Annotated in this window: 44 protein-coding genes, 3 tRNA genes and 1 pseudogene (1 of these 48 running past the window's edge); 32 read left to right on the forward strand and 16 right to left on the reverse strand. The window is 59.8% G+C overall.

Annotated elements, in window-relative coordinates; translation table 11 throughout:
• The 6 genes and pseudogenes from F6V25_RS17015 to rlmN form a co-directional block, all read left to right on the forward strand.
• Positions 1-653, forward strand: a pseudogene (locus F6V25_RS17015) (hypothetical protein); the annotation flags it as partial.
• Positions 654-668: 15 nt separating this feature from the next.
• Positions 669-1,373, forward strand: coding sequence for a cytochrome c3 family protein (locus F6V25_RS12545; RefSeq protein WP_246167040.1), 705 nt, complete (start codon positions 669-671; stop codon positions 1,371-1,373).
• A 27-nt stretch (positions 1,374-1,400) separates the two neighbouring features.
• Positions 1,401-3,782 carry a cytochrome C gene (locus F6V25_RS12550; RefSeq protein WP_151128903.1) on the forward strand — a complete coding sequence of 794 codons (2,382 nt, stop codon included), beginning with the start codon at positions 1,401-1,403 and terminating at the stop codon, positions 3,780-3,782.
• A 97-nt stretch (positions 3,783-3,879) separates the two neighbouring features.
• Positions 3,880-5,034: a DUF3108 domain-containing protein gene (locus F6V25_RS12555; RefSeq protein WP_151128904.1), complete on the forward strand. Its 1,155-nt coding sequence runs from the start codon at positions 3,880-3,882 to the stop codon at positions 5,032-5,034.
• Between the two features lie 38 nt (positions 5,035-5,072).
• A complete protein-coding gene (locus F6V25_RS12560; protein WP_151128905.1) occupies positions 5,073-6,014 on the forward strand; it encodes a transglycosylase domain-containing protein in 942 nt (313 codons plus the stop codon).
• On the forward strand, positions 6,011-7,048 hold the full coding sequence (gene rlmN, locus F6V25_RS12565) for a dual-specificity RNA methyltransferase RlmN (RefSeq protein ID WP_246167041.1): 1,038 nt from the start codon (positions 6,011-6,013) through the stop codon (positions 7,046-7,048). The genes F6V25_RS12560 and rlmN overlap by 4 nt, the downstream gene beginning before the upstream one ends.
• 211 nt (positions 7,049-7,259) lie before the next feature.
• Here rlmN and F6V25_RS12570 read toward each other — a convergent pair whose 3' ends face one another.
• Entirely contained in the window at positions 7,260-8,609 is a 1,350-nt protein-coding gene (locus F6V25_RS12570) for a DEAD/DEAH box helicase (protein WP_151128906.1), read from the reverse strand.
• 407 nt (positions 8,610-9,016) lie between these two features.
• On the opposite strand from F6V25_RS12570, the gene mtnP reads away from it, so the two are divergent.
• The 11 genes from mtnP to F6V25_RS12625 all read left to right on the forward strand — a co-directional run bounded on the left by mtnP (position 9,017) and on the right by F6V25_RS12625 (position 19,135).
• A complete protein-coding gene (gene mtnP / locus F6V25_RS12575) occupies positions 9,017-9,883 on the forward strand; it encodes an S-methyl-5'-thioadenosine phosphorylase (protein ID WP_151128907.1) in 867 nt (288 codons plus the stop codon).
• A 30-nt stretch (positions 9,884-9,913) separates the two neighbouring features.
• Positions 9,914-10,837 (forward strand): PfkB family carbohydrate kinase, encoded by a 924-nt coding sequence (locus tag F6V25_RS12580; RefSeq protein WP_149307799.1) that lies wholly within the window; start codon positions 9,914-9,916, stop codon positions 10,835-10,837.
• Between the two features lie 76 nt (positions 10,838-10,913).
• Complete coding sequence (locus F6V25_RS12585) at positions 10,914-11,669, forward strand: tetratricopeptide repeat protein (RefSeq protein ID WP_151128908.1); 756 nt, start codon at positions 10,914-10,916, stop codon at positions 11,667-11,669.
• Positions 11,670-11,680: 11 nt separating this feature from the next.
• The gene (locus tag F6V25_RS12590; protein WP_151128909.1) at positions 11,681-12,568 is read left to right on the forward strand and encodes a helix-turn-helix domain-containing protein; all 888 of its coding nucleotides are present in this window, start codon (positions 11,681-11,683) and stop codon (positions 12,566-12,568) included.
• Between the two features lie 165 nt (positions 12,569-12,733).
• The gene (locus tag F6V25_RS12595) at positions 12,734-13,480 is read left to right on the forward strand and encodes a GAF domain-containing protein (protein ID WP_151128910.1); all 747 of its coding nucleotides are present in this window, start codon (positions 12,734-12,736) and stop codon (positions 13,478-13,480) included.
• 54 nt (positions 13,481-13,534) lie between these two features.
• On the forward strand, positions 13,535-13,903 hold the full coding sequence (locus tag F6V25_RS12600; protein ID WP_149307794.1) for a response regulator: 369 nt from the start codon (positions 13,535-13,537) through the stop codon (positions 13,901-13,903).
• A 73-nt stretch (positions 13,904-13,976) separates the two neighbouring features.
• Positions 13,977-14,429 (forward strand): universal stress protein, encoded by a 453-nt coding sequence (locus tag F6V25_RS12605; RefSeq protein WP_151128911.1) that lies wholly within the window; start codon positions 13,977-13,979, stop codon positions 14,427-14,429.
• Positions 14,430-14,469: 40 nt separating this feature from the next.
• Entirely contained in the window at positions 14,470-15,660 is a 1,191-nt protein-coding gene (locus tag F6V25_RS12610; protein ID WP_151128912.1) for a hybrid sensor histidine kinase/response regulator, read from the forward strand.
• 93 nt (positions 15,661-15,753) lie between these two features.
• Positions 15,754-16,152: a response regulator gene (locus F6V25_RS12615; RefSeq protein WP_149307791.1), complete on the forward strand. Its 399-nt coding sequence runs from the start codon at positions 15,754-15,756 to the stop codon at positions 16,150-16,152.
• Positions 16,153-16,155: 3 nt separating this feature from the next.
• Positions 16,156-17,739, forward strand: a complete 1,584-nt coding sequence (locus F6V25_RS12620; protein ID WP_151128913.1) for an NAD(P)/FAD-dependent oxidoreductase — start codon at positions 16,156-16,158, stop codon at positions 17,737-17,739.
• Between the two features lie 280 nt (positions 17,740-18,019).
• On the forward strand, positions 18,020-19,135 hold the full coding sequence (locus F6V25_RS12625; RefSeq protein WP_151128914.1) for a 3'-5' exoribonuclease YhaM family protein: 1,116 nt from the start codon (positions 18,020-18,022) through the stop codon (positions 19,133-19,135).
• Positions 19,136-19,273: 138 nt separating this feature from the next.
• Here the strand turns inward: F6V25_RS12625 and F6V25_RS12630 are convergent, their stop codons facing one another.
• Positions 19,274-20,128 (reverse strand): deoxyribonuclease IV, encoded by an 855-nt coding sequence (locus tag F6V25_RS12630; RefSeq protein ID WP_151128915.1) that lies wholly within the window; start codon positions 20,126-20,128, stop codon positions 19,274-19,276.
• A 115-nt stretch (positions 20,129-20,243) separates the two neighbouring features.
• Complete coding sequence (locus F6V25_RS12635) at positions 20,244-21,458, reverse strand: molybdopterin molybdotransferase MoeA (RefSeq protein WP_151128916.1); 1,215 nt, start codon at positions 21,456-21,458, stop codon at positions 20,244-20,246.
• Positions 21,459-21,641: 183 nt separating this feature from the next.
• On the opposite strand from F6V25_RS12635, the gene F6V25_RS12640 reads away from it, so the two are divergent.
• Positions 21,642-22,691 carry an MlaD family protein gene (locus tag F6V25_RS12640; RefSeq protein ID WP_151128917.1) on the forward strand — a complete coding sequence of 350 codons (1,050 nt, stop codon included), beginning with the start codon at positions 21,642-21,644 and terminating at the stop codon, positions 22,689-22,691.
• 8 nt (positions 22,692-22,699) lie between these two features.
• Complete coding sequence (locus F6V25_RS12645; RefSeq protein WP_151128918.1) at positions 22,700-23,581, forward strand: carotenoid biosynthesis protein; 882 nt, start codon at positions 22,700-22,702, stop codon at positions 23,579-23,581.
• Positions 23,582-23,740: 159 nt separating this feature from the next.
• On the opposite strand, the gene F6V25_RS12650 is transcribed toward F6V25_RS12645, so the two are convergent.
• Positions 23,741-24,487, reverse strand: coding sequence for a phosphorylase family protein (locus F6V25_RS12650; RefSeq protein WP_151128919.1), 747 nt, complete (start codon positions 24,485-24,487; stop codon positions 23,741-23,743).
• A gap of 110 nt (positions 24,488-24,597) precedes the next feature.
• Between F6V25_RS12650 and F6V25_RS12655 the strand changes: the two genes are divergently transcribed.
• Positions 24,598-24,688: transfer RNA gene (locus tag F6V25_RS12655), tRNA-Ser, on the forward strand.
• A gap of 228 nt (positions 24,689-24,916) precedes the next feature.
• On the opposite strand, the gene F6V25_RS12660 is transcribed toward F6V25_RS12655, so the two are convergent.
• Positions 24,917-25,237, reverse strand: coding sequence for a helix-turn-helix domain-containing protein (locus tag F6V25_RS12660; RefSeq protein ID WP_151128920.1), 321 nt, complete (start codon positions 25,235-25,237; stop codon positions 24,917-24,919).
• A 361-nt stretch (positions 25,238-25,598) separates the two neighbouring features.
• Between F6V25_RS12660 and F6V25_RS12665 the strand changes: the two genes are divergently transcribed.
• Complete coding sequence (locus F6V25_RS12665) at positions 25,599-27,230, forward strand: methyl-accepting chemotaxis protein (protein WP_151128921.1); 1,632 nt, start codon at positions 25,599-25,601, stop codon at positions 27,228-27,230.
• A 13-nt stretch (positions 27,231-27,243) separates the two neighbouring features.
• Complete coding sequence (locus F6V25_RS12670) at positions 27,244-27,999, forward strand: sensor histidine kinase (RefSeq protein ID WP_191966182.1); 756 nt, start codon at positions 27,244-27,246, stop codon at positions 27,997-27,999.
• A 46-nt stretch (positions 28,000-28,045) separates the two neighbouring features.
• Here F6V25_RS12670 and F6V25_RS12675 read toward each other — a convergent pair whose 3' ends face one another.
• Entirely contained in the window at positions 28,046-29,833 is a 1,788-nt protein-coding gene (locus F6V25_RS12675) for a diguanylate cyclase domain-containing protein (protein ID WP_191966183.1), read from the reverse strand.
• Positions 29,834-30,067: 234 nt separating this feature from the next.
• Positions 30,068-31,678 carry a hydroxylamine reductase gene (hcp, locus tag F6V25_RS12680; protein ID WP_151128924.1) on the reverse strand — a complete coding sequence of 537 codons (1,611 nt, stop codon included), beginning with the start codon at positions 31,676-31,678 and terminating at the stop codon, positions 30,068-30,070.
• A gap of 281 nt (positions 31,679-31,959) precedes the next feature.
• Between hcp and F6V25_RS12685 the strand changes: the two genes are divergently transcribed.
• Both F6V25_RS12685 and dtd read left to right on the forward strand, forming a co-directional pair.
• A complete protein-coding gene (locus tag F6V25_RS12685) occupies positions 31,960-33,063 on the forward strand; it encodes a DUF362 domain-containing protein (RefSeq protein WP_151128925.1) in 1,104 nt (367 codons plus the stop codon).
• Positions 33,064-33,291: 228 nt separating this feature from the next.
• Positions 33,292-33,729 carry a D-aminoacyl-tRNA deacylase gene (gene dtd / locus F6V25_RS12690; protein ID WP_151128926.1) on the forward strand — a complete coding sequence of 146 codons (438 nt, stop codon included), beginning with the start codon at positions 33,292-33,294 and terminating at the stop codon, positions 33,727-33,729.
• Between the two features lie 189 nt (positions 33,730-33,918).
• Here dtd and F6V25_RS12695 read toward each other — a convergent pair whose 3' ends face one another.
• Together F6V25_RS12695 and F6V25_RS12700 are read right to left on the reverse strand one after the other, a co-directional pair.
• Positions 33,919-34,512: a hypothetical protein gene (locus F6V25_RS12695; protein ID WP_151128927.1), complete on the reverse strand. Its 594-nt coding sequence runs from the start codon at positions 34,510-34,512 to the stop codon at positions 33,919-33,921.
• A 274-nt stretch (positions 34,513-34,786) separates the two neighbouring features.
• Positions 34,787-34,863: transfer RNA gene (locus tag F6V25_RS12700), tRNA-Pro, on the reverse strand.
• A gap of 376 nt (positions 34,864-35,239) precedes the next feature.
• Between F6V25_RS12700 and F6V25_RS12705 the strand changes: the two genes are divergently transcribed.
• A complete protein-coding gene (locus F6V25_RS12705; protein WP_151128928.1) occupies positions 35,240-36,874 on the forward strand; it encodes a class I adenylate-forming enzyme family protein in 1,635 nt (544 codons plus the stop codon).
• A gap of 179 nt (positions 36,875-37,053) precedes the next feature.
• Complete coding sequence (nadA, locus tag F6V25_RS12710) at positions 37,054-37,968, forward strand: quinolinate synthase NadA (protein WP_151128929.1); 915 nt, start codon at positions 37,054-37,056, stop codon at positions 37,966-37,968.
• Positions 37,969-38,109: 141 nt separating this feature from the next.
• Here the strand turns inward: nadA and F6V25_RS12715 are convergent, their stop codons facing one another.
• On the reverse strand, positions 38,110-38,886 hold the full coding sequence (locus F6V25_RS12715) for an MlaE family ABC transporter permease (RefSeq protein WP_151128930.1): 777 nt from the start codon (positions 38,884-38,886) through the stop codon (positions 38,110-38,112).
• A 62-nt stretch (positions 38,887-38,948) separates the two neighbouring features.
• Positions 38,949-40,400, reverse strand: a complete 1,452-nt coding sequence (locus F6V25_RS12720) for a hypothetical protein (protein ID WP_151128931.1) — start codon at positions 40,398-40,400, stop codon at positions 38,949-38,951.
• Between the two features lie 169 nt (positions 40,401-40,569).
• Between F6V25_RS12720 and F6V25_RS12725 the strand changes: the two genes are divergently transcribed.
• The 3 genes from F6V25_RS12725 to ahcY all read left to right on the forward strand — a co-directional run bounded on the left by F6V25_RS12725 (position 40,570) and on the right by ahcY (position 44,232).
• Positions 40,570-41,658 carry an NAD(P)H-dependent flavin oxidoreductase gene (locus F6V25_RS12725; protein WP_151128932.1) on the forward strand — a complete coding sequence of 363 codons (1,089 nt, stop codon included), beginning with the start codon at positions 40,570-40,572 and terminating at the stop codon, positions 41,656-41,658.
• Between the two features lie 177 nt (positions 41,659-41,835).
• Positions 41,836-42,753 (forward strand): ArsR/SmtB family transcription factor, encoded by a 918-nt coding sequence (locus F6V25_RS12730; RefSeq protein ID WP_151128933.1) that lies wholly within the window; start codon positions 41,836-41,838, stop codon positions 42,751-42,753.
• An 84-nt stretch (positions 42,754-42,837) separates the two neighbouring features.
• Positions 42,838-44,232: an adenosylhomocysteinase gene (gene ahcY, locus F6V25_RS12735; protein WP_151128934.1), complete on the forward strand. Its 1,395-nt coding sequence runs from the start codon at positions 42,838-42,840 to the stop codon at positions 44,230-44,232.
• Between the two features lie 90 nt (positions 44,233-44,322).
• Here the strand turns inward: ahcY and F6V25_RS12740 are convergent, their stop codons facing one another.
• The 3 genes from F6V25_RS12740 to F6V25_RS12750 all read right to left on the reverse strand — a co-directional run bounded on the left by F6V25_RS12740 (position 44,323) and on the right by F6V25_RS12750 (position 46,570).
• Positions 44,323-44,964 carry an OmpH/Skp family outer membrane protein gene (locus F6V25_RS12740; RefSeq protein WP_151128935.1) on the reverse strand — a complete coding sequence of 214 codons (642 nt, stop codon included), beginning with the start codon at positions 44,962-44,964 and terminating at the stop codon, positions 44,323-44,325.
• Positions 44,965-45,080: 116 nt separating this feature from the next.
• Positions 45,081-46,325 carry an HD domain-containing phosphohydrolase gene (locus tag F6V25_RS12745; RefSeq protein ID WP_151128936.1) on the reverse strand — a complete coding sequence of 415 codons (1,245 nt, stop codon included), beginning with the start codon at positions 46,323-46,325 and terminating at the stop codon, positions 45,081-45,083.
• Positions 46,326-46,483: 158 nt separating this feature from the next.
• Positions 46,484-46,570, reverse strand: a tRNA-Leu gene (locus F6V25_RS12750).
• Positions 46,571-46,704: 134 nt separating this feature from the next.
• Between F6V25_RS12750 and F6V25_RS12755 the strand changes: the two genes are divergently transcribed.
• Positions 46,705-49,191, forward strand: coding sequence for a TIGR03960 family B12-binding radical SAM protein (locus F6V25_RS12755; RefSeq protein WP_151128937.1), 2,487 nt, complete (start codon positions 46,705-46,707; stop codon positions 49,189-49,191).
• Between the two features lie 36 nt (positions 49,192-49,227).
• On the forward strand, positions 49,228-50,751 hold the full coding sequence (locus F6V25_RS12760; RefSeq protein ID WP_151128938.1) for an Rne/Rng family ribonuclease: 1,524 nt from the start codon (positions 49,228-49,230) through the stop codon (positions 50,749-50,751).
• A 96-nt stretch (positions 50,752-50,847) separates the two neighbouring features.
• Here the strand turns inward: F6V25_RS12760 and F6V25_RS12765 are convergent, their stop codons facing one another.
• Positions 50,848-51,036, reverse strand: a complete 189-nt coding sequence (locus tag F6V25_RS12765) for a ribbon-helix-helix domain-containing protein (RefSeq protein ID WP_151128939.1) — start codon at positions 51,034-51,036, stop codon at positions 50,848-50,850.
• A gap of 203 nt (positions 51,037-51,239) precedes the next feature.
• On the reverse strand, positions 51,240-53,540 hold the full coding sequence (locus tag F6V25_RS12770; protein WP_151128940.1) for a sigma 54-interacting transcriptional regulator: 2,301 nt from the start codon (positions 53,538-53,540) through the stop codon (positions 51,240-51,242).
• A 497-nt stretch (positions 53,541-54,037) separates the two neighbouring features.
• Here F6V25_RS12770 and F6V25_RS12775 point away from each other — a divergent pair, with 497 nt between their 5' ends.
• Positions 54,038-57,671: the 5' portion of a right-handed parallel beta-helix repeat-containing protein gene (locus F6V25_RS12775; protein WP_151128941.1), read on the forward strand. 1,844 nt of this gene lie beyond the right edge of the window; 3,634 of the gene's 5,478 nt are visible here — the first part of the coding sequence; it begins with the start codon at positions 54,038-54,040; its stop codon lies off the right edge, out of view.

The raw sequence follows: 57,671 nt of genomic DNA on the forward strand, positions 1-57,671 counted from the left end.
CCCGCGACCAGATCGGCGGCACCTTCAAGCAGTACTGGAACTCGTTCAAACTGTACGCCAACACCCGGTTTGACCTGCCGAGTGAAACCTTCACCGAACTTCTCACCGGCATCAAATACTTCCCCACGGCAAACCTGATCCTGACCGCGGAATGGTACCAGAGCTACCCGACCTTCGACTCAACGTCCATCTACTCGATATTTGCCGTTGATCGTTACCAGGAAGCCCTCATCCGTGCCGACTACACCATCAACGACAAACTGTCGGTCAACGCCGGCTACACCAGGCAATTCTATGGTGAGAGCAGCGATGCCTCTGACGTCGTCGAGGTGGGCTGCCGGATTCGTCCGATCGACCAAATACTCATCAGCCTGAACTACGACCACAACAACGGTTACGGCGGCGACCTGAACGGAGGCAGCGCCGAGGTGAACTACACCCCGATCAAGCCTCTGGAACTGGCGGCCGGCCTCCAGTACGACGTCTACCAGTTCGACCGGACGACCGGAGACGAAACTGCCCGCAAATACTGGGTTGGTGGCAAATACAAACTTGCCAAGAACATGTCCGCGTCCGTCCGGGTTGAAGACAACGTCAATGCCCAGTACAAAAACGACTGGCAAGGTCGTGCGGTCTTCAACTACGACTTTTAGAAAGGAGGGACCTACGTGAAGCGAATTGTATTAATCCTGGCACTTCTCGGCTTCGGCCTGATCTGTTTACAGCAACAGTCGTACGCCGACAAGAAGATGTCTCACGCGGAATACGCCAAGATGGCGATCAAGGAATGCAACGACTGCCATAAAGGCGAAGGCATTGCGCCCAACCACGACGCCGACTTTGTGCGTGGCCACCGCGTCCTGGCCAGCAGGGCCGGCAACAACTGCAGTCAATGCCACCAACAGGCCTGGTGTCTCGACTGTCACCAGGGAGGCGGCACGGGGGACGACCTGTCCCAGAGCAATGCGGGCCGCGACTACAAACCGAAAAGCCACCGGAGCGGTTGGCTGCAGATTCACCCGATCAAGGCTCAGGACAACCAGCAGCAATGCTATCGCTGCCATGATCAGAAATACTGCACGGCATGCCACAGCAAACTTCCCCAGGCCGGCCTGAAATCACTGGGTTTCAAATCCCACAACAGCCAGGTGGGAGCCAGATGGGGCATGGACCATGCGACCGAAGCGCGGCGGAACCTACAGGCGTGCCAGACGTGCCATGCCGACGGCGACACCTGCAAGAAATGCCACAGCACAAAATCAGCAAGCGGTGGCGGTGTGAACCCCCATCCGCGCGGCTTCAAGGGCGGCAACTACAAAGACAGAAGCGGCGGCAAGGTTTGCTTGCAGTGCCATATGTCGGGAACCTTTTAAGTAATATCAACCAGAAGGAGGAAAACTATGCAGATCAAGAAGTTAAGCATGATGTTGCTGGGCGCGCTGTCCTGTGCCGTATTGTTGAACGGCTGCGGCGCCAGCAGCAAAGAAGCGGGCGTGCTTCCAAGCGATGTGCCCAGCGTTGGAGATGCCGTCTGCCGTCAGTGCCACAGCGCCGATGTTGATGCGTTGACTGGTGTGGGCATCGTTGCCCAGTACGATAGCAGCTCTCCCCACAAAGATTCACCATACGCAAACAACGGTAACGGTTGTGAAGCCTGCCACGGCGGCGGTGCCCAACATAATGGCGTTGGCCCGATCCCCTACCCAAAGCCGTATGACGGCAACGGTACACGTTGCGCAACCTGCCACACTGGCGGCTATGCTACAAATGCCCCAACCATGTTTGCCAGTTCCAAACATGCCAATGTTCAAGTGGAGACGTCTAGCCCTTGTCTGCGTTGTCACTCCAATGAAGGCGCGGTTCTGGGTGCCACTTACGGTTTGACCGGCAACAGGACCTTGATGGACAACACCACGTATCAGGGGCTTGTGCCACTGGCCAAGGAATATACACAGTTCAAGTGTGAAACCTGCCATGAGCATGGCGCCGGACTTCGACCGGTGAAGACACATGATGCAGCCGGCAACCTCGTCAACTGGAATCCCAGCGGCAGCAATCTCAATAACGACCAGTTCAACTTCTGCACCAGTTGCCATGGGCTCGTAGACAATGACCGCAAACATGTCATGGCGTCAGGCAATACCCCAACGATATTCGGCACCATATCCACCGTCAAGGTCGGCCATCACGAGACGACCTGGTATCGTGTCATAGCCACCACCCACTACAACAACCCTAACAATACTGTCAACGGAATCACCGGGTACGTGATTCGGAAAACAGGCGACAAGCCGTGCTTCGATTGCCATGCACATGAAGCCAGGACAAACACAAATCTGAACAATCCGGCCTCTGCTACCTATAGTGCAGCCAATGAAACCATTTACACCAAGTGGGCAAGTTCGGGACATGCGGGCGATCTTCTGAAAGCAAAGTACGCAGCAGTCGGCACCACTGCCAACAGCGCAGCTCTTGTTGATACTGCTATGACAACGGGGGTTAACGACACCACCGCCGCCGCCTGGAATCATTACGACTGGAGCGGTACCAGCCGTCAAACCTGCCAGCGTTGCCATACGGCAACAGGCGCTTCCAACTTCCTGAGTAATCCTGCGAAATATGACAACACCGCCAATGACTTCTCCCACTTGGCTGGCTGGAAAACCTCTTCCAAAAGCTCGAATCAAAGGGAGATGCTCTACTGCTGGGGTTGCCACAGCAATGCCGGCGCCGGAGTGCTGCGCAATCCGGGTGCCTATACGGCCCAGGAATACACAATGAACGGCGCAAAAGCCGCCTACCCGGACGTTGTCGCATCAAACCTCTGTATTGCCTGCCATTCGGGTCAGGCCAGTGGAGAAACCATTACCGCCCTTGCTGATACGAGCATGAGCAATGTCTCATTCGTCAACTCCCATTACATGGCAGCTGCCGGTACGATGTACATGAAGATGGGGTTCATCAACTTCACCTCTCTCACCGCGGTGATCGGTTCCAGCACGTATGGACAGACCCTCAAGTCCGACACCGATATCCAGGGCGGCGTTACCAGCTGGCACCGGAAACTCGGTACACCGGCTGTGGAAGGTGATGACCTCGCTGTTGGTAGCGGCATCCTGACATCCAATGGCCCCTGCGTAACCTGCCACATGAAGGGTTATGAAACCGGTACCGGCTCCAAGCATTTGGCACTGGCGACCCGCCCCGGTTCCGGTCACTCTCTGGAGATAGACACGAATGCATTCCAGCAGGTCTGCATTAACTGCCACTCTGACAATGGCGGCGCAGCTGATGGGAGCACGGTCTGGAGTGTATTGATTCAGCCGGCTTCCGATAAATTCCAGGCTGCGCTGACGGTTGCCACGTCACTGCTGCACAACAACTTCAACATCGACTATGACTCTGCCAACTACCCCTACTTCTTCCCGGTTGGCGTAGACCATACTGTCAGGACAAATGGTGTAACCGACTGGACTCGTAGTGGCGCGTTGACCAATGCGCAGGCCAAGAAGCTGATGGGGGCTTGCTTCAATATCAACATGCTCAGCCGCGAGCCTGGTGCTTACATCCATGCACGTACGTATTCCCAGCGGTTATTGTACGATACCATCGACTTCCTGGATGACAAGGCGATGAATATGTCTGTTGGGGCAACGTTAGTTGCGGCACCATTCAGCTATACTAAAGGTACTGACGCCAATACAGGTACTACCCCTGTTGTCTCATACCTGTTGAACCACAGCCACGGAACCGGTGCATGGAGCAGTCCGGAACGCCCGTAACCTGATCTGCAGTTTCTGCAATTCATAGATGTTAAATTGCCCCGCCTCGCAAGAGGCGGGGTTTTCTTATGGCCGGTAATTTGCTATTCTTATTTCGATGAACATATCCCACAAAAAAATCAATATACTGGCATCCTGCCTGGCCCTCTCCCTGCTGTCCCATATCCTCTTCCTTTACACCTTGAGAATGTTCGGGACCTACACCTTTGTGGCGCCGGTCAACCATACCCAGGCCGTCATGGTCGATCTGGCCAAGCTCCGTGAAAACAGCGCGCCGGTGGACCCCCAAAAACCCCGGGAGGCCAGCGATGAAGGCAAGAGCCCGCAGGAAGAACCGGGGGAAAAACGGCATGGAGCCCAAGCGGGAAAGGCCGACAGCCCGGCACCGACGGCGGGGCCGGCAGAGCATGTGAAGCTGAAGCCGGCCGACAGTCCCACCCCCAAGAAACAGAAAATCGACACACCTGCGGAGAGCAGTCAACCGGCAAGCGCTCCGCTGCCTGGTGCTGCGCGCAAGGCAGCGACCGCACCGGCAATCGCCCCGCCTCTGAGGACGGCGGGAGAGTTTCTGGCGTCCAAGAACGAGAAGCTCACGTACGCCATAAGCCTGCTCGGCCTTCCGGTGGGTAACGCCGAACTGGAGGCTAAAAACGAAAACGGAGAAGTCCGGATTACCCTGCGGATCAAGTCGAATACCGCAATCTCCAGCCTCTACCCCGTGGACGACGTCGTCGAAACGCGCCACATCGCCGGGAACTTCCTCATTACGAAGATAAAACAGCAGGAAGGCTCATTTAAAAGCGATATAGGATTCACCCTGTTTTTGCGGGACAAGAGCGTCTTCTGGATCGATCTTCTGAAAAAACGCAGCATAAAGGAATCCATTCCGACCAGCGACGTGCTCGATACCCTGTCGGGATTTTACTATCTGAGAAACCGGGCTTTGCAGGTCGGCACGACGGAGATGCTCCACATTTACGACAGCGAAGTCTATGCAGACGTGCCGGTAGAGGTCCTGCGCCGGGAAAAGATGCGTCTGCCCAATTTGAAGGAAGTGAATACCGTGGTTGTCCGCCCGCTCCAGCAGACCGCCGGGATTTTCAGGCGAACGGGGGAGATCCTGATCTGGATGACCGATGACGCCAACAAGGTGCCGGTCAGAATCGTCACCTCGATTGCGCTCGGCAAGGTAACGGCTGACCTTGTGTCGGCTGAAACGACGCCTGTGGACGAAAAAGCCAAGGAAAAATAGTTCCCGCCACGGCCATATTCTGGTAATAATAGCACCTTATGAAAAAGCTCATTCACTACACCCTGCTGGTCATCGCCTGTTACCTCGCCTATGTCGTCATTTCCCTGAGCCTGGCCCCGCCGGTCTCCAGCCTGACCGACCGAAAATTCACCATGACCATTCAGGTCAAGGACTGGCAGGGGGAGTACCATCCCTTTGTGGTCGGGCCGCCGAACCGCTACTGGACCCCTTCCGGCCGTATCCCGCCCGAGATGAAGTGGGCGGTGATCCTGGCCGAGGACAGCAACTTCTACACGCATGAAGGTTTCGACGTCAAGGCCATCAAGAACGCCATCAAGTACGACCTGGAAAAGAAAAGCCTCAAACGCGGCGCCTCCACCATCACCCAGCAGACCGCCAAAAACCTGTTCCTCTCCCGGGAAAAGACCATCACCCGCAAGCTCAAGGAGATCTACCTGGCCTGGCGCATGGAGCAGGAGTTGAGCAAGGGGCGCATCATCGAACTCTACCTGAACGTGGTCGAGTTGGGGCCGATGGTCTACGGTATCGGCAACGGCGCCCATTACTACTTCGGCAAACCGGCCTCGGCCCTGACCCCGAGGGAGTGCGCCTTCCTGGCCGCCATGCTGCCCGGCCCCCGGGTCGCCTATAATCCCTACAAGAACCTGGGGAAGGTGCTGCGCCGCTCCAACATGATCCTCCGGCTGTTACGCCAGAAGGGGGTCCTGAGCGAAGGCGAGTACCAGGCCGCCTTGGCCCAACAGCCGAATATAGCCGGGATGCAGCGCAAGGTGGATAAGAGCATCGCTACGCCGCCCGTATTCACGGCGCCGTCGTCGGCCAAAAACGAGCCGGCGGAACCTCCGGCTGATGCGGGACCGGAGAAGACGCCGGAAGGGGAAAGTACGCCTTCAGGGGAGCCGCCGGCCGGCGGACAGCAGCCGGCAACGCCGGATGATACCGGCCAGGAAAAGAAATGAATACCGTAATGACGGGGAAGACCGATCTCAAAAATCTGACGCTGCCGGCTCTGGAGCTGTTCCTCCAGGGCAAGGGCAAGGAGCGCTTCCGCGCCACTCAGATATTCAAGTGGATCTACCAGCATAATGCCCGTTCGTTCGAGGAGATGAGCAACATCTCCAAGGATCTGCGGGCCGAGTTGGCCGAGACCGCCTTTATCAGCGACCTTGAGCCGGAAGCGGTCGAGGAGGGGAGCGACGGGACGCGCAAGTATCTCTTCGTCCTTTCCGACGGCAACGCCGTCGAAGCGGTGCTGATCCCGGACGAGGGGCGCAACACCCTGTGCATCTCGTCCCAGGCCGGCTGCGCCATGGGGTGCGAGTTCTGTCTCACCGGGACCTTCAAGCTGACCCGCAACCTGACCACGGCCGAGATCATCAACCAGATCATGGCGGTCAGGCGGGAGTTCGATATCCGCAACATCGTCATGATGGGCATGGGCGAACCGCTCCACAACCTGGACAACGTCATCCCGGCCATCCAGATCATGATCGACGGTAATGGCCTGCAATTTTCCAACCGGCGCGTGACGGTCTCGACCTGCGGGCTGGTGCCGGAGATGGAGCGGCTCGGCCGCGAGGTGCCGACCGTCAATCTGGCGGTTTCGCTGAATGCCACCACCGACGAACTGCGCGACCGGATCATGCCGGTCAACCGGAGGTATCCGCTCAGGGAACTGCTCCGGGCCTGCAAGGAGTTTCCGTTGCCGGGGCGGCGCAAGGTTACCTTCGAATATGTCATGTTGGGGGGGCTGAACGATACGTTGGAGGATGCCAAGCGCCTGCTGCGCCTGACCAGCGACATCCCCAACAAGGTGAATCTGATCCCCTTCAACGAACATGAGGGGTGCGATCTCACGGCGCCGACCCGCGCTGCCGTGGATGCCTTCCATAAATACCTGATCGACCGCCATGTGACGGTCATCACCCGCGATAGCCGCGGCGGCGACATCTCGGCGGCCTGCGGCCAACTCAAGGGGCGGCTTAAAAAATGATCGGTAATGAATAAAAAAAACCTCGGAGGCCGGTAAGGCTTCCGAGGTTTTTTTGTTCGTCCAACGTCTAGCAGTCTGTTGAAAAATCCAGGTTGTTCAAAAATAGTCAGATCGTCGTAACCGCAGCAGGCCCTGAGGAGGCGTAGCAGCGCTACGCCGCACGAAAGGGCTGGCGAGGACGACGGCGAGATGGCTGTTTTTCAACAACCTTCTAGCGGGTTTCGGATGGTGCCCGCCTGTTGCGATACTCCACAACCGGCTGGTAGCCCGGGGTGCGCCGCGGCCTGGCGGCGGCGGATTTACCGGAATTATCCCACGGTTTTCCCTGTCCCTGCGAGGCGTTGGACTTGCCGCCCGGCTTGCCGAAACGGTTTGCTCCCGACCCTGCCGGCCTTTTCGCCCCTCCGGCGCTCCGCCGCAGGACGGCGAGGGGGGGCAGACCTTCAATATTCTGCTCGGGCAGCCTCTTGCCGATGAAACGCTCGATCTTCTCGAGATAACTCACTTCCGACCGCGACACAAAGGAGATGGCGATACCGGAAGCGCCGGCGCGGCCGGTGCGGCCGATGCGGTGGACATAGTCCTCGGCAAAGCGCGGCAGGTCGAAGTTGATGACGTGGCTGATCCCGGTGACGTCTAGGCCGCGTGCGGCCACATCGGTGGCCACCAACAGGCGGATGCCGCCGCGGCGCATGCGCTCGATGGTCTTGTTGCGGGCGATCTGGTTCATATCGCCGTGCAATGCCGCAGCCTGATGGCCGTTGCGGGTGAGTTCGCGCGCCAGTTCGTCGGCATCGCGCTTGGTGGCCGAGAAGATGATGGCCCTGGTGAGTTTTTCGTCGCTGACCAGATAGTTGAGGAGTTCCTTTTTATGGTGCAGGCTGTCGGCCACGTGCAGGCGCTGCTCGATCAGGGCGTTGGAGGTGGTCCGCACGGCCAGCTCCACCCGTTGCGGGTTGCGCAGCATGCGTTCCGCCATTCTACTGACGGTGGCATCCATGGTGGCGGTAAACATCATGGTTTGGCGATCCGAGGGAGCGCGGGCCACGATCTTCTCCATGTCTTCGCTGAAACCCATGTCCAGCATGCGGTCGGCCTCATCCAGGATCAGCATCTCAAGGCGGTCCAGGCGGACGCTGCCGCGTTCCAGGTGATCCAGCAGACGGCCCGGCGTGGCGACGATAATGTCCACCGGAGCGGAGAGCAGGCGCAACTGCTCGCGATAGGGCATCCCCCCCAGCAGCGTGCCGCAACGGGGGCGAAAGCTGCGGCCGTAGGTGCGGGCGGCCTCCATGACCTGGCCCGCCAGTTCGCGGGTCGGTGTGAGGACCAGGATGCGGGGGCCTTTGCCGGGCACGGCGGAGGGTGTCGCCAGGCGCTGCAAGGCCGGCAATACGAATGCCGCCGTTTTACCGGTCCCGGTCTGGGCCGTGGCGATCAGGTCGTGGCCGGCCATGGCCAGGGGTATGGATTGTTCCTGTACGGGTGTGGGGGTAGTGTAGCCGCAGTCGGCCACCGCCTTGAGGATGGCCGCATTGAGGCCCAGTTCGTCAAACGTCATTGAGTCTATTCCTTTTCTTTGGTGTTACCGGTGTAGAGACAGGCGCGCTCGGGCCGCAGGATCAACCAGAATGATCCATGGACAGGACGGCAGTACCGTGCGGCAGACATAATCTTCGCCTGCCAAATGGTCTGCTTGGTTCAATGGGATAATTGAATGCAGGAGGGGCAGAATGCGATGATCAAAAGAAAAACGACGGACACCATGCCGTCGTTTCGGGTGTAAGTCTTTCATCATGATAAAGGCCTTGATGCAGAAAGGCAAGCACTAAATTTTGCCGGCCGGAGAAGCGCGGCATGAGAAGCCGCCCGGAAAGCGGCATTATGGAAAATAACGGTTGAAGTTTGCGCCCAAAACACTTACAGTTTACGGCGTTTTAGCGAAACATTCGGGCAAGGAGCGGGATCATGAAGGATGCGGCAATCGGCGTTATCGGCGGCAGCGGGCTCTACGAGATGGAAGGGATGGAGGATGTCCAACGGGTGCAGGTGGAAACGCCCTTCGGCACCCCTTCCGACGAGTATGTCACCGGCATGCTGAACGGCGTGCGGATGGCGTTCCTGCCCCGTCACGGGCGCGGCCACCGCTTGCTCCCCTCCGAGGTCAACTACCGCGCCAATATCTATGGCATGAAAAAGCTGGGGGTTGAGCGGATCATCTCCGTGTCGGCCGTGGGCAGCCTCAAGGAGATGATCGCCCCGGGCCACATCGTCATCCCCGACCAGTTCATCGACCGGACCAAGGGCATTCGCAAGGACACCTTCTTTGGCGAGGGGATCGTAGCCCATGTCGGGTTTGCCGACCCGGTCTGCAACGACCTGTCGGAGGCCCTCTATGCCGCTGCCCTCAAGGCCGGCGCGGTCGCCCACAAGGGGGGCACCTACATCTGCATGGAGGGGCCGGCCTTTTCAACCCGTGCCGAATCGTTCATGTACCGCGAACGCGAGGCGGCAGTCATCGGCATGACCAATCTGACTGAGGCCAAGCTGGCGCGCGAAGCCGAGATCTGTTACGGCATCATCGCCCTTTCCACCGATTACGATTGCTGGCACACCTCCCATGACGACGTGTCGGTCGAAGCGGTGGTCCAGATCATCCAGCAGAACGTCGTCATGGCCAAGGAGATCATCCGCCACGCCGTGGCCGCCATCGATGGCCGGGAGCGGGGTTGCCCCTGCGGCAGCGCCCTCCAGTACGCCATTATCAGCGACAAGTCGGTCATTCCGGCCAAAACGAAGCAAAATCTCGATCTGCTCATCGGTAAATATCTATAGATTGTACCTTTAACAAGGAGATGTTTTTCTATGGGAATTGTTGTCGTCGGCACCGTCGCCTTTGATACGGTGGAAACCCCCTTTGGCAGGGGAGAGAATGTCCTGGGCGGTTCGGCCACTTATTTTTCCACTTCGGCCAGTTTTTTCACCGACGTCTCGCTGGTGGCGGTCGTGGGGGAGGATTTTCCCGCGGAGCACATAAGCTTCCTCCAGTCCCGGGATATCAACACCGACGGCCTTCAGCGGATTCCCGGCAAGACCTTTCACTGGAGCGGGAAATACGGTTACGATCTGAACGAGGCCCAGACCCTGGACACGCAGCTCAACGTCCTGATGGAGTTCCGCCCCAACCTGCCCGAATCCTACCGTGATGCCGACTACCTCTTCCTGGCGAACATCGACCCGGACCTGCAGATGGAGGTGCTGGACCAGGTGCGCCGGCCGAAGCTGGTGGCGTGCGACACCATGAATTTCTGGATTTCATCCAAGCCCGAGGCACTGAAGAAGGTGCTCCAGAAGGTTGATATCGTGGTGATCAACGAGGGGGAGGCGCGTCAGTTCACCAACCAGTCGAATCTGGTCAAGGCGGCCCGCGAGATCATCGCCCTGGGGTGCAAGCGGCTGGTGGTCAAACGCGGCGAGTACGGCGTGCTGATGTTTACGGCAGATTCCGTCTTTGCGGCACCGGCCTACCCGCTGGAGGAGGTTTTCGATCCGACCGGTGCCGGCGATACCTTTGCCGGAGGCTTCATGGGATACCTGGCCAATACGGGGGACCTGTCCGAGGAGGGAATCCGCCAGGCCATCGTCTTCGGTTCGGTGATGGCCTCCTTCAATGTGGAGGATTTCAGCCTTGATCGCATGAAACGCCTGGAATACCGGGAAATCGAGGCCCGCTACCGGAGTTTCAAGGCGCTGACGAGTTTTCGGGATATTAATGATCTCAAATCGTAACCATTCGATTTATTGACAAATTTGGATTGTTTTGCTAGCTTTGCCGCGGGGTTGAATACCGCTTGATCGGATGCCCATGAAATTCTGCCGGTTGTACATCGTTTGCCTTCTCATGGCGTTGGTTGTTGCCGGTTGCGCCACCGGGCGCCAGCAGGAGGGGAAGAACCCGGGCTCCTACCACTATCAGATGGGGCTTTCCTACCTGGGGGAGCACAACTATACCGGTGCGTTGATAGAGTTGACCGAGGCGGAGAAATTCGATCCCGAGAACCCGGAATTGCTCTATAATCTCGGTCTGGCCTATCTGGGCAAGAAGCGTTTTGATCTGGCTGAGCAGAAGCTCCAGCAGGCCATTCTGCTGAAACAGAACTACTCCCCTGCCCGTAACGATCTGGGGGTGGTGTATCTCGAACTCAAGCGGTGGGACAATGCCATCCAGCAGTTCAAGATCGTCAAGGACGACATCTTTTACCAGGACAGCGAGAGTGCGGCCATCAACCTGGGGCTGGCCTATCTTGGCAAGGGGGACTATCCCAAGGCGCTTGAGGAGCTTCGGGCGGTGATCGTTGCCAATCCGCGCAATCCGGTGGCTCGGCTTGCCTTGGGCAGGGTCTGGTTTGCCATGGACAAGACCGAGCAGGCCGTCACCGAATACCGCAAGGCGCTGGAGATATTCAAAGAGTTTGGCGCCGCGTATTATTATCTCGGCTTGGCCCAACTCAAGCAAAACAACCTTGATGCCGCCAAAAGTTCCTTTAACGAGGTGCTTCGCATCATTCCCGACTCTGAATTGGGACATGCATCCATAGGATATCTGGAGCTTCTCAAGTAAGCGAGGACTGTTTGTCCGAAACCGTGTCGCACAATGAAGATTCCTCTCCCACCAGTTTGGGAGCCGTTCTCAGGAGATGTCGCGAGTACCACGGCATCTCCCTCGATGAGGCCGCCGAGGCGACCAAGATGGGCAAGAACTATCTTCTGGCCCTGGAAAACGAAAAAACCAAGGAGTTCGCCAACCAAGCCTATCTGAAAGGCTTCCTGCGTATCTACGCCACGTATCTCGGCCTTAACCCCGACGACATGATCCGGCTCTATGATAAGCAGCAGATCCAGGACAGCGCCTTGTCGGCCACGGCGCAACAAAAGAAGGCTGCCGGCGACGCCCAGATCCCGAAGAAACGCATCTCCCTGCAAAAACTCGCTTTGCCGGCTTTTTTGCTGCTGCTGATCATTATCACGGCGAGCATTGTCAACCGCTCCGAAGCCCCCCCCAAGCAGGAACTGGCCCCCCCCCAGGTTTCCCAAACGCGGCCGGTGTCGGCTGTCGCGCCGCAGACCCCAGTCCTGCCGCCGCGGTCCAGCGCCCAAGCGCCGCCCCCCCCGCAAAAAACGGAAAAGAAACCGGTCCCCGCCGAACCACTCAAGGATACGCCGCCGGCCGACCAGGGCAGCGCCACGTCCCAATCGTCCGAGCAGTCGAAGAGTTTCATTGCGCGCATGAAGGTGAGCCAGAATGGGACCCTCAACGTCACCATCGACGGGGCGGTGTCCCAAACCTATGATCTGATGGCCGGCGATGCCATAGAATGGAAAGCCGAAAAGAACATCGCCCTTGAATTGTCCAATGCGGGCGGGGTGGAGGTCGAGATAAACGGCAAACCGCTCAAATCCCTCGGACCCGCAGGAAAACCGGTTTCCATTGTGCTTGACGCCAACGGCGTCCGGCCGTAAGACCTCCCGAGGAGGTTATTGAAAAATTCAGGTTGTTCAAAAACAGTCAGATCGTCGCACCCGCAGAAAAGCCCGGCGAAGGTGTAGCAGCGCTACGCCGCACAAGGGGCTTTCGAGGACGAAGGCCTGAAGGCTGTTTTTCAGCAACCTGCTGAGGAGAGCACCATGCAGATAGCAGCACGTTGCCGTAAGTGCGGTAAGGTAATGAGCAGCCAGCGTATCGATAACTACCGGGTCAAGATGACCTGTTCCTGCGGCTTCTCCGATTTCCGCACCCAGACGGAAAAGGTCAAGACCGTCAACCCGTTTTACCACAAGGCCAATTTCACCCCCTACGTGGAAAGCGAAAAGGGGAAGATGGTGCTGACCATGCAGCGGGCGAACCGGGAGCACATGGAGATCATCTCCCTGGAAGAGATCAGCATGCTGGTGTCTTCCGATTTTGAGCTCTCTGAAGTGCTGCACATGGTGGCGACCAAGCTGGCCGTGCAACTCCACGCCAGTGTCTGCAACATCTACCTCATGGAGGGTGGGGAACTGGTCCTGAAGGCGACCTACGGGTACGAACAGGAAAAGATCGGCATGATCCGCCTCAAGATCGGCGAAGGGATCACCGGCACCGTTGCCAAGGAAATGCAGCCCATCAACCTGAGCCGCGCCTCCCAGGACCCGCGTTACAAGGTCTTCCCCGAGCTGAACGAAGAGAAATACAACTCCATGCTTTCCTTCCCCATAACCGACAAGAAGGACGTCTACGGGGTCATCAACCTCCAGACCACCTCCATGCGGAGCTTTCCCGAAGACGAGATCTACTTTGTCTCGATCATCGCAAACCTGATCCTTTCGGCTATCAAACTCCGCCAGAAAATTGCGTCCGCCAAAAACGGGGAGAAAAAGTCCCCTATTTCTTGACACGGCGGTGCCCCGTGCTAGACTCACACTACAGTCTAAAGCGGGGAGCCCTTTGTGGTTGAGCAACAAAAACGCATACTGGTGGTCGATGATGAGGAGAACGCCCGTATTGCGCTCTCGAAGATTTTGGCCCGTGAGGGGTATGAGGTGGCGTCGGCCGGCAACGGTTACGAGGCGCTCAATTACCTGCGGGGCAAAGAGGTGGAGCTCATCATCACCGACATCAATATGCCGGAGATGAACGGGATGACCTTTTTGCGGGAATTGAGCAGAAGCCATCCCGACAGCAACGTGATCATGGTTACCGCCTATGGTGAGGTCGAGTCGTATATCGAGGCCATGAATCTGGGGGCTTTCGAGTATATCAACAAGCCGGTCAAGATCGATGAGCTCAAAAAGATCATCAGGAAAATATTCAATTGATTTCGCACCGGTGCGGCATTTTATGCCTTGATCTGAAATTGGTATTACTCCATTGACATGAGGGGGTTGTGACATGAAACCATTCACCAGGATTCTGACGGCCATCGACTTTTCGGAAAACTCCGACTATGCTTTCGACTATGCCCTGACCTTGGCGAAACAATTCGATTCCCAGCTTATGGTCCTGCATGTCATCAACGAGCCGGTCGATCTGCGCGGTTTCTATGTCCCCCATATCTCCTTCGAACAGTTGGAGAAAGAGATCGAAGAGGGGGCCGAAAAGATGATGGCCAAATTCTGCAGCGCGAAGATGGGCGATTTTACCAACTTCACCACCTCCATCGTCACCGGCATCCCCTACGAGGAGGTCATCCGCACGGCCGAGGAAATGGCCGCTTCGCTGATCGTGCTCGGCACCCACGGCCGTACCGGCATTGACCACCTGATCTTCGGCAGCACCGCCGAACGTGTCGTCCGCGGGGCCTCCTGTCCGGTGCTGACGATCCGTCTGCCGGCGGAACAATGAACGGTGCGCCAGGCACTTTTTCGGCGTGGCGCTCCCGGCTATGAACCCCCCCCTTCCCGATAGCAAGGCTGTGGTCGTCGTCATTGACGACGACCACCATATCCTCGAACTCACCGCCCTGATCCTTTCCCGAAAAGGGTATCATGTGCTTACCGCCTCCACGGCCCGCCAGGGGATGGACATCATTGCCGCCCAGGCGCCGGAGCTGGCGCTTCTGGACTACATGATGCCCGAGATGGACGGTCTTACGACCTTGCGGGAGATCAAGGCGCGTTATCCGGATACCTATGTCATCATGTTCACCGGCAAGGGGAACGAGGAGATTGCCGTTGAGTTGATGAAGGGGGGGGCCTCCGAGTACATCCTCAAGCCGTTCAACAACCGTGACCTGATCGACCGCCTCGACAACGTCCTGCGCATCCGGGAGATCGAGCTCCACAACAAGGCGCTGCAGCAGGAGCACGTGCGGCTCCTCGAGGAGATCGACGATTGGAACCAGGAGTTGCAGAAGCGGGTTCGGGAGAAGACCGAGGCGCTGCAGAAGGCCCAGTCGGAGATCGCCCAATCGGAAAAACTGGCCGCCCTTGGCTATCTTTCCGCCGGCATGGCCCACGAGGTCCGCAATCCGCTCAATTCCATCTCGCTCTTTGCCCAGCTCATGCGGCAGAACACCGCCGACCAGGAGCAACAGGAGTACCTGGGCAAGATCTTAAAGGAGATCGACCGGATCGATTCCATCATCTGCAAGCTGTTGGACGCCTCACGCCGCAGCCGCACGATCTCCTCGGACGTGCAGATCGATCGGGTCGTGGATAATGCCATCGATGCCTTCTCGCCCCAGATCGAAACCGGCAATATCCGCGTCGAGCGCCGCTATCACGGCGTGCCGCCGGCCATCAAGGCCGACCCTGCGGAGGTGGAGCAGATCTTCACCAACCTGTTTCTGAACGCCCTGGACGAGATGCCCGGCGGCGGTCGCCTCGACATAGAAATTTATGAAGAAAACGGCTGGGTGGTGGTCAAGGTGGGCGACAGCGGCGGTGGCATCCCCGCCGAGACCCTGCCGAACATCTTCGAGCCGTTTTTCACCACCAAATCCCGGGGCACCGGCATGGGGCTGCCGGTGGTCCAGCGTATTGCCCGCATCTACCAGGGAACTGTTTCCGTTGAGAAGACTTCAGCGGAGGGGACGGTTTTCCGCCTGGAATTTCCCGCCGTTGTACAAGCCTGAAGCACTAAAATCCCAAGGCGCCCGAGCATTCCACTTTTCTTTTGCACCATAAGTGGGATATAGTTACCCTTATTTTTCTTGAACGGGCCAGTCATGAAGGAATCGCGCGGAAAAATCCTGATTATCGACGACGACCCCTTTTTCCAGAAAGTGCTTTCCGACGCCTTCAACGAGAACGGGTTTACGGTCTTTAACGCCAGCGACGGCATTGAGGGGATCAAGGTGTTCCTGGAAAAGGCCCCTGACGCCGTGCTCTCCGACCTGGTCATGCCGCGCATGGGGGGGGTCAGCACCTGCATGGAAATCAGCCGCCTGGCGGGCGACAAGCAACCGGTGATCGTCCTGTTGACCTCCATGTTCCATGAACCTCCCCACGAACATGACGCCCCCGACATGGGAGCCAAGGTGCATATCCCCAAGTCCACCAAAGCGGTGGATATCGTCATCATTGTCGAGCAACTCCTGGGACGGAAAAAGATTCAGCAAGGCTGACGGATGCCGTTTATCTATCGCAATCTCATTCTCTCGCCGCATGACGGGGAGGACCGCCTGCCGGCGCTTGTCGCCGGACAACTCGGCGTCCCCCACGCAGCCCTGCGCGACCTCCGCATCCTCCGCAAGGGAATCGATGCCCGCCGCAAGCCGCGCATCAAGGTTATCTATACCGTCTCCTTCTCCCTCGTTGACGATGCGCCCCTCCTCGCGCGTCTCGCCCATGAGCCGGACCTGGAATGGCAACCGGAACCGGTGCCGGCACTCTTTCCGCCGGTCAGGTCCCCGCAGCGGATCGTCATTGTGGGCAGCGGCCCGGCCGGTCTGTTCGCGGCGCTGCGCCTGGCGGAGTACGGCCTGACCGCCACTCTTATCGAACGGGGCCAGCCGGTGGAGCAGCGCAGCCTGGATGTGCAGACGTTCTGGAAAACGGGGCTGCTGGACCCGGAGAGCAATGTCCAGTTCGGCGAAGGGGGGGCCGGCACCTTCTCGGACGGCAAGTTGACCTGCCGCTCCAAAGACCCGCTGGGGGCCTGGGTGCTGGAACAGATGGCCGGTTTCGGCGCGCCGCCGGAGATCCGCTACCTGGCCAAGCCCCATATCGGCACCGACCGCTTGCGCACGGTCGTCAGCGCCATGCGGCGGCATCTGCTGGAAAAGGGCTTCGCCATCCGTTTCGGCTGCCGACTGACCGATATCGTTACCGCCAGGGGGGCCGTTTCCTCGATCGTTGTCAATGACGGGGAGGAGTTGCCGTGCGACCTGCTCGTCCTGGCCAGCGGCCACAGCGCCCGGGACACCTATGAGATGCTGGAGAGGCGCAATGTGCCGCTGGAGCGCAAGGCCTTCGCCATGGGGCTCCGGGTGGAGCATCCCCAGGCCCTGATCGACCGGATCCAGTACGGCGGCCCGCGCCATCCCAGCCTGCCGGCCGCCGACTATGCCGTCACCTGGAACAACACCGCCACCGGCCGCAGCGCCTATTCCTTCTGCATGTGCCCCGGCGGCGTGGTCATCGGCGGTGCCTCCGAGGAGGGGGGCGTGGTCACCAACGGCATGAGCGGCCAGATGCGCGATACCCCGTTCGCCAACAGTGCTCTGGTGGTGAACGTCGCCCCGGACGACTTCGGCGGCCCGGACCCCCTGGCCGGCGTCCGGTTTCAGCGCCACTGGGAGCACCAGGCATTTCTGGCGGGGGGAGGCGGCTACCACGCCCCGGCGAGCAACCTGATGGGGTTCATGGGGTTGCCGGGCAAAGGGCGACTCTCGTCCAGCTACCGCCCCGGCATCGTCGAGGCCGACCTGGATACGGTGCTGCCGCGGTTCATCACCCAAACACTGCGGGAAGGGATCAACGAATTCGGGCGCAAGCTGCGGGGCTTCGTCACCGCCGAGGCCGTCCTGGTGGGTATCGAATCCCGCACCTCGGCCCCGGTGCGCATCCCGCGCACGGAACACTACGAATCAGTGGGACTTGCGGGGCTGTACCCGGTGGGCGAGGGGGCCGGCTATGCCGGCGGCATCATGAGCTCGGCCATCGACGGCATCAGGATCGCGGACACCATCGCCGCCCGGCTAAAAGGTTGATGAAAACAGCCATCTCGCCGCGTCCTCGAATGCCCTTTCGTGCGGCGTAGCGCTGCTACGCCTCCTCAGGGCTTGTCTAGCGGGTGCGACGATCTGACTATTTTTCAACAACCTGGAATTTTTTAAAACCCTCTAGGGATGAAGCGCAGGGCTGCGGGCCTTCCCGCTGATTTTCTCCGTGACCCGTGCCTCTCTCCGTGGTACATGTTGTTTCCGGAGGCCCTTCCGCCCCCCTGTTGACTGAATGCAAGGCCGTGTTTGTAAAGCAAAGGAGTGTCACGTGGCAAAACAATTCGTAGCCGATATCAAGGACCGGGATCCGGTCTCCGCTGTTTTTCTGGTCAAGGAAAAGATCATGGCCATGGCCAAGAACGGCAAACCCTATATGAACCTGCGCCTCATGGACAAGAGCGGCGAGGTGGACGCCAAGGTCTGGGACAACGTGGATGCCCTGGACAAGCTCTTCGAGCGGGACGATTTCGTGCAGGTGCGCGGCAAGGCGTCGGTCTATCTGAACAAGATGCAGGTGGTGGTGGCCGAGATCGTCCGGATCCCCGAGGAGACGGTCAATCTGGCTGACTTCCTGCCCGAATCCCCCCGCGACAGCGGCGACATGGTCCGGGAATTCGACGCGGTGGTGGCCGCCATCGGTGATCCGCACCTCAAGGCGCTCATGGAGACCTTCCTGGCGGATGAACCGCTCATGGCCAAGTACCGCTCGGCCCCGGCCGCCAAGGGGATGCACCATGTGTACCTGGGCGGGCTCATGGAGCATTCCCTCTCGGTCGCCCGGTTGGTGAAGACCATTGTGCCGCTGTACGAGGGGATCAACGAGGATCTGCTGGTAGTCGGGGCGCTGCTGCACGACGTGGGGAAGATCCACGAGATGAGCTACGAGCGCGCCTTTGACTATACGGACGAGGGGAAACTCCTGGGGCACATCACCATCGGCGTGGAGTTGGTGGAGGACAAGATCCGCATGGTGGAGGGTTTTCCGCGGGAACTGTCCATGCTGCTCAAGCACATGCTCCTTTCCCACCACGGCCAGTACGAGTACGGCTCCCCCAAACGACCCAAGACCGTCGAGGCCACCATCCTCAACTATCTGGACGACATGGATTCCAAGATCAACGGCATCCAGGCCCACATCGCCCGGGAAAGCGCCAGCACCTCCCGCTGGACGTCCCACCACCGGCTCTATGACCGCTATTTTTTCAAGGGCAACGGCATGGACGGGGAGCAGGAGGTGGTGCATGAGGAGTGCGGGGAGCAGGTGCCGGAGTCGGGTGAGCCGGTCATCCAGGTCGAGCCCCCTGCCCGCCCGGCGCAGCGGGAGGGGAAACCGGGCTTCAGCAACCAGCCCCTGAAGGCGCTGGAGAATCTGGACCTGTTTTAGCTGGTTGTTGAAAAACAGCCATCTCGCCGCCGTCCTCGAAAGCCCCTTGTGCAGCGTAGCGTTGCTACGCTTCCGCGGGGCTTTTCTGCGAGTGCGACGATCTGACTATTTTTGAACAACCAGGGCTCTCCATCAGGTTTATACCTTCACCAACCCCCGCAGTACCCCCAGATTCACCCCATCCATCTCGTCGTTGTCCCCTTTTGGGGTTTCCAGGATCTTGGGGATGGCGGCGAAACGCGGATCGTTGAGGATGAAGCGGAAGGGGTTCAGCCCCAGGGCGCCCTGGCCGATGTGGTCGTGCCGGTCCACCCGGGAGCCGAGCCCCTTCTTCGAGTCGTTGAAGTGGAAGCATTGCAGGAGTCCCAGACCGATGATGCGGTCGAACTGGGCCATGGTGTCGGCATACCCCTCCTCCGTGGCGGTGTCGTAGCCCGCGGCAAAGGTGTGGCAGGTGTCGAAGCAGACGCCGAATTTGTCCGGGAATTTCGAGCCGTCGATGATGGCCTGCAACTCCTCGAAGGTCCTGCCCAGGTTGGTCCCCTGCCCGGCGGTCGTTTCCAGCAGGACCCTGCCCTCAAATTGCGGGACTTCCCGGAACAAGTGGTCAAAGGCCTCGATCACCCGTCCCAGACCGGTCGCAGGCTCGTCCGTCAGGTGCGAGCCGGGGTGCATGACCACCTTGGCGATACCGAGGCGGGCGCAGGTCTCCAACTCGTCCCGGAACGCTGCCAGACTCTTGTCCCGCACCTCGCCGGGCGCTGCCGCCAGGTTGATCAGGTAGATGTCGTGGGAAATCACCTCGTGCAGGCCGGAGGCGGCGAATTTTTCCCGAAACAGGGCGGCGTCCGCCTCGCTGACCGGTTTCCCCTTCCACTGGTTCGAGTTGCGGGTGAAGATCTGCACCACGCCGCAGCCGGCGGCAACGGCCCGGTCGATGGCCAGGTGCAGGCCGCCGGAGATGGACATGTGAGCACCGAGATAATCGTTCATGCAAAGCTCCCTTCTCGCCACGGAGGCGCAGGGCTCACAGAGAAAAAGGGCGGCATCATTTCCGAAAATCCGGCACGTCTCCGCGTCCCCGCAGCCCAGTGGTACAATTCAGTATTTACACCAGATTCATATGGTTCCCGTAGAAGTGGGCATCTACCTCGTCACCGGCGGCGAAGCGGGTGCTCTCGGCCGGCAGGACGGCGATGGCCTCGGCGTCCACCATGGTCTTGAGGATCGCGGTCTGCTGGTCCCCGGCCGACGTCGCATACCAGCGCCCGTCTACCCGTTCCAGGCGGATGCGCACGATCTGTACCTTGCCCGCCTTCTTGCGCACCTCGTTGCGCAGCACGACCTTGAAGAGCTGCGGCAGCACCCGGCGATACCCCTGCATCGTGAGCAGGGCCGGCCGCACGAACTCCTCGAAGGTGATCATGGTGGAGACCGGATTGCCGGGGAGGGAGAACACGGGGGTCGTGCCGTGGAGGGCAAAGGCCGTCGGCCCGCCCGGCTTGATGCCGACCTTCCAGAATACCTGCCGCGCACCCAACTCTTCCAGTACGTCACGCACCAGGTCGCGGTCGCCGGCCGAGACGCCGGCCGAGGTAATGAGGACGTCGGCCTTCAACCCTTCCCGCAGCTTCTCCAGGTGGCTTTCGCGGGTATCCCGGGCGATGCCGATGATCAGGGGAATGGCGCCCGCTTCCCGTACCGCGGCCGCCAGGGAGAGGGCGTTGCTGTTGACGATCTCTCCCGGCCCGGGCGTTGTGCCCAACTCCACAAGCTCGTCGCCGGTGGAGAGGATCGCCACGGTGGGGCGGCGGTAGACCGGCACCAGCGCCTTGCCGAAGCTGGCCAGCATGTTCACCTCCGGGGGGCGGATGATCGAACCGCCCCGGACAAAGGTCACCCCTGCGGCAACATCTTCGCCCCGGAAGCGGATATGCTGCCCCTTCTGGACCGGCTCGTTCAGGACGACCTCCCGGTCGCCGTTGTCGGTTTCCTCCACCGGGACCACCGCATCGCACCCTTCGGGGGTCGGTGCGCCGGTCATGATCCTGACGGCGCAGCCCCGTTCCACGCGCACGCCGTCGGCCTTGGCCCCGGCCGGCAGGAAACCGCTGACCCGCAGTGTGCAGGGGGTTGTATCGCAATCGGCGGACCTGACGGCATAGCCGTCCATGGCCGAGTTATTCCACAAGGGCATGTCCCACGGCGCGGCCACATCGGTGGCCACGACACGGCCAACGGCGTCCAAGAGATGAATTCGCTCCGTACCAATGGGCGCAACGGAGGCAAGAATGACGCTCCGGGCTTCTTCGAATGAAACCATGCAATCCCTCCTGACAGATGATGGTGAACCGGCTGAAGCCGTGAAGGTGCCACGGATTCAGGGACACAATAGCGGGAAGACCGCAAAAAAACAATATGATTGCTAACCTTGCGTTGATGGGTATAATGGCAGATCGGACGCACCGGTACCAGGTGCCGTCATGCCATGGTAGGAGAACCACGTATGACCCTGTCGCACGAAGCAAAAGTCGGCCTGTTCTTTATCCTCAGCATCGTCCTGTTCGGTCTGATGCTGGAGCTGGGCAATCGCTGGAAGATCTTTGACCGGGGGGTCCCCTACAAGGTGTTCCTCTCCTCCACCACCGGGCTCAAGCAGGGGGACGCCGTCAAACTGGCCGGGGTCGAGGTGGGAACGATCTCCAAGATTGCCGTTCAGGACAGCCGGGTGCAGGTGGACTTCGAGGTCAAGCCGGGCACCCATATCAAGCAGGACACGGTGGCCAGCATCCGCATGACGAGCATGCTGGGGGGCCAATTCCTGGGGCTCTCCTTTGGTTCGCCCGCAAGCCCGGAACTTCCCCCGGGCAGCACGGTAAAGAGCACCGAGGCGTTCGGCATCGACGCCATCATGGATAATGTGGGGGGACTGACCAAGGACGCCAAGCAGTTGATCGTCAATCTGGACCGCAATCAGAACGAGGTCATGACCAAAATCTCCGCTATCCTGGACGAGAACCGCTCCGCGGTGAATACCTCGCTTAAGAGCATCTCCAGCATTACCACCAAGATCGACCGGGGTGAGGGCGCCCTGGGGATGCTGGTGAACGACCGGCAACTGGGGCGGGACATCCGCGACGTGGCCGGCAGCCTGAAAACGGTCAGCGCCCGCCTGGAACGGGGCGAAGGGACGGCCGGCAAGCTTCTCACCGACGACCGCCTCTACACCGACGCCCTGGCCACGGTCAGGGAGATGCGCGACGGGATGGGGTCGCTGAACCGCATTGCCGCCCGCATCGACAAGGGTGAGGGGACGGCCGGCAAACTGGTCAACGACCCTGCTCTCTACGACGAGCTGAAGGCCACGGTGGTCAACCTCAAGGAGATCACCCGCAAGATCAACAGCGGCGAAGGCACCATCGGCAAACTGGTCAACGACGACAAGCTGTATCTGAATGCCATATCGACCCTCAAGAAAACCGAAAAGACCATGGAAGGCCTGCAGGATACCGGGCCCATATCGGTCATCGGCAGCGTCATCGGCACGCTGTTCTGAGTGTGACCATGGCACCTGCAACCGGTAACGCCTTCCTGGATATCGCCATAGGCACCTTTACCATGCGCCCCTACGTGTTTGCCTTCTTCGGGGCGTTCCTCCTGGCCTGCGTGCCCCATGTGGGGTGGCGCAGGACCATGCTCTTCACCGTGGTGGGCTACCTGATCGCCTTTGCCTCGGAGTGGCTCTCCATCAACACCGGTTTCCCCTACGGCTGGTACTACTACATCGACACCACCAGCAGCAAGGAGTTGTGGGTCGCCGGGGTGCCGTTCTTCGATTCGCTCTCCTACGTCTTCCTCACCTATTGCAGCTACACCACGGCCCTGTTCATCGTTTCGCCCCTCAAGTCCTGGCGCTGGAACGTGGCTACCCTGGAGACGCGCGCCATCCGCCGTTCCCTGTCGGCGCTGGTCCTCGGGGCGTTCCTGCAAACCTTTCTCGATATCGTGATCGACCCGGTGGCCCTCCAGGGACGGCGGTGGTTTCTGGGGCAGATCTACGGCTACCGGGAAAACGGCGTTCACTTCGGCGTGCCGCTCTCCAACTACTGGGGGTGGCTCTTGACCAGTTTCTGCCTGGTGGCCGCCTTCCAGATGATCGACGCCCGCCGCCAGGTCGATGCCCCCAGGGGCGTCTGCAATCTTCCCTTCCGCTCCCTGCTGGGGCCGGTCCTCTACCTGTCGGTACTCGTCTTCGACATCACCATGACCCTCCTGATCGGCGAGCGCTTCATGGCCCTGTGCGGCATCCTCATGTACAGCCTGCCGCTGGTGATCGTCATCACCCTGGCGTTGCGGCGGATCAACCGTTACACCAAGGAGGAGTTCGGCGAACATGTGCGGGACTACCCCTGGTCTCCGGCGGCAACCACACCGAAAGCCCGCTAGAAATTCCTTTGGGAAAACGAATGGGTCCCCCCTGCGTCAAGGGGCAAGGGTCTTATTCCAAAAAGCATTCAAGCTGATACCTAACCACCCCTACCCCCTCCTGAATCAGGAGGGGGTAGGGGTGGTCGATAGTAGCGCCATCTTGATTGCAACTTGGAATTACAGAGACGCCAGCAACCGGGCCATGGCGTGGGAAAGGCTGTCTGCGGCGATGCGGCTGTTGCGGCCCAATCGCATGAGTTGGGGCATGATCCACGGTTTGCGCAGGATGGTCAGGGCGACCCTGTGGGGGCGGATGCGCAGGTTCTGGTCGGTGAATTCATCCAGGGAGAAACCCAGCTCCTCGTCGGCCGCGTCGCTGACGGTGCGGATGCCCATGAAGGGGATGCCGTTCTCCGCGGCCACGATGGCGATGGCGGCGCTCTCCATCTCCACCACCGGGCAGGGGGCGCCGGGGGGGAGCAGCAGGGCGAGTTGTTTTTTCGCCATGATCGAGGGGGTGCCGGCAAACAGGCTGGCGAACACCCGCGCACCCGCCGCCGATTGCCGGGCAACGAAGTTATAGGCCGCAGGGGCAATCGCCACGGGGACCTGCTGAATCGCCCCATTGGCGACGATACACAGCTCCCTGCTCACCGCCACGTCGCCGACGCGCAATTCCGGCGCTATGCCGCCGCAGAATCCGGCCGAGATGAGCAGAGCGGGCCGGCATTCCCCCAGCAACGCCTCCGCCGCAGCCGCGGCATTTTTGAAGCCCATACCAGACTCGACCAGCAGCAGATTCCGCTCCGGCGTCCGGCAGCGAAAGGCCCTGAAACGACCGACCTGCAAGGGCTCCGCTGCTCCGGCCGCCTTCAGGCAGGCCCGCGTCTCCTCCGGCATGGCGGTGATGATGGCAATGTTCATACGGTGGTCACTCCTGGCCGGACTGTACAATTATCGTCGCTCTTTTTCAAAGCATAATATGAAATGCTGGACAAAAGCATCCGACTATACTATATTTCCCGTTCATTTGCGGAGAGATGTCCGAGCGGTTGAAGGAGCACGCCTGGAAAGCGTGTGTACGTTAATAGCGTACCGAGGGTTCGAATCCCTCTCTCTCCGCCATATTTGCGCCCTCAGTTTCTTTATTATAATCAAAAGCCCCCGGACTTTACGAGTCCGGGGGCTTTTGATTGCCTTACCCGTTTCCCCCTCGGTTGGCAGGATTCATAAACACCGGCTCTCACCGCATCACTGCGTTTGCTCAAGGGGAGCAAATCCTCCTAGACAAGAGCTATAGGTGATTTTCACATTCCGTGAGAGGCTGATTTTGGTTTGTTGAAAATCAGGCACCTATTCCCTGAAGGCACCCACAATCCTGTAAATCAGCCTTTGGTGTTCCTCTTTCATTTCTTTAATCATATTTTCCATATTTGCAGCGCGTATGTCGGGGCTTTCCAAGTGTATGAAGTCGAAAAGATCCTTCATCGGCCTGCCGAGCGCTTTAGCAATCAGCTCCACACGATTGAGTGAAGGATAACTGCTGCCCACCTCGATGCGGCTGATATGCTTTGGCTCGACCCCCACCATCTCGGCCAAACGTTCCTGTGAAAATCCGCATGACTTCCGCAATTCCTTGATGCGGGCTCCCAGCAATTCTTTGGTGGATTTCATTATTTACTCCTGAATTCAAATGGTTATTAGGATAGGCCTATAGAACATTACTGTATTAAAATATAAACAATATTTAATGATGATTGTGTTGACATAATCATCATTAAATGGGTATTTATCATCATCATAAGTAGAATCAGCGACAAACAATCTACATTATATAGGTATATTGTATGGTAAGGCGGGTAAGGCGAGCGATGTAACGGTACGATAATGAGCGGGCCCTTCTCGGCAAACACGCAGCCGCGTACGATCATAAACACAACAGCACAAGCTGTTAAAAGTGCACGGCAAAAATGGGTGGCCATCGGGTCCCCCCGTTCAGGCAGTCGAACGTTCACACCTCAAAGGAGAAGACTTCATGAACTGGTTTGGAAACCTCAAGATCGGCACGAAACTTTTCACGGCATTTGGTTGCGTTATTGCTCTGACCGCGCTTTTGGGCGTTTTTGCCATTTACCAGATGGCGCGGGTTAATCAGGGCGCGGTCCGGTTGGGCACGAATTGGATGCCCAGCACAAACTCCATTTCTGTCATCAACTCGAAGCTTGCGCTCATCCGCCGGGCAGAACTCCAACAAGCTCTTTCCACAACGAAAGACGACATGGACGCCTACGAAAAACGTATGGAAGACGCCATCGCGGATCTGAAAAGAGAGGAAGCCACCTACCAAAAAATGATCAGCAGCCCCGCGGAGAGGAGGCTCTACGAAGAGTTTACCAAAGCTTTCGGCCAATACATGAATGCCCATAAGATGTTCATCGACTTATCCCGTCAAAACAAGAGCGCAGAGGCGCTGGGTCTACTTCGGGGTGATGCGAAAAAATGTTACGATGATGCGGAAGCGAGCCTGCAGAAAGATATCGAGTTGAACGTCAAAGGGGGCGAGGGCGAGTACCAGAAGGCCGGGGCCGTCTATAGCGCGGCACGGGTGATGATCCTCGGCACGCTCCTCTTTTGTGTTGCAACCGGCGCTATTCTCGCCGTTGTAATCGCTCGCGCCATCAGGCGTCCCCTGGAGGAAGGCGTCGATGTGGCCCATCGTCTTGCCAAGGGGGACCTGACAATGGAGGTCGATGTGCGGTCAAAGGACGAGACCGGCCAATTGATGATGGCGATGAAGGGCATGGTTGAAAATTTGCGCCAATTGATCTCGCGTACCGCGGACATCTCTGCTTCCATCGCCTCCGCCTCCAACCAACTCCACTCCACGTCCGAGCAGATCGCCACCGGGGCGGAGGAGGTGGCGTCCCAGACCAACACCGTGGCCACCGCCAGTGAAGAGATGTCCGCCACCAGCGGCGATATTGCCCGCAACTGCACCATGGCCGCCGATGCCGCCCAACAGACGACCGATTCAGCCACAGCCGGCGCTGGGGTTGTGAACGAAACCATCGGCGGCATGAACGTGATCGCCGAGCGGGTGCGTCAGACCTCGAAGACGGTCGAGGCATTGGGGGCGCGTTCGGAACAGATCGGCAATATTGTCGGCACTATTGAAGATATTGCGGACCAGACGAACCTTTTGGCGCTAAATGCCGCCATCGAGGCCGCGCGCGCCGGGGAACAGGGGCGGGGGTTTGCGGTGGTCGCCGATGAGGTGCGGGCCCTGGCGGAGCGCACCACCAAGGCGACACGCGAGATCGGGGAGATGATCAAGGCTATCCAGGGCGAGACGCGGGAAGCTGTCCGTGCCATGGAAGAGGGGGTAAGCGAGGTGGAAAAAGGTGCGGTCACCTCGCAGAAGTCAGGCAAAGCGCTGGACGAAATCCTCAGCCGGATTAATGAGGTCGGCATGCAGATCAACCAAATTGCCACGGCGGCCGAAGAGCAGACCGCAGCCACCGGCGAGGTGACCACCAATATCCAGCAGATCACCGACGTCGTGCAGCAGACCGCCCGGGGCGCCGAGGAAACGGCTGCCGCCGCCGCCCAGCTGGCGAACCAGGCCCAAGAGTTGCAAGGTCTGGTCAGCCGTTTCAAATTGGCCTGAGAAAATGGGCCCCATGAGCAATGTGCCGACAGCCGCGAACGGGGAGCAGCGGTCGCTCCAGGCCGGGGAAGAGCCGGCAGCCGTCTTTGTCAGCGGGATTGCCCACGATTTCAACAATATCGTCACGGTTATCGCCGGTACCGCCCAACTCATAGAACTCAGATCGGGCTCCGGCGACCCCGCAGGCAGGCTGGCCCGGAATATTATTGAAGCCACCAACCGCGCCTCGGTCCTGGTTGCTGATTTGTTGTCATTCAACCGCAAGAGGGCCATGGAGCCTGCCCAGGCGGACCTCAATACGGTTGTCGGCAATGCTGGAAGATTTGTTGAGCGTTTGATCGGCGAACGCATCTCCCTTGAAATGGCACTCGGCGGGGAGGCGCTGCCGGTGTCCATCGATGCCTATCAGATCGAGCAGGTGCTGCTGAACCTGGCGGCCAATGCGCGTGACGCCATGCCGTACGGCGGGCGGATCATGATCACGACCAAATGCGTCGAGGTGAAGGATGCCACTGATGGCGAAGTAGAGACACGGCCAGGACGGTATGCCGTTCTGACGTTTGCCGACAATGGGGCTGGTATGGATGTCGAGACGAGGAAGCGCATCTTTGAGCCGTTTTTCACCACCAAAAAGGATGGCCGGGGTACCGGTCTGGGGCTTGCCATGGTGCGTTCCATCGTAGAGCAGAACCTGGGAACGATTGCGGTATCCAGTGAATTCGGGGAGGGAACCTGCATCGTTCTCCGTATCCCCTTGCGGCGGGATTAGTGGCCTGTGCGGCGAGGGAACCGCATAGGGCGTGTGAAGAGCCGGCTTATGCTGCCCCTCGCTTCTGCTGTTCCAGGGGCCCCTCGTTTTCCGGCACCGTGGTGTAACGTTGGAAGTCGTTTCTCCCCGCCTCCTTGACCCGGTACAGGGCGATGTCGGAATTTTTCAGCAGGGTTTCCGCATCATCGCCATCATCGGGGAAGTCCGCGATTCCGATGCTGGCGGTTACGGAGAGGCGATGACCGTTGCAGACGAAAGGTTTGTTGAACGCCGCAACGATCTTGGTCGCGGTCACGGCCGCACTTTCCGCCGAGGCGATGGACGGCAGCAGCAGCACGAATTCATCCCCCCCCATGCGCGAGACCGTATCGCTCTTGCGCAGGAGCCCCCGCAGCCGTTCGCCCACGGCCTTGAGCAGCAGGTCGCCCATGCTGTGCCCGAGACTGTCGTTGATGTCCTTGAAACGGTCCAGGTCGAGGATCATCAGTGCCCCCCGGGTGCCGGTGCGCTGTGCCGAGGCCAGGGCCTGGCCAAGGCGGTCGTTGAGCAGTATCCGGTTGGGCAGGCCGGTCAGGGCGTCATGATATGCCAGGTGATGGATCGTGTCCTCGTGCTGCCTGCGTTCGGTGATATCGTTGAGCATCAGCACGAAGCCCGCCAGCTTGTCCTGCTTGTCCAGGATGCCGGACAGGCTGCCGTCGTAGTAGGAGGTGGTCCCGTCCCTGCGTATCTCGGCGGGAAAGGTGCATTTCCCCTCACTCAGCACGGTCTCCCGCGCCTTGGCCAGGCTGAGGGGGGCGATCTCCTCCAGAATGAGCACATCGGCCGCAGAGCGGCCGACGACTGAAGCCGCTTCGTACCCGAACACCTGTTCCGCCACCGGGTTGAAGTACTTGATCTTCAAGGCGCTGTCGGTGGCGACAATTGCCATGCTGATGGAGGAGCGGAGGATGTTGTCCAGGAAGATGGTCTTGTCCAGAAGCTCCCGGGCGGTCTGCTGAAAGATGTTTTCCTTCTTCCTGATGACCTCCTTGAGGGATTCGATATAGCGCCCTTCCAGTCCTTTGATGATATCGGACTGGGTGATGATCCCTTCGATCCTCCCTTCCTTGTCGACCACCACCACCCGGCGAATCTTCTCCCGCTTCATGGCCTGGGCGGCCTCGTACACCGTTGTCCCGGTGGTCACGGTCAGCACCGGACTGCTCATGACCATGCCGACCTTGACGGTCTCCAGGTCAACGCCCTCGGCCACCAGCCGGACGGCATCCCGTTCGGTCATGATGCCCAGCGGCATGCGCTGGTTCGCCACGACCACGCAACTGATCCCCGGACCGGCCATGATGCCTAAGGCTTCGCTGATCGGAGCGTCGCTGGCGACGGTCATGACGCCGGTCGTCATGACCTGTTCGATCTTGCGCAACTCCACGAAGTATTCGTGCCCCAGGTGGTTGATCAGGTCGGACTGGGTCATGAGCCCCAATATCCTGCCGCCATGGTCCACCACCACATGGTGGCGGATACTGTTGGTGAGCATGAGGCTATAGGCCTCGTAGATGTTCAGGTTGCCGGAGATGGTCACCACCGGACTGGTCATCAGGTCGCGGATCGGCCGCTTCCCGAAGGGGACCCGCTGGTTGGTCAGCTTGACCAGGTCCCGCTCGGTGAAGATCCCCAGCGGCCTCTTCTTTTCCGCCACGATGAGGCAACTGATTTTGGCCCGCGCCATGGTGGCCACCGCCTCATCTGCCGGCGTTTCCGGCGTGACGCTGATCACCTGCCGGGAGATTATCTGCCGGATTCTCGTTTTTGTCGTGCCTGTGGTTATGCCCATCGGTCTCGTCCCTTGATAATGGTACAACATGCCTGATGCGGTTCCACGTTTTTATAGTGGACCAAATGTATCCAATATCACATTTCTGAGCGTATTTACAGCCTTCAATGCAGGGGAAAATAGCTGCTTTCTAAACAGGCAGTTATGAAAATCCCGGATTGTCCGTCAAAAACGCAACAAGGCGCGGAGCCGAAGCCCGCGCCTTGTTGCCGACAGATATTGCACGAAAAAGCGTTATCCCAGAATGGCCTTCATGTCCGCCTCGACCGTGGTGATGGGGCCGAGGTTGAAGTTCTCCACCAGGAAGCCCAGCACGTTGGGGGAGATGAAGGCCGGCAGGGACGGGCCGATCTTGATGTTCTTGATCCCCAGGTGCAGCAGGGTCAGGAGGATGACCACGGCCTTCTGCTCGTACCAGGAGAGGATCATGGAGAGCGGCAGGTCGTTGACCCCGCAGTTGAAGGCGCCTGCCAGGGCCACGGCGATCTGGATTGCCGAGTAGGCGTCGTTGCACTGGCCCACATCCAGGAGGCGCGGGATGCCGCCGATGTCGCCGAATTCCAGCTTGTTGAAGCGGAACTTGCCGCAGGCCAGGGTCAGGATGACCGTATCCTGGGGGAGCTTCTCGGCGAACTCGGTGTAGTAGTTGCGCCCCGATTTGGCGCCGTCGCAGCCGCCGATCAGGAAGAAGTGCTTGATGGCCCCGGACTTGACCGCCGCGACCACCTTATCGGCCACGCCCAGGACGGCGTTGTGGCCGAAACCGGTCAGGATCTCCTGCCCCGGGTTGTCGGGGAAGCCGGGCAGTTCCTGGGCCTTGGCGATAACCTCGGAGAAATCCCAGCCGCTTACATGCTTCACGTCGGGCCACGCCACCAGGCCCCAGGTGAAGAGGCGGTCCTTGTAGGTGTCGGCCGGGCGCTGGATGCAGTTGGTGTTGAAGATGATGGCGCCGGGGAAGTTGACGAACTCCTTGGCCTGGTCCTGCCAGGCGCCGCCGAAGTTGCCGGCCAGGTGGCCGTATTTCTTCAGCCCCGGGTAACCGTGGGCCGGGAGCATCTCGCCGTGGGTGTAGATGTTGATCCCTTTGCCTTCGGTCTGTTTGAGCAGCTCTTCCAGCATTTTCAGATCGTGGCCGGAGACCAGGATGGCCTTGCCCGCCTTGGTGCCGAGCTGGACCGGCGTGGGGACCGGGTGGCCGTAGGTGTCGGTGTGGGCGGCGTTCAGAAGTCCCATGACGGTCAGGTTGTGCTTGCCGCACTCCATGGAGAGGCCGACGAAGTCCATGAGCCCCAGGTTGGGGTCGGTGGTGGCGGCCAGCGCCTTCTGGACAAAGGCCAGCACCTCTGCGTCGCTGCGCCCCAGGATCATGGCGTGGTCCATATAGGCGGCCATGCCCTTCAGGCCGTACATGAGGATCTCGATTACGGAGCGGATGTCCTCGTTGACGTGCTGGGCGTTGATGCCGTATGCCTCACCCTGGACGATCATGCCGTTCAGGTCTTCGGCCGGTTTCCATTCCGCCACGGGGCCGGAGAGGGTGGTGCCCTTGGCGGCCAGGGCTGTGCGGGCCTTTTCCTTCAGCTCGTAGCAGTGCTTGATGATGCCGCCGATGCGGGGCGCCTCGAAATCCACGTTGGTGACGGTGGTGAAGAGCCCCTCGATGGTGAAGCGGTCGATCTCGGGGTCGCGTCCCAGCTTGTCGGCGTAGAGCGCCAGGCTCTTCAGGCCGTAGAGCAGATGGTCCTGCAGCGTGGCTACCTCGGGTTTCTTGCCGCATACGCCGGAGATGTTGCAGCCGACACCGTTTGCCGCCTGTTCGCACTGGTTACAGAACATTCCCATGGTTGTTTCCTCCCTTGTGTTGAGTGTCTGAATAAACTCGCAGGTGAGTTTTGAGCGTTTCTATGGTATGAACAGTATACTCGATCTTTACGTCTTTGCTTGACCCGGGTCAAAAAAAACGAATTAGCAGGTTGTTGAAAAACAGCCATCTCGCCGCCGTCCTCGAAGGCCCTTTCGTGCGGCGTAGCGCTGCTACGCCTCCTCAGGGCCTTCTGCGGGTGCGACGATCTGACTATTTTTGAACAACCTGAGTTTTCAATAACCTGTTAAGGGAGGAAGCCATGCCCAAGGTGTATTTTGCCGATATGCGTGCCGGCCATAAGGAAAATCTGTTCGATAAGATCGGCAAGCTACTGGCCCTGGCCGGTATGGGGCAGCACATTGCCGAGGGAGACCTGACGGCGGTCAAGATCCATTTCGGCGAGAAGGGGAACAGCGCCTTCATCCGCCCGATCTTTGCCCGGCGGGTGGTGGAGGAGATCAAGAAGCTGGGGGCCAAGCCCTTTCTGACCGATTCATCGACCCTGTATCCCGGCGAACGCAAGGAGGCGGTCTCGGCCCTGGTGTGCGCCATCGAGAACGGCTTCGGCTATGCCTGCGCCGGGGCGCCGCTGATCATCAGCGATGGCCTGCGCGGGGTGACCGAGACGGACGTCGCCATTGACGGCGACCTGCTGAAAAAGGTCCACATCGGCACCGAGATCGTGGAGGCCGACTCGCTGGTCTGCCTGACCCACTTCAAATGCCATGAACTGACCGGCTTCGGCGGAGCCATCAAGAATCTGGGCATGGGGTGCGCCAGCCGCAAGGGGAAACTGGTGCAGCACTCCACCGTAGCCCCCAAGGTGGCGGAAGCGTACTGCACCGGGTGCGGCGCCTGCCTCAAGGCCTGCGCCCACGACGCCATCCGGATCATCGAGGGGAAGGCGACCATCGATCCCGAGCTCTGTGCCGGTTGCAGCCGCTGCATCAGCGTCTGTCCGGTGAAGGTCATCAATGTCCAATGGAACGAGGCGGCCGACCTGGTGATGAGGAAGATGGCCGAGTACGCCAAGGGCGCCGTGACCGGCAAGGAGGGGCGGGCGGTCTACCTGAGTTTCATCACCCAGGTATCCCCGGCCTGCGACTGTTACGGCCACGCCGATGCGCCGATCGTCAACGATATCGGCATCTGCGCCTCCACCGATCCGGTGGCCATCGACCAGGCCTGCGCCGATCTGGTCAACGGGGCCCGGGGCAACGAGGGCTCGGCCCTGAAGAGCGGCCATGAGCCGGGGGGGGACAAGTTCCGTGGCGTATACCCCCAGATCCCCTGGGAGGTGCAATTGGAGCATGGCGAGAAGGTCGGCCTGGGGTCGAGGGGCTACGAACTGGTCAAGATCTGAACGGGCAAATCTGCCGCAGTGCCGCGGCGGCAGGTAATGGGGACCCTGAATTCGTGACGCCTTCATGCCTTCACTGGTCGGGAAGTCCTCTGCCCTTGCCTTTGAATAGATTGCGACAATCAGGCGGCGGACGGGCCTCGTGAGTGAGCTGTTACGACATGGCGACGCGCGGGCTCCAAATCTTCCGGACGTTGCGGCATTCCGGCGTCACGGATTCAGGGGGACATTATGAAAGCAGTTGTCCAGCGTGTCAGTTTTGCTTCCGTTACCGTGGACGAAAGCCTGGTCGGCCGGATCGGGAAAGGCGTCCTGGTCCTCTTGGGTGTGGAGAAAGGCGATGACGAGTCCCGGGCCGACTGGCTGGCGGAGAAGATCGCCGGTCTGCGTATCTTCCCGGATGAAGAGGACAAGATGAACCTTGCCCTCGCGGATGTGGGGGGGGCGGTCCTGGTGGTTTCCCAGTTCACCCTGGCCGGCAATTGCGACAAGGGGCGGCGCCCCTCCTTCGATACGGCGGCACCGCCGGAGGAGGGCAAGCGGCTGTACGAATATTTCACGGCTGCGGTGGAGAAGCTCGGTCTGCCGGTGCAGACCGGCATCTTTCAAGCCGACATGAAGGTGCACTTGGTCAACGACGGGCCGGTCACCTTTATCCTGGAGCGCTAAGGGTGGGTTGTTGAAAAACAGCCATCAGGCCTTCATCCTCGAAGGCCCTTTCGTGCGGCGTAGCGCCCGGCCTTCGCAGCCAAAGCTGCTTCGGCGGAGTAGGCCTGCTACGCCTCCTCTGGGCCTGTCTAGCGGGTGCGACGATCTGACTATTTTTGAACAACCTGGATTTTTGGCAGCCTGTTAATACTATCGGTTCACGCGCAGGTCGATGATCATGTTTGGCGGCAACGGCTGACCGTTGAAAAGATCGGCGGGTGGGCTGGGGGTTGACTCAGTGTTGCCGAAGGCGTACTCCAGAACGGCATGGCGGCCGTTGTCGTCAAGCCAGACGATCCGGTCATTCTCCACGCCGCTTTCCTCGCCGGCAGAATAGGACTTGGTGGCGCGGTCGCGGCAGTCCAGCGGGTCGTTGACCGTGTTGATGGAATCCAGGCACCGCCCAAGGTGCTTGGCCCGCGCCACGATGTCGCGGCTGGCCTTTGCCAGTTCCTTCTTCCTGGCGATCTCGCCATAACCCATGGCACCCGAAAATGCGGTTCTGACCCAGCCTCCCTCAACACTGCGGATTACCCATGCGGTGACCAGAACCCCGTCCGTCCGTTTTTCCACGGCAATAGATGCCGGGCACCTGGCCGGCGGCTTGCCCGACCATTTCTTGGTCCGGTTGATCTCTCCGAATACCTTGGTGGTGCAGTCGGCAAGCGTCGCCACATCACCGGCACGGGCCGGTGCGGCGGCAAGGATGAGAAACATCGCAAGCACTGAAGCGGGGTAGCGCATCGCTTTCTCCTCTTGGGCGGCCGTCTTGGCCTTTCCGTTTGCGTCCAGTATAGCACGTATCGCTGCCGATGTCTGGGCGCGTGGCGTTGTTTTATCTCAGGCACGCCCCGTGCCGCCTTGTTTGTGATCGAAGTGGGGGCGGAACGGGAAGAAGGGTGGGGGTGAGGAAGGGCGATCACGGGATGGTTGCGCGCCATCGGTCGTCCAGTGAAATGCGGGTGCAGGCGGAACGAGAAAGGGGCCAACCGTATTCGGCTGACCCCTGTTTTTTAAATGGTCGGGATGACTGGATTTGAACCAGCGGCCCCCTGCTCCCGAAGCAGGTGCGCTACCAGGCTGCGCTACATCCCGAGGAATGCTCTTTCTAGCACTGACAAGGAGTCGTTGTCAACAGGAAAGACGGTATGCGGGCCGTTGCGTCGCCCCTGGCCGTTTCCGGGGCCACTTCTCCCCATAGGCTCAGTCCGTTCCCACCGCCAGCATGCCAATCACGGCGGCTGTGGCCGCGGCAGCGGGCACGGCTTACAACCGGACCACAGGGCGGGTTGTGGAAAACAGCCCCGGACATCATATCGTGTGACCAAGCTACTCTTGACTTGCCAGCCCGAAATTCCTATTCTACTCCCTTCAAAATTAAACTCATAGCGAAGCAAACGCGCGATGTGCCGGTTACATTCCCGCATATTGCCGACGCAAAACCGTATGAGTACGTCAGAAGGCCTCGAAAATGCCCATCACAGAAATTCTTGCCCGCAACGCTGCCCTGTACGGCGAAGAGATCAGCCTGGTCGAAATCAATCCCGGCATCAGAGAGATTAAAGCAAGCTGGAAGGATTATGAGCTTGTGGAAACCAATCCCGAAATGAAGTACCGGAGGGAGATTACCTGGCGCGAGTTTGACGACAAAGCCAACCGCTTGGCCAATTTTCTGCGGGAAAGAGGCTTGCAAAGAGGCCACAAGGTTGCCATTCTGCTTATGAACTGCCTTGAGTGGCTGCCGATTTATTTCGGCATCCTGAAGACCGGTGCCATTGCGGTGCCGCTCAACTACCGATATACCGAGGAAGAGATCAAATACTGCCTTGACTTGGCCGAGTGTGACATTTTGGTTTTCGGGCCGGAATTTACCGAGAGAGTCGCTGCGATCCGCGGGCAGATCCCGAAGGTAAAGATACGGCTCTTTTTGGGGCATGGTTGCCCCGCTTTTGCCGAAAGCTATTATGCGCTCACGGCGTGCTGTTCCTCCACGGCTCCGAAAGTCACACTCTCCGACGATGACGACGCGGTTATCTATTTTTCATCCGGCACCACCGGTTTCCCAAAGGCGGTGCTTCACGCGCACCGCAGCCTGATGACATCCTGCGCCGCTGAAATGAACCACCACAAACAGACACGCGAGGACAACTTCCTCTGTATTCCGCCGCTCTACCACACCGGAGCGAAAATGCACTGGTTCGGCAGTCTCCTGTCCGGCAGCAAAGCCGTTCTGCTGCGCGGCGTCAAGCCGGAGTGGATAATCAAAACCATATCCGAGGAGCGGATAACAGTCCTCTGGCTGCTCGTTCCGTGGGCGCAGGACATCCTGGACGCCATCGACCGCGGGGATATAACGCCGGAGGAATACCATCTGGATCAGTGCAGGCTCATGCATATCGGCGCGCAACCGGTTCCCCCCAGCTTGATCAATCGCTGGAAAAAACATTTCCCCCATCACGATTACGACACCAATTATGGCCTGTCGGAAGCCATCGGCCCCGGCTGTGTCCATCTCGGCATCGAAAATAGCCACAAAGTTGGCGCTATCGGGAAGGCGGGATACCAATGGGAATTGCAGATCGTGGATGCAAGCGGCCGTGAGGTGAAGCAGGGCGAAGTCGGCGAGCTTTGCGTGAAAGGCCCCGGCGTCATGAAATGCTATTACAACAACCCCGAAGCCTCTGCCGAAGTGCTCAAGGACGGGTGGCTGTACACCGGCGATATGGCGCGCATGGATGAAGACGGCTTTGTCTATCTGGTTGATCGCAAAAAGGATGTAATCATCTGCGGTGGCGAGAACCTGTATCCCGTGCAGATCGAGAATTTTCTGCATACGTATGACGCGGTCAAGGATGTGGCTGTAATCGGCCTTCCCGACCAGCATCTGGGTGAAATACCAGCGGCGATAATTGAGTTGAAGCCGGGCTTTTCCTGCTCTGAAGCCGAGATGGCGCAGTTCTGCGCCGGGTTGCCGCGCTACAAGCGGCCGCGCAAAATCATATTCGAAGAGATACCGCGCAATCCCACGGGAAAGATTGAAAAGCAGCGACTCCGCGAGAAGCATTTTTGCGGCAGTCTTGTGGAGGCGCAAACCGAGAACCATTGACACGACAATCGGATGTGGCCCCGCATGCCTTCTGCCGTTCCACGCGTCATGCCTTGTTTTTTGGGGGACTTTCGGGTAGCATGGCCGCCTGCCTGGTCAGAGGCGGGCGGAAGGACAAAACGCGAAGGGCTGCGAATAATACCTACTATGATCAGGCACTTCCGGGAGGATCGGGAACGATGAACGACAGTATCGGGCAAGAGATCAGGGAACTGCTCAAGCTGCACAATGCCGTGCTGCTGGCTCACAACTACATGCGCGACGAAGTCCAGGAGATAGCGGACATCACCGGAGATTCCCTGGCCCTCTCCATGGAGGCGGCCAAGACGAAGGCGGATGTGATCGTCTTTTGCGGGGTGCACTTCATGGCCGAGTCGGCCGCCATTCTCTCCCCCGACAAAAAGGTGCTGCTGCCCCGCCCCGATGCCGGCTGTCCCATGGCCGACATGGTCACGGTGGAGGAGTTGGAGGCGCTCAAAGCCAAACACCCCGGCGTGCCGGTGGTGACCTACGTCAACTCGTCGGCCGAGATCAAGGCCCACTCCGACATCTGCTGCACCTCGGCCAATGCCTTAAGGGTGGTCAGGTCGCTTGCGGAGGACGAACTCATCTTTGTGCCGGACCGCAACCTGGGGCGCTGGGTGGCCCGGTTCGTTCCGGAAAAGCGGTTCGTCTTCTGGGAGGGATTCTGCCCGACCCACGAGCGGATGACCGTGGCGGCGGTCCAGCAAAAAAAGAGCGAACACCCCGACGCCCTGTTCATCTGCCACCCGGAAAGCGCGCCCGAGGTCTCGGCCCTGGCCGATCATGTCTGCTCCACCAGCGGCATGTACGACTACTGCCGCGCCAGTTCGGCCCGGAAGTTCATCGTCGGCACCGAGGCCGGCATCCTCTACAAGCTGCGGCTGGAGAATCCGGGCAAGGAGTTCATCCTGGCCTCGCCGGCCCTGATCTGCCCCAACATGAAGCTCACCTCCCTGGAGGACGTGCTCTACTCACTCCAGACCATGTCCCCGGTGGTCACGGTGGCGGAGGCAACCCGGCTCAAGGCCAGGCAGGCCCTGGACAGGATGCTGGCCGTACCACGGGACTGAGAGGTTGTTGAAAAACTAAGGTTGTTCAAAAATAGTCAGATCGTCGCACCCGCAGAATGCCCTGAGGAGGCGTAGCAGCGCTACGCCGCACGAAAAGGCGTTCGAGGACGGCGGCGAGATGGCTGTTTTTCAACAACCCACCTACATCAGGATTCGCGTCAGGAAGTAATCCGCCACCAGGATCAGCATGAAGGAGAGCACCACCGAACGGGTGGTGGATACGCCGATCCCCCGCGCCCCCCCCGAGGTGTTGAATCCCACGTAACAACAGATGACGGCGATGATGCCGCCGAAGACAAAGGACTTGATCAGGCCGGCGCCGATCTCCCTGAATTTGAGCGCCAGGCGCAGGGAATCGGTGTAGGTGGCGTAGGAAATGAACAGCTTCGGGTGCAGGTGGCTGATGATGGCGCCGCCGAGCATGCCGACGCAGTCGGAATAGATAGTCAGGATCGGCACGCAGATCAGGGCCGCGATCAGGCGCGGCATGGCCAGATAGCGCACCGGGTCGATCTCCAGGGTCGTGAGGGCGTCGATCTCCTCGTAGACCTTCATGACGCCGATCTCCGCCGCCATGGCGCTGCCCGCCCTGCCCGCCACCAGGAAGCTGACCATGACCGGCCCCATTTCCCGCACCATGGAGAGGCCGACAATGCTGCCGACGATATCCTGGGTGCCGTACTTGGACAGTTCCACCCCGGTTTGCAGCGCCAGGACCATGCCGACGAAGAAGGCCATCACCGAGGCCACCGGCAGGGTTTCATAGCCGATGATGGCCACCTGGGCCAGGATGGACGGCATGTTGTGGGGCGCCTCGCGGAAGGCGAATACGGTCCGCTTGAGCAGGATCAGCACCTCGCCGACGATGCCGAACGAGTAGATCAGTTGTTTGCCGATGAATTCGAGAAATTTGGTCATGGTTTGTCCTGAAAGAGGCCTTCTCCCGCATGGTCCGGGGTCTTTATGGTGTACAGAATACCCTATATCCCGAACGGTATCCAGAAGATACTCAGGGATGTCCCCCCCTTGTCCGTGGCATAGCCGAACAGTCCCTTCAGCAGTTTGAATTCGCTCCCCTCCCGGGCGGAACGGTACGAAACCAGCGGCGAGAGCTCCCAGGCGCTCTCGTTGCCCCGCTTTTCACGCCAGAAGAGGTTCCAGAGGATCGACGTCGCGCCATCGCCCTTGTCGTCCCACGTGCTGATGAAAAGCCTCCAGAGCGGTGCCAGGTTGCGCTCAACCCGGTCGTTCCAGAAGACCGGTTCCACCAGGGCGGGCATGGAGAGGGTCCGCAGGCCGTTCTCGTCCCGCTTCCAGGCGTAGAGCGGCCAGAAGGCGCTCTGGGCGCGATCTTTGCCCGCTTGGGGCCAGGATTCGTCCGAACGGTGGAATAGGAAATAGAACAGGCTGGTCTTCTCCTGGCGGAACAGGGGGGAGTCGATGGTCGATGTGCGGTAGATCGGCCACATGACCCAGCGGCTGCCCCCCTCCTTGGTCTTCGATTCGGCATAAAAGGGGATGAAGCGCTCGGTGCTGGAAGTGGCGCCCGTGGCGGTCATCCAGAAGGGCCAGAAAAAGTCCCGCTCCACGACCGTTCCCGTGCCGTCCCGCACCACGCCGCACAGGGGCCAGGGGATGTGGGTCGAACTGCGCTGCGGCGACTCTGACGAGGCATAAAACGGCAGCAGGTTGAGGTTTCTGGTCGGATTATCCGTGTCCTGGCCGAGATGCTCGTCGCTGTAGATCGGCCAGAGTGCGAACCGTTTTTCGTAAACCCCCTCCTTGTGGGACTGTCCGTACAGGGGCCAGAAGGCGAAGCCGCTTTCTTTTTCGCCTGACACGCTGTTGAAGATCGGGTAGAGCCAGTTGGTGGAGGTGGTGCCCCGCTTCACGGTGCGCCCATAGAGGGGAAACAGGACGTAATGGTACTCGTCGCGCCAGAAGCGCTCGTAGATGTCTCCGTACAGGGGGAATACGGAGGTGTAGGGGCCGTATTTGTCAGAGGTGCCGCTGATGTAGAAGGGGAACAGCATGCTGCTGTGCCGCTCCTCATCCGTCCCGGCGCGTTCGGTGTGTTTTTGGAACAGGTGCAGCACCTGGGTGTCGGAATCGGTCTTGTCGCTGCTGGTGGAGGCCAGGGGGTAGAGGATATCGCTTTCGGCGGCTCCAGGGGTTGATTGCTTGAAAAAGAGCGGCCTGACGGCGGTCCTGGTCGTGTCGCCGCTGCGTTCCCGTTTGAAGATCGGTCCCAGGATGGAGAGGTTGCTGTAGCCGGTCGCCGGGCTGGAACGATAATCGAACAGCGGCCAGAGGGTGACGATGGTGCCCGATGGCACCGGTGGTGGTTCTGCGGGTCCGGCATTCCCCTCGCCATGGGCGAGGGGAATGCTTACAAGAAGGATCGCGAGGCAGTGCACAAACGCTTTTTTCATTCCTACTCCCTGGGGTCATCGACGGCAGGGTCATTATTCCTTATCGGCCATGGAGAGTCAACCGCGAAAGGCCCTTGGTGCCGGGCGTTTTTACAAAACTATTACAAACATCAAATCCGATCCCCTGTATGATGACTTCATGGATGTAGAGTCTCTTTGGAGGAGAGTTATGGCGCAGTCGATGACGATAGGAAAGTACACCGTCCCGTATCCGATTATCCAGGGGGGGATGGGGGTGCGCATCTCCGCCGGCCGTCTGGCCGGCACCGTCGCCAAGTGCGGCGGCATCGGGCTGGTTGCGGCGGCCGGTATCGGCCTGGGCAGCGGTTTTTACAACGGCAGGAATTTCTTCCAGGCCGATGCCGAGGGTTTCAAGGCAGAGATTCGCAAGGCCTATGAGATTGCACCGGACGGGGTCATCGGCGTCAACGTCATGGTGGCTCTGTCCGATTTCGAACAACTCGTCAGGGCTGCCGTGGAAGCGGGCGCCAAGGTGATCGTCTGCGGCGCCGGACTCCCCATGAGTCTGCCGGAATTGACCGCCGAGCATCCCGATGTGGCCCTGGTGCCGATCGTATCCTCCCTGCGGGCGGCCCAGCTCATTGCCCGCAAATGGCTGAAGGCCTACAAGCGTCTGCCGGATGCGGTGGTGGTCGAAGACCCGGATACCGCTGGTGGCCACCTGGGTGAAAAGATGGAGAATATCGGCACCGGCGAGTATGACCAGTATGCCACCGTGCGTCAGGTCAAGGCTTTTTTCCGCGACGACTGCGGCGTCGAGGTCCCGGTGATCGCGGCCGGCGGCGTATGGGACCGGGCCGACGTGGAACATGCCTTGGCGGAAGGCGCCGACGGCGTACAGATGGCCAGCCGTTTTGTCTGCACCGAAGAGTGCGATGCCGATGATGCCTTTAAGCAGGCCTACCTCAACTGCACCGAGGAGGATATCGGGCTGATCATGAGTCCGGCCGGGCTGCCGGGGCGGGCCATTTTGAGTAACAAGGACAACATCCGCCGCTATGATGTGGAGAATAATACCCCCTGCCGCATGGGGTGCCTGAAAAAATGCTCCTACAAGGAAACCGGCGAACGTTTCTGTATCGTCTCCTCTCTTGATCGCGCCCAGCGGGGGGAGGTGGACACCGGTCTGGTCTTCTGCGGTACCAATGCCTGGAAAGCCGATCGTATCACCACCGTGCAGGAGATCTTCGACGAACTGTTCGGCGAGGCGGAAGAGGCGTTGCAGGAAGCAGCCTGATCCTTACCCCCTGCCACACGACAGAGTACCTACCTCGGCCCGCCGGAATTTCTTCCTGCGGGCCGTTTCCGTTCCGCACCCCGCTGACCGCCCCGTCCCCTCCCGTTTTCCCTTGACCGTCACCAGGTCCGATGTTATATAAAGAAAAGTTGATATAATAAAATCGGTAATCGTGATATGAACCTGCTCGATACACTCAAAGCCCTTGCCGACCCTTCCCGTCTCCGTCTGGTGGCGGTGCTGCTGCACGGCGAATTTACCGTCCAGGAGCTGACCCGCATCCTGGCCATGGGGCAGTCTCGCATCTCCCGGCATTTGAAGATCCTGACCGAGGCCGGTGTGCTGACCGTCAAGCACCAGGGGACCTGGAGCTACTACCGGGTGGGCGAGTCGAGTCGTTTTTTCAACGCCATCCGCCCGGCTTTCGAGGTCGAGTTGAACGGCCTGCCCGAGCGGGGCCGCGACCTGTCCGCTGTGGCCGAGGTGCTGGAGGACCGTCGGCGGCGCAGCCAGGAGTTTTTCGACCGCCATGCCCGCCAGTGGGACGACTTGGCTGGGACGCTCCTGCCGGTTCCCGAGTATCGCCGGCACCTGCTTGAACTTGTGCCCGATGATGGTACCGTTTTAGAGATCGGCACCGGCACCGGCGGGCTGCTGCCTGAACTGGCGGCTCGGGCGGCCAGGGTGATCGGCGTGGACCATTCCCCGGCCATGCTGGAGGAGGCCCGCCGCCGGCTGGCGCACGACGGCACAGGCGGCATCGAGCTGCGCCTGGGTGAGATGACCCACCTCCCCCTGTCCGACGCCTCGGTGGGATGCGTGGTGGCCAACATGGTGCTGCATCATGCCGCCAACCCGGCGGCCGTACTTGCCGAAATCAGGCGGGTGCTGGCCCCCGGCGGGGTGCTGTTGCTGGCCGATCTTGCCCGCCATGAGCGGGAAGCGGCCCGGGAACAGTTGGCCGACCAGTGGCTGGGGTTTGAGGAGGCGGAGTTGGGCTCGTGGCTTACGCAATCCGGCTTCGCCCATATCCGCTGTGAGAGGATCGAAGGAGCGCCCGGGCAGGAGGCTGTGCTGCTGGTGAGGGCATCGTGACAATGCCGGGAAGAACATGCCGCCGGGTGGCGGTTTCAAAGAGAGAAGCACCTACAACAATACCAGATAAAGGAGAGTAAACAGATGTCCAAAGATTTTATCGTCGCAGACCTTGCCCTGGCCGATTGGGGCCGCAAGGAGATCAAGATTGCCGAAACCGAGATGCCGGGCCTGATGGCCATCCGCGAGGAGTATGCCGCCACCAAGCCGCTCAAGGGAGCCCGCATTACCGGTTCGCTGCACATGACCATCCAGACCGCCGTGCTGATCGAGACGCTGGTTGCCCTGGGCGCCGAAGTGCGCTGGGCCTCCTGCAACATCTTCTCGACCCAGGACCACGCCGCCGCCGCCATTGCCGCCGCCGGCGTGCCGGTCTTCGCCGTCAAGGGCGAGAGCCTGGAGCAGTACTGGGACTACACCCACAGGATCTTCGAGTGGCCCGACAACGGCTTCTCCAACATGATCCTGGACGACGGCGGGGACGCCACCCTGTTGCTGCACCTGGGCGCACGGGCCGAGAAGGACAGCAGCGTGCTCAATAACCCCGGTTCCGAGGAGGAGACCATCCTCTTCGCCGCCATCAGGAAAAAGCTGGCCACCGCCCCGAGCTGGTACTCCACCCGTATCGCCCAGATTCAGGGCGTGACCGAGGAGACCACCACCGGCGTGCATCGCCTCTACCAGATGCATGAGCGCGGCGAACTCCGCTTCCCGGCCATCAACGTCAACGACTCGGTTACCAAGTCCAAGTTCGACAACCTCTACGGTTGCCGCGAATCCCTGGTGGACGGCATCAAACGCGCCACCGACGTGATGATCGCCGGCAAGGTGGCCCTGATCTGCGGCTATGGCGACGTGGGCAAGGGCTCGGCCCAGGCCATGCGGGCGCTGTCGGCCCAGGTATGGGTGACCGAGGTCGATCCGATCTGCGCCCTGCAGGCCGCCATGGAAGGCTACCGCGTGGTGACCATGGAGTACGCCGCCGACAAGGCCGACATCTTCGTCACCTGCACCGGCAACTACCATGTCATCACCCACGACCACATGGCCCGGATGAAGGACCAGGCCATCGTCTGCAACATCGGCCACTTCGACAACGAGATCGAGGTCGCCGCCCTGGAGAAATACCAATGGGAGGAGATCAAGCCCCAGGTGGATCACATCATCTTCCCGGACGGCAAGCGCATCATCCTGCTGGCCAAGGGGCGCCTCGTCAATCTGGGCTGCGCCACCGGCCATCCCAGCTATGTGATGAGTTCCTCCTTCGCCAACCAGACCATCGCCCAGATCGAGATCTTCACCAATCCGGGCAAATACCCGGTGGGGGTCTACACCCTGCCCAAGCATCTGGACGAGAAGGTGGCGCGCCTGCAACTCAAGAAGCTCAATGCGCAATTGTCGGTACTGAGCGACGAACAGGCCGCGTATATCGGGGTGAAGAAGGAAGGCCCCTACAAGGCGGAGCATTACCGGTATTGATCCGGCCCGCATAACGGGGCTGGGCAGCATAACGAAAGGGGGCGGCATCATGCGATGCCGCCCCCTTTCGTTTCGTGTGCCGCGGGAAGGCTATTTCTTTTTGGCCGTCTCGTCCATCGCCTTGATCAGGGCGTCGGTCACGTCCTGGGCGTCCACGTCGCTGCCGACATAGAGCAGTTGCTTTTTGATGATGATAATGGCAAAGCCGTTGGCCTTACCGTAGGCCGCGGCCGTCCGCTCGGTTTCATCGTACAGTGCCTTGGTTTCCTTTTCCTGCAGGGAGGACAACTCCTCTTCCAGTTGTCTGCCGAGCTTCTGGAACTCTTCCACCTTTTTCTGGAATTCCTTTTCCTTGGCGGTACGTTGGGCCGGGGAGAGAGAGGGGAGCTTGGCCTGGATGCTGGCGCGCAGTTTGTCCAACTGCTTCCGCTTGCCGTCGACCCTGGTCTGGAGCTTGTCTTTCTTTGCCTGAAGTTTGGCCTGAACCGCCTTGCCCCGTTCGGTTTCTTCGCCGACACGGGCCAGGTCAACGGTGCCGAGCTTGGTAGTCTGGCGGATCGGCGCGGCCTCGGAGGTTTTCTTCTCCGGCGCGGCCGCCGCGGGGGCGGTGGGGGCAGATGCTGCTGCGGCAGGCTTTGTACCGGCGGCCGGAGCCGGATCGGAAGCGGCTGCCAGGCCGGGGAGGCTTGTGACAAGGGCAGCGACGAGAAGCGTCTTCACTAGGGTGGTCATAACAACTCCATTTCGTTTGTGGGGAATGATGCTACCGCTACAGCATAAAAGGATTGGCGCCGTGAGGCAACACAATTTCCCGCAGCGGGGCGGCGCCGGGCGCGGCCTTGGGGGCTCTAGTTGAGGACCTCCATGTAGATGTCGAACGCATTTTTTTGATACAGGGCCCTGATGTCGTTGATCTCGTCATAGGCGGAGACCAGCGTCGAGGTGACATAGGGATCCAGGTGGGTGCCGGTGAGGCTGTTCAGGGTGCTGATGGTGTCGCGCTTGCACATCCCCTTGCGATAGGGCCTATCCTCGGAGAGGGCCGTAAAGATGTCGGCGACCGCCATGACCCGGGAGCCCAGGGAGAGTTCGCTGTCCGTGCGTCTGAAGGGGTACCCGCTGCCGTCCAGCTTCTCGTGGTGTTCGCAAGCCCACTTGACGACGTTTTCCATGCCCCGCACCTTTCTGAGCGCCGCGAAGGTTATGTAGGAGTGGGACCGCATGACCGCCATTTCCTCCCTGTTCAGGCTCGACGGCTTGTAGAGGATCTCGGCCGGGACGGAAAGCTTGCCGAGGTCGTGCAGGTGTCCGGCGATTTCGAAAAGGGTCCCTTCGGCGCTGCTGAAGCCTATCTTGCGGCTGACAGCCTGTGCCACCCGGGCGACGCCGATGGAGTGGGTTGCCGTAAACCGGCACTTATAGTCGATGATGTTGGAGATGAGGCGGGAAAATTCGTAAAGTTCGTCGATGCCGATATCGATGGAAGAAGAGCGGATCGAACTGTTGACCAGATATTTGACGTCGTTGCTGTTCATGTCGAGCCAAAACGAATCCCTTTGGGCCAGTTCATGAAACACGGCCACGATATCGGGATGGAACACGGTGTCGGCATGTTCTTCGACCGTCGCCAAAATGTCCTGGGAGTGCAAGAGGATGTTGTTGTTGACCGCGGAAAGGGTTGCTACGCGATCCGCCAGGTGGATGATATGGCTGGTGAACGGTACGGCGCGGCCGTCTTTGGCGCCGGACCCCTCGCCATGCTTCCATGAGGTGTGGTGGAATCGGACTATTTCGGAGATATCGATGAACGTGAGACCCTTGAGGAGTTTCGAGCCGATCTCGGCATGGTTGTTCGCCGTCGTGTCGAATTCAAAGCGCGCGATCGAGTTCGCCTCGTCGCCGGTGAAGACGCCGCAGTCGTGGAGCAGTGCGGCATAGATCATCTTCTCGATATCGTTGTTGCTCATGCCGAGCATGGTGCCGATCCGCATGGAGATATAGGCGACCTTGCCGTGGTGCTCGGACAGGTTGCTGTTGATCATGTCCAAGGCATTTGAAACCGATTCGATGAGATCCCATACCATTATCTTCATATTACTTCCCTTGCGGATCGAATACCCGCGTTCTGTGTCGGTGAGAAATCATCACGTGGTTGATCGCGGCGGCCGGGTTTCGGAAGGCCGCCCTGCCTGCGTGCTGTTTGAAAACGGAAAAGGCTTTGCAGAAGTCTGCAAAGCCTTAATTCGTTAAATGGTGCCGAAGACTGGAATCGAACCAGCACTCCCTTGCGAGAACCAGAACCTGAATCTGGCGCGTCTACCAATTCCGCCACTTCGGCAACGAGAATCTTTTCTTTACCATTAATGACAGACCGATGCAAGAAAAAAATGGCTATTTCCCTTGCCATCATCCCTTCCGATTTGTTACAGTCCCTTGCCTTACCATCACATTCTTAAGGATTGCCTTCCATTTATGAATCTCCTTGCCGTTGAAAAGCCCGCCCGTTACATGGGGGGAGAGATGGGCTCCATTCGCAAGGATGAGGCCGAACTGCGTTTTGCCCTGGCCTTCCCGGACGTCTATGAAGTCGGCATGAGCCACCTGGGGCTGCGGATCCTGTATCATGTTCTCAATGCCGTGGATGGGATCGCGGCGGAACGCGTCTATACCCCCTGGCCGGATATGGAGTCCCAGATGGAGGCCGCAGGCTCCCTCCTGACGACCCTGGAAAGCGCTACCCCGCTGGCGGCCTGCGATATCATCGGTTTTACCCTGCAGTACGAACTCTCCTATACCAATATCCTCACTATGCTGCGCTTGGCCGGCATACCGCTTTTTGCCGACGAGCGCCATGACGTTTTCCCGCTGGTCATCGCCGGCGGCCCGTGCGCCTATAACCCTGAGCCGCTGGCCCCGTTCTTCGACGCCTTCCTGCTGGGCGATGGTGAAGAAGCGGTACTGGAGATCGCCGAGGCTGCGCGCCGGGCAAAGCGCGCAGGCCTGGGGAAGGCGGCGCTTCTGGAGCGTCTGGCCGCCATCGAGGGGGTATACGTCCCTTCCTATTTTGAACCCCGTTACCACCCGGACGGGAGCATCGCAGAGATTGTGCCGCTCAAGCCCGGCGCGGGGCGTGTGCGACGCCGTTTTCTCGCGAACCTTGACACGGCACCTTATCCCGCTGCGCCGGTCGTCCCCTTCATGAAGACCATCCACGACCGGGTGGCGGTGGAGATTGCCCGGGGTTGCACCCGCGGCTGCCGTTTCTGTCAGGCCGGCTATATCTACCGGCCGGTGCGTGAGCGTTCGCCCGGAACCATCTTCGATCTGGTAGAGAAGTCTCTGGAGGCCACCGGCTATGACGAGGTGTCGCTCCTGTCGCTCTCTTCGGGGGACTATTCCTGTATCGCCCCGCTTTTGACCGGGCTGATGGAGCGCTATGCCCATGACCGGGTGGCTGTTTCCCTGCCGTCGCTCAGGGTCGGAACCCTCACCGAAGGGTTGATCGACGAGATCAAGAAGGTGCGCAAGACCGGGTTCACCCTGGCCCCGGAGGCGGGCAGCGAACGGATGCGCGGGGTGATCAACAAGGGCATCACCGAGGCGGACCTCCTGGAGGGGGCGGCCAACGTCTATGGGGCCGGGTGGCGGCTCATCAAACTCTACTTTATGATCGGCCTGCCGGGGGAGACCCTGGATGATGTGCTGGAAATCCCCGCCCTGGCGCGCCGGGTCAAGGACCAAGCCAAAGGGTCGGGCGTTTCGGGCGAGGTCAACGTGTCGGTCAGCAGTTTCGTTCCCAAGGCCCATACCCCTTTCCAGTGGGAACCGCAAATCTCCCAAGACGAGATCAGGGAGCGGCAGGGGCTGTTGCGCGGCGAATTGAAACGACGCAAGCTCAATTTCAAGTGGCAGGACGCCCCGCTTTCATTCATGGAGGGGGTCTTTGCCCGGGGCGACCGGCGGCTGGCACCGGTGCTGGTGCGGGCGGTAGAACTCGGCTGCCGTTTTGACGGCTGGGGGGAGCACTTCTCACCGGAACGCTGGCGGCAAGCCTTCGCCGACTGCGGCATCGAGCCCGAATGGTACTTGCGACGGCGGGCCCTGGACGAAGTCCTGCCGTGGGACCATCTCGACTGCGGCGTTACGCGGGAGTTTTTGCTGGCGGAGCGGGAGCGCGCCTTCGCGGAGTCGGTGACCGAGGATTGTCGCCACGGCCGGTGCAGCGCCTGTGGTGTCTGCGACTTCAGCGTCGTGGAACCGCGGCTCTCGCCCCATGACGCCGTGCCGGCGCCGGCTGCCGCGGCACTGGTTGAGCCGTTGCCGGCACGTATCCGGTTGCGCTTTGCGAAAACCGGTGCCATGCGCTTTCTGAGCCATCTTGAGTTGATTACGGTCTTCACGCGCGCCGTCAGCCGGGCAGGGGTGCCGATCCTTTTTTCCCAAGGTTTCCACCCCCATCCCAAATTCTCCTTTGCCACCGCCACCTCGGTTGGTATAGAATCCAGGGCGGAATACATGGATATGGTTGTGGCGGTCGGCTGCGAAGCGGCTGAGGTGCAGCGCAGGCTGAACAGCGTCCTGCCCGAGGGGCTGCGGATTCTGGAGGCGGAGCGGGTGGACGTGAAATCACCATCTCTTTCGACCCAGATGATCGCCACCCATTATCGTATAACCTTTAATAATGTGCCCTGTGACGACCTGCCTCAAAAATGTGAGCAGTTTTTGGCGCACAGCGATTTCGTCATTCAACGGATTAAAAAGGGCGAACGTCAAACTATTGATCTGCGGTCGGAAACCGTATCGCTCGTTGCCGGGCCCGACTCGCTGGACCTGGTTGCCGGCAGGGGCAAGCCGGTGGAGTATGCCCGCGCCATTACCGGCGACGATACGCTCGCCATGGATGACCTGCGGGTTGAAAAGCTCGATGTCGTTTTTGCCGCGCCATCGCCACGTGACTGATTTTGAATGCATTTTATATAGACGGAGACAAATTGTATGGGAGCAGAACTGGTTATCAACGCCGCCTCCCACGAGACGCGTATCGCGCTGATTGAAAACGGCACCATTGCCGAACTTTATATCGAGCGCAGCCGCGAAAGAGGGATTGTCGGCAACATCTACAAGGGGCGGGTCATCAGGGTGTTGCCCGGAATGCAGGCCGCCTTCGTGGACATCGGCCTGGAGAAGGCGGCATTTTTGTACGTGGCGGATGTCTTTGACGCCATTGAGGAGTATGAGTCGCTTCTGGACGAGGGCAAGAAGGAACATGAGCCCAACGTCGAGCAGTCGGAATCCGCCCACCCCGATTACAAGCCGTTGCACCCCATTGAAGAGCTGCTTCAGGAGGGGCAGGAGCTGCTGGTCCAGATTTCCAAGGAGCCGATCGGCACCAAGGGTGCGCGCATCACCTCCCACATCTCCCTGCCGGGCCGGCATCTGGTGTACATGCCGACGGTGGACCATGTGGGCATTTCCCGCCGCATCGAGGACGAGGCCGAGCGGGAGCGTCTGCGTGAAATCGTCGACCGCCTCAAGCAGAGCGGTTCGGGGTATATCGTCAGGACGGTCTCGGAGGGGAAAAGCGAAGAGGATCTGCTGTCGGACATGCAGTACCTTTCCACGCTGTGGGGCGAGATCGCCAAGCGCAGGGAAAAGGCTGCGGCCCCTTCGCTGGTCCATTCCGACCTGGACGTGGTCCAGAAGGTGGTGCGCGACATCGTCACCGAGCAGGTGGACCGGATCATTGTGGACTCGAAACCGGACTTTGACCGGATCGTCCAGTTCATCTCCACCTTCATGCCCAAGATGAAGTATTCCATCGAGCTCTACGATGACGAGGAGCCGATCTTTGACCATTTCGGCCTGGAGGTCGAGATCAGCCGGGCGCTGGGCAGAAAGGTCTGGCTGAAGAGCGGCGGCTATATCATCATCGAGCAGACCGAGGCGCTGACCGCCGTGGATGTGAACACCGGGCGCTTCGTGGGCAAGCACAATCTCGAGGATACCATCCTCAAGACCAATCTTGAGGCGGTCAAGGAGATTTCGTATCAGTTGCGGCTGCGCAATATCGGCGGCATCATCATCATCGATTTTATCGACATGGAGAAAGAGGTCAACCGGGACAAGGTCTTCACCGCGCTGGAGGAGGCCCTCAAGGGGGACAAGTCGAAGAGCAACATTCTCAAAATTTCAGAACTGGGCCTGGTGGAGATGACCCGCAAGCGTGTACGGGAAAGCATCGGCCGGATGATGTGCGAGCCGTGCCCGTACTGCGAGGGGCGCGGTTACATCAAGTCGAAGATTACGGTGTGTCATGAGATCTTTCGGGAGTTGCGCCGCGAGATGCTGGATATCAAAGGGGCCAAGGCCACGGTGTCGGTCCATCCCCAGGTGGCGGACCTGCTCTACGATGAGGAGCGGCGAGGGCTGGAAGAGTTGGAAAAGCGCTTCAAGAAGCGCATTACCGTGCGGGCCAAGCCCGGTTTTCACCAGGAACAGTTCGAGATCCTGATAAACTGAACGGCTCTGTGGTCAGCGGTTGCGAAACAAAAGGCGTGGGTAGATATAACTACCCACGCCTTTCGCGTGTGTCCCGTATGCCTGTAGAATGAGGCTTTAGGCAGCCTTCTGCTCCAGGTTCGCCTGCTGGTCATGTTGGGCCGAAAAGTATTCCATGGCCTCGCGCATGATATCGGATACGCTCTTTTTGGTCTTGCTCATCAGGTTTTCCAGGTGCTCACGCTCTTCGTCGCTGATACGCATCGAAATTACGTTGTAACGCGGATTTTCTCTCATTCTGCCCATGTTTGCTTCCTCCGTTTTTTTTATGTGGTGTGATATGGCACGCTTAAGTAAGTGCTCACTCTACTGCCATATCTATGCCAAAACGGAGTATACATAAAAATAAGTAATAAAATCGGTATGTTGATAATTGGGGGTACGTCATTCGTTCCCGGCTTGGGAAAAAAGTGTGCACAATATGGCGCAAGTATGGTCAAAAGTATACACTATTCCGGGGCCTCCTGTTCCGCTGACTTGGTCCGCACCCGCTGCACGATTTCAAGGCCGTGTTTTTCCAGAAGGCGGTAAAAGGTCCGGCGGGGGATATTGGCCAGCCGGGCCGCCTTGGCCACGTTGCCGCCGGTTTCTTCGAGATAGCGCTGGATCAGGTTTTTTTCGGTGCGGCTGATGTGCAACTCCCGTTCGGCTTTGAACGAGGCGTGGCGGCGGTTGACCTCCCCGTTGCTGCACCGTTCGTAGGTGTCGGCAAAGATGGTGGGGAGGTTCTCCAGCCTGATGATCGTGCCTTTGGTGAGGACCGAGGAGCGCTCGATAACGTTCTGCATCTCGCGGATATTGCCGGGCCAGGGGTAGTGCTGCATGGCCTTGACGGCCCGGTCCTCGATCCCGGCGATGTTCTTGTTCAGTTTTTTGCGGGCCTTGTCGAGGAAATGCTCGGCCAGGCTCGGGATGGAGTCCTGCCGGTTGCGCAGCGGCGGCAGATGAATATTGAAGACGTTCAGACGGTAGTAGAGGTCTTCGCGGAACCACCCTTCGCTCACGCCCTGTTCCAGATTCTTGTTGGTGGCGGCAATCAGGCGCACATCCACCTTTTTGGGCGCCGCCCCCCCCACCGGCCGCACCTCGCCCAGGTCGAGAACCCGTAAAAGCTCCGCCTGCAGCTTGGGGGTGATATCTCCGATCTCGTCCAGGAAGATGGTGCCGCCATTGGCGGCCTCGAAGAGCCCTTTCTTGTCGCCGATGGCGCCGGTGAAGGCCCCTTTCTTGTGACCGAACAGCTCGCTCTCCAGCAGGGAATCGGTAATGGTCGTGCAGTTGACCGTGACCAGCGGTTTGTCGTTGCGCAGGCTCAGGCGGTGGATGGCCCGGGCCGTCAACTCCTTGCCGGTGCCGGTCTCGCCCCTGATGAGGACCGTGGTCGGCGTCGGCCCCACTTGGCGGATCAGTTCCAGCACCTCCTGAATCTTGCTGTCGTTCCCCACTATCGGGTCGTCGCCCAACTGCCGGTCCAGTTCGCGCCGGATCAACTCGTACTTCTGCATCAACCGCCCCCGGTCGTCCTCTACCTGCTGCAAATTGTGGGGGAGGCACATTTCGATATCCGCCAATCCCTGAAAAACCGCGACGGCATGTTCCCGGCAGGTGTTGTAGCCGCAAGCGCGGCAATTAAGCTCGTCGCTTTGCGTAAACTTGTTGGTGGAGTGCAGGATGCGTTTGATGTCGTCCTTGCCCGGGCTCGGCAGCCGGCATGACTTGTCCGAGTAGGGGCGCATCAGGTCGGGTATGGATGTCGTGGAACGGTAGTGCGGCGCCGTTTTGTAGGGGAGCGTACTGTCGTTGTAATTGACGATCAGTTTGCGCTTGTAAAAATGATTAAGGGTCTGATCACGGGCGGGGCCATCGACGCAGCCGCCGTCACAGAGTCGTAAATCCACAAAGGAGGGGGTGATCCGCCCGGCGGCAAGATCGCGGATGATGTCGATGGCGTGATTTTCCCCCTCGGCGGAGATGATCTCCGTATCCAGAAAATCCGGTTCAATCTCGAACACCTTGAGCGGGCCGCCGGTAAGGGTGAATATGCGCGCGTTATCCGGGTCAAGACCGTCGAAGGGCGCTTCCGCCAGGGACGCAGGGTTGATGCCGCGGCCCTTGAAGAATTTATCGATCTCCTGATAGGTGAGGACCACGTCGATGGCGCTGGACGATTCCGCCGCCTGTACCTCGAATTTGCCGGCGATGCAGGTGCTGATATAGATGACCTTGGTCTCCTCGCCGAGTATGCTCTTGATGAAGCGTCCCATGGCGATCATGGGTGAAACGACCCCCGCCAGGTTTGGGATCAGCTTGGGGTAATGGCGCTCGATCAGGCTGACCACCGCAGGGCAGTGGGAGGAGACCAGGGGGATCTCAGTCTGGCGCAGCACCTCTTTGTACGCGTCGGCAATCATGCGGGCGCCGTAGGCCCCCTCATGCACCTCGCGGAAACCGAGATTTTTCAGGGCGGCCACCAACTGTCCGGGGGTGATGGCGTGGAAGAATGCCGGGAAGGAACACCCCAGCACAGCCACAACGGGCGCGCCCGACGTCAGCAATTCTTGGGTCTGTCCCATTCTGTCCACCACGGCCTTTGCCTGTTGCGGGCAGCTCAGGCAGTTGCCGCAGCCGATGCAGCGGTTATACATGATTTGGGCAAATCCGTTGTCGACCTTGATGGCCTTGACCGGGCAGCTGCGTACGCAGGAATAGCAGAGCCGACAGCGCTCCTTGAAGGTGATGATCGGTTCCATGGCGGTGTCCCTTGTATTTTGTGGAGTGATATTGCCGGATAATATACTGAAAACGGAAAGTGTGCAAGGAGTGACACAGCTGTGGTAGTTTTTTTACATGGAGTGTGACTGGAACCATAAGGCGGCAATTTCTGACAGCTTATGGTTCCGGTTGTCTGCTAAAAGTTCAAACCCATAATGCCCTCCGACTAGCTCGGAGGGCCAGGACCAGCTTCCCGTCGGGTGAAGCCTCATCTTGAATCGCAGCCGCATCGGTTTGCCGATCTCCCGCTTGGCCACTCCCATCACGTCCCGCTTTCTCTCTATCCCATCAAACAGTCGTTTTTGCGGCATCCTGATGTAAAAGCACTTCAGTCAAGAAAAAATCACCTGCCGCGAGTTGTATTAATGAAAACATGGTGTACGCTATTCGCAATGTATACATATTTAGTCCCGCTATTTCGAATTGATAGCTCGCCTATAGGGTAACAACCTTTCGTTATCACGGAGGATGATGCATGAAAAGCCAGCTAAAAACGACCCTCGCGCTTTCCTCAGCGGTTACCGCAGTCATGCTGTTCGTGCTGGTAGCCCTTGCCCCATCCGCCCATGCCGCATTCACCATCAAGGTCATCAGTAATGACCGGAGCACCACCCCGGCCACCCGTGCGCCGCTGAGCGACTACAAGTGGCTGGTCCAGGAGGACAATACCTTCGATGCGGTAGGCAACGTCGGAAAGTTCAACAGCACCGACAGCCTGTCCGTATCGATCCATAAGAGCAACGCCAAGGTGCTGGCCAGCGGCACCGGCGCAAACCCGGTGGTCAACCTCCCGCCGGGACGCTATTTCGTTTCGGTGCAGGCCGGCAACCATTACAACGTGGGCGGTTCGCCGGTTCGGGCCGAGGACGACGGGGGCTCCGTCACGGTGGTCATCAACAAATTTCCGGTGCCCCTGGCCCAGATCACGGTGTTGGTGTTCAACGATAATGCCCCCATCAACGGCGCCTGGGATACGGTCGAGAACCTGCTGGGCGATTTCCGGGTCTATCTTTTTGACCAGTTGGGGCAGCAGTCCCAGGATGCCTTCGGCAACCCCATCGGCACCACCTACAACGTGAATCCTGACGGCACCCCGGTTGTGGACGCCAACGGCAATGCTTCGATCAAATCCAAAGGGCCGGGCTATGTCCTGAGCAAATCAACCCTCATCGATACCACCTTCAACTACAATGCCGTTGTTCCCAATCTGTCACCGGGCAAATACGGCATCTGGGTACAACCGTCCGACGGCCGCCCCTGGGTGCAGACCTCCACCATCGAAGGCACACCCGGTATCGACAACTGGGTGCTGGCGGGCGAGCCGAACTTTTTCACCGAAACCGGCTTTTTCGGCGTCCACAGTTTTATCGGTTTTGTCCTCCCGTCGGATTACCCGGGGGATGCCGTCTACCCGAAGACCCAGTTCGCCACCACGGGGACGGGCGTAGTTACCGGCCAAGTCGTGCAGAATCGCATCTTCCGACCGCCGCTGCAGATGGGGCTTAACCCCGGCGACCCGGTCCCCACAGCCTACATCGGCCTTTCCGACAACAACGCTGCCAATCAATCGGTCTTTGTCATGGGGTGCCCCGGGCAGGTCACCAGCGGCCCGGCAACCGGCTCAAGCTGCGACGCCAATGCCCGTTTCACCATCAATGGCGTGCCTCCCGGCACCTATACCCTGACCATGTGGGATTATCCCCTCGACCAGATCATCGACTTTCGTACCATCGTCGTGCCGCCGGCCGCCGCAGGTCCGACCCCGGTCGCGGTCCCGGTGGAAAATTGCCCAACAAACAGCGCCACCTATCCCTTCTGCCCGAGTATCGTGTTTCAGTGGTTCGGCAACCTGGAGGGGTGCGTTGCGGTCCCTGGCAACGATTGCAGCTCGGGTAAAACCGGCCTCCCGAACGAGGTCATAAACCTCAGGCTGCGGGACGGCTCGCTGTACCAGACCACCACGTCCAACACCGACGGCACCTACAACTTCCCCGAGGTCTTTCCCTTCTTCAAGTGGATTGTGGTGGAGAGCGACCCGGCGGACATGAAGCCCATGGGCGCCACCGTCAAGGTCGACAAGGGAGGGCCTTTCGCCAATACCACCTGGGACCCCACCGGCAACAACAACGTCATCCCGCTCCTGGAGCAACGGACCGACCCGGCCGGGACCATGACCGAGGCCATGATCCTCTACATGGACAATACCAATGTCATTGACTGGTCCAAGCGGCCCTATGGCACGGATGAAACCGGCTATATCTTCGGCATGGTCTCCTACGCCTTTACCCGTACGCCGCTTAACCCGGCCAATGCAACTCAGTCCCCTTGGGAGCCGGGGATACCGGATGTGGAGATGCGGCTCTACAAGGTCACCGGCTACGATACCGCCGGCAAACCGCTCTTCGACCGTACCGCTCCCGTTGCCACGACTCTGAGCGACAGTTGGAACAAAAACTATCCAACCGGTTGCCTGGATGCCATGAAAAAGGCCGGGATCGACATCAACTCCGGCGGTATTCCCCTGGATAGTTATATCGACTGTTCGGAAACCATGCCGATCTGGAACCAGATCAAACCGGGGGTCTTCGACGGCACCTACCTCTTCGACCGCGATGCCCAGGGCAATCCGCTCCCGGCCGGCGACTACGTGGTGGAGGCGGTCGCTCCCAACGGCTACGAGGTGATCAAGGAGGAGGACCAGAACTTTATCCTGGCCGGCCCGGTTTTCCCGGACATCAACCCGTCGTTGCCGCAGCCCGCCGCACTGAAGCGTTTGCAACGCCTGATGCAACTCAAGAAGCCCAACCCTGCCGTAACCCCGCCGGCGTGCGTCGGCCCCGATCATACCATCCCTGCCTTCATGACCTATGACGGAACCACGCCGGTGCCCAACGCCGGCCAGGTCACGCCCCTGTGCACCATGAAGCTGGTCCACCTGCAACCGGCGCAGAATTTCAACGCCGACTTCCGCTTCTTTACCCAGGTGCCGCTGGCCGCCCGCATCATCGGCCTGGTCACCGACGACCTGGCCCTGGAGTTCCGGGCCGGCAACCCGCGCCTCGGCGACAAGATCGGCCCCTCCTTCATGCCGGTTTCGTTCCAGGACTATGCCGGAAACGAACTGGCCAGAACCTATACCGACGAGTGGGGACAGTACAACTCCCTGATTCCCGCCACCTTCTGGACCAATACCCCCAACCCCACCGGGGTGAGCCCCAATATAGTGAACATCGTCCTGAATCCCCCCTACAAGGCCGACCCGATCACCCGGCAGCTTGATCCGAAACGGCCCGAGCCGTGGTGGAAACCGGGCTATCCGACCGCGCCGTTCCCCATGGATGTGTGGGCCGGCAAGATCACCTATGCCGACACCCCCATGGTCCCCCTTCGTCCCGGGGTAGACACCGTGGCGATCGACTGTAGTCTTCCCGACGGCACCCCGGTCATCAACCAGGTGAATGGCCCGGCCGGCGGGCCATGGGTCGAAACCCCGTCCGCCACGTCCCTGATAACGATCTCATCGGGCGGGCTGGTCCAGACCGGCAACCTGGACCCGACCTTCGGCGGCACCCTGACCAAGAACTACGGCTTCGGTACTGCGGGAGACGTGTTCGTCACCCCTGCCGGGTCCCAGTTTGGTTCGGCCAATACCAAAAAACTCCAGGTCGTAACATGGACGGACGCCGCGGTTGTGGCGAACGGCCTGACGCTCAACGCGGACGGCACCCCGGGGGCCGCTCTCCCATCCGGGGTCTACCAGTTGACGGTCAGGCGCGCCGACAACCACAAGATGGCCGACATCGGTATCACGCTCCATGTGGGGCTCCCGGCGGCGCAGGTAAGAAAGGTCATCCCGGGCCAGCTCATCCAGGACGCGATCGATGCCGCCAACAGTGGCGACCTTATCCTGGTCGCGCCGGGCGCCTACCCTGAAAACCTGATCCTGTGGAAACCGGTGCGGCTCCAGGGGTACGGCGCCTATGCGACCACCATCGACGCCGGGGCCTTCACACCCGACAAGCAGGCGGCCTGGACCGCAAAGCAAACGGCGATAACCGCCACCGGTCCCGCCAACAACTGGCTGATCGACGCCCAACAACCCGACTACT

This window comes from Oryzomonas japonica (assembly GCF_008802365.1).
In the GTDB taxonomy this organism is placed as follows: Bacteria; Desulfobacterota; Desulfuromonadia; order Geobacterales; family Pseudopelobacteraceae; genus Oryzomonas; species Oryzomonas japonica.

Bases quoted from the DNA above. Each gene is read 5' to 3' on its own strand.
- F6V25_RS12550 (WP_151128903.1), top strand. From the start codon at position 1,401: ATGCAGATCAAGAAGTTAAGCATGATGTTGCTGGGCGCGCTGTCCTGT.
- F6V25_RS12555 (WP_151128904.1), top strand. From the start codon at position 3,880: ATGAACATATCCCACAAAAAAATCAATATACTGGCATCCTGCCTGGCC.
- F6V25_RS12560 (WP_151128905.1), top strand. From the start codon at position 5,073: ATGAAAAAGCTCATTCACTACACCCTGCTGGTCATCGCCTGTTACCTC.
- rlmN (WP_246167041.1), top strand. From the start codon at position 6,011: ATGAATACCGTAATGACGGGGAAGACCGATCTCAAAAATCTGACGCTG.
- F6V25_RS12570 (WP_151128906.1), bottom strand. From the start codon at position 8,609: ATGACGTTTGACGAACTGGGCCTCAATGCGGCCATCCTCAAGGCGGTG.
- mtnP (WP_151128907.1), top strand. From the start codon at position 9,017: ATGAAGGATGCGGCAATCGGCGTTATCGGCGGCAGCGGGCTCTACGAG.
- F6V25_RS12580 (WP_149307799.1), top strand. From the start codon at position 9,914: ATGGGAATTGTTGTCGTCGGCACCGTCGCCTTTGATACGGTGGAAACC.
- F6V25_RS12585 (WP_151128908.1), top strand. From the start codon at position 10,914: ATGAAATTCTGCCGGTTGTACATCGTTTGCCTTCTCATGGCGTTGGTT.
- F6V25_RS12595 (WP_151128910.1), top strand. From the start codon at position 12,734: ATGCAGATAGCAGCACGTTGCCGTAAGTGCGGTAAGGTAATGAGCAGC.
- F6V25_RS12605 (WP_151128911.1), top strand. From the start codon at position 13,977: ATGAAACCATTCACCAGGATTCTGACGGCCATCGACTTTTCGGAAAAC.
- F6V25_RS12610 (WP_151128912.1), top strand. From the start codon at position 14,470: ATGAACCCCCCCCTTCCCGATAGCAAGGCTGTGGTCGTCGTCATTGAC.
- F6V25_RS12615 (WP_149307791.1), top strand. From the start codon at position 15,754: ATGAAGGAATCGCGCGGAAAAATCCTGATTATCGACGACGACCCCTTT.
- F6V25_RS12620 (WP_151128913.1), top strand. From the start codon at position 16,156: ATGCCGTTTATCTATCGCAATCTCATTCTCTCGCCGCATGACGGGGAG.
- F6V25_RS12630 (WP_151128915.1), bottom strand. From the start codon at position 20,128: ATGAACGATTATCTCGGTGCTCACATGTCCATCTCCGGCGGCCTGCAC.
- F6V25_RS12635 (WP_151128916.1), bottom strand. From the start codon at position 21,458: ATGGTTTCATTCGAAGAAGCCCGGAGCGTCATTCTTGCCTCCGTTGCG.
- F6V25_RS12640 (WP_151128917.1), top strand. From the start codon at position 21,642: ATGACCCTGTCGCACGAAGCAAAAGTCGGCCTGTTCTTTATCCTCAGC.
- F6V25_RS12645 (WP_151128918.1), top strand. From the start codon at position 22,700: ATGGCACCTGCAACCGGTAACGCCTTCCTGGATATCGCCATAGGCACC.
- F6V25_RS12650 (WP_151128919.1), bottom strand. From the start codon at position 24,487: ATGAACATTGCCATCATCACCGCCATGCCGGAGGAGACGCGGGCCTGC.
- F6V25_RS12660 (WP_151128920.1), bottom strand. From the start codon at position 25,237: ATGAAATCCACCAAAGAATTGCTGGGAGCCCGCATCAAGGAATTGCGG.
- F6V25_RS12665 (WP_151128921.1), top strand. From the start codon at position 25,599: ATGAACTGGTTTGGAAACCTCAAGATCGGCACGAAACTTTTCACGGCA.
- F6V25_RS12670 (WP_191966182.1), top strand. From the start codon at position 27,244: ATGAGCAATGTGCCGACAGCCGCGAACGGGGAGCAGCGGTCGCTCCAG.
- F6V25_RS12675 (WP_191966183.1), bottom strand. From the start codon at position 29,833: ATGGGCATAACCACAGGCACGACAAAAACGAGAATCCGGCAGATAATC.
- hcp (WP_151128924.1), bottom strand. From the start codon at position 31,678: ATGGGAATGTTCTGTAACCAGTGCGAACAGGCGGCAAACGGTGTCGGC.
- F6V25_RS12685 (WP_151128925.1), top strand. From the start codon at position 31,960: ATGCCCAAGGTGTATTTTGCCGATATGCGTGCCGGCCATAAGGAAAAT.
- dtd (WP_151128926.1), top strand. From the start codon at position 33,292: ATGAAAGCAGTTGTCCAGCGTGTCAGTTTTGCTTCCGTTACCGTGGAC.
- F6V25_RS12695 (WP_151128927.1), bottom strand. From the start codon at position 34,512: ATGCGCTACCCCGCTTCAGTGCTTGCGATGTTTCTCATCCTTGCCGCC.
- F6V25_RS12705 (WP_151128928.1), top strand. From the start codon at position 35,240: ATGCCCATCACAGAAATTCTTGCCCGCAACGCTGCCCTGTACGGCGAA.
- nadA (WP_151128929.1), top strand. From the start codon at position 37,054: ATGAACGACAGTATCGGGCAAGAGATCAGGGAACTGCTCAAGCTGCAC.
- F6V25_RS12715 (WP_151128930.1), bottom strand. From the start codon at position 38,886: ATGACCAAATTTCTCGAATTCATCGGCAAACAACTGATCTACTCGTTC.
- F6V25_RS12720 (WP_151128931.1), bottom strand. From the start codon at position 40,400: ATGAAAAAAGCGTTTGTGCACTGCCTCGCGATCCTTCTTGTAAGCATT.
- F6V25_RS12725 (WP_151128932.1), top strand. From the start codon at position 40,570: ATGGCGCAGTCGATGACGATAGGAAAGTACACCGTCCCGTATCCGATT.
- F6V25_RS12730 (WP_151128933.1), top strand. From the start codon at position 41,836: ATGAACCTGCTCGATACACTCAAAGCCCTTGCCGACCCTTCCCGTCTC.
- ahcY (WP_151128934.1), top strand. From the start codon at position 42,838: ATGTCCAAAGATTTTATCGTCGCAGACCTTGCCCTGGCCGATTGGGGC.
- F6V25_RS12740 (WP_151128935.1), bottom strand. From the start codon at position 44,964: ATGACCACCCTAGTGAAGACGCTTCTCGTCGCTGCCCTTGTCACAAGC.
- F6V25_RS12745 (WP_151128936.1), bottom strand. From the start codon at position 46,325: ATGAAGATAATGGTATGGGATCTCATCGAATCGGTTTCAAATGCCTTG.
- F6V25_RS12755 (WP_151128937.1), top strand. From the start codon at position 46,705: ATGAATCTCCTTGCCGTTGAAAAGCCCGCCCGTTACATGGGGGGAGAG.
- F6V25_RS12760 (WP_151128938.1), top strand. From the start codon at position 49,228: ATGGGAGCAGAACTGGTTATCAACGCCGCCTCCCACGAGACGCGTATC.
- F6V25_RS12765 (WP_151128939.1), bottom strand. From the start codon at position 51,036: ATGGGCAGAATGAGAGAAAATCCGCGTTACAACGTAATTTCGATGCGT.
- F6V25_RS12770 (WP_151128940.1), bottom strand. From the start codon at position 53,540: ATGGAACCGATCATCACCTTCAAGGAGCGCTGTCGGCTCTGCTATTCC.